Raw genomic sequence first — 51,417 nt, 5'->3', positions numbered from 1 at the left:
GCTGCGGCCGACCGGCGTGACCTGGTCGGCCCGCGGGTCGAGCAGGCGCTCGCGCAGCGCCGATCCTGCCCCTCAGGACAGGTCGAAGCGCACGCCGGTCAGCTCCTCCGAGCGCTGCCACAGCCGCCGCGCCAACAGCTCGTTGCGGGCGCGCGGGGCGATCCACGCCCGCCCCGGCGCGCCGCGCATCGTCAGCAGCCACGGCCCGTAGTACTCGCCGCCCTTCACGTCCGGGGCCATGGCCGCGCGCAGCGACGGCAGCGCGCCGTCCTGCGCCGACTGCCCGAACCACTTGATGCTGCGGGTGAACGCGTGCTTCTGCAGGTTGGTCGCCGCCCCGCCCGGGTGCGCCCCCACGCTGCGCAGCGCCGGCGAACCCGCGCGCCGCTGCAGCTCGAGCATGAACAGCAGGTTGGCCAGCTTCGAGTCGGAGTAGGTGCCCATCGGCGAGTAGCGCCGCTCGCTCTGCAGGTCGTCGACGTCGAGCCGGCCCATCCACGCCATGCCGCTGCTGACCGTCACCACCCGCGCCGCCGGGCTGGCCCGCAGCGCCGGCCACAGCAGGCCGGTGAGCGCGAAGTGCCCGAGGTGGTTGGTGCCGAACTGCTTCTCGAACCCGTCGACGGTCAGCTCGCGCCGCGGCAGCGCCATGATGCCCGCGTTGTTGATCAGCAGGTCGAGGCGCGGGTGGGCCGCGCGCACCTCGTCGGCGAACGCCCGCACCGACGCCAGCGACGACAGGTCGAGCGCCACCAGCGAGACCTGCCCGCCCGACTGCTGCCGCAGCCCTCGCAGCGCCTCCTCGCCGCGGCCCGCGTCGCGGCAGCCGATCACCACCGTCGCCCCCGCGCGCGCCAGCTCCAGCGCCGTGTAGTAGCCGATCCCGCTGTTCGCGCCCGTGACCACGGCCGTCTTGCCGTCCAGTCGCGGGATGTCCTTCGTGCCCCAGCCGCTCATGCTGCGTCTCCTCGGTTCCTGTAAACGACCGTTTACTTGGTCGCATCTTGGACCGCCCGTGGTAGAAGTCAACAGGCGTTTACAAAAAACACCGATGGCCCAGCGCAAGAGCCCGTTCCGCCTCTGTTCCGCCCCCGCGCCGCGCCCCCGCGACGCCGAGCAGACCCGGGCGGAGATCCTCCGGGCGGCGCGCCTGTTGTTCGCCACCCGCGGCTACGCCAACGCGGGCATGCGAGAGATCGCCAGGGCGGCCGGCATCACCCCGGCGCTGGTGGTCCGCTACTTCGGCTCGAAGCGCGACCTGTTCCTCGCCGCGATCGAGACCGACATCGGTCTCGCCCCTTTTCTCGGCCCCGACCGCGCCACCGTCGGGCGTCATATCGCGCGCTACTTCTTCAGCAAGCCGCTGCGCGACGCCGACACCCTCTCGATCCTCCTTCACGCCGCCGGCGACCCCGAGGTGCGCGACCTCGCCACCGAGCTGCTCAACGCGCGCGTGATCCAGCCGCTCGCGCGCTGGCTCGGGCCCCCACGCGCCGAGGCCCGCGCCGCCCTGCTGCTCGCCATCATCTCGGGCACCTGGCTGTTCCGCCAGGCGCTGCCGATGCGCGCCTTCGCGGGCGGGCCGGACGCGGCGCTGGCGTCGTGCCTGGCGGCGCAGATCCAGCACGTGGTCGACGGCCTGCCGGAGCCTTGATCGCGCGCGGAGCAGCGGTAACGCTGCGATCATGCCCAACCCCCTGGTCCGCGAGTTCACCGACGCCAACTTCACCGCCGAGGTCCTCGAGTCGCCGATGCTCACACTCGTCGAGTTCTTCGCCACCTGGAACGCCCCCTCGCGGACCGTCGGGCAGTACACCTCCAAGCTGGCGACCGCGTTCGCCGACAAACTCAGGGCCGGCCGCCTCAACATCGACGACAACCAGGACACCCCGCAAACCTACGGCGTCCGCTCGATCCCCACGACCCTGCTGTTCAGGGGCGGCAAGGTCGTCGAGCAGATCGCCGGCGCCCCGCCCTACGCCCGCTTCGAGGCCGCGGTCACCAGGCACCTCTGACCGCACCCACGATCGGCAGTGCAGGCCTCCAGCGCATTCGCAGGCGATTGACCGCCCGGATCGGCGCCTCACGCTGATCGCCTATGAAGAACATGTCCGGCTCGATCATGACCCTGATCTTCCTCGGCGTGCCCTTCCTGTTCCTGCTGGCGTTCGCGCTCCGCGGGGTCATGCGAGCCGCCCAGGCCCGGCGCTTCGCTCGCGACGAGCAGCCTGTCGTGCCCCGTCCCGGCCCGCCGCGGCTGCAGTGATCACGCGGCCGCGGGCAAGAACACGCGGAAGCACGAGCCGCGCCCGGCCTCGCTCTCGACCGTGATCTCGCCGCCCAGCAATTGACAGAGCCGGCGCGTGAGCGCGAGCCCGAGCCCCGTCCCGCCGTGGCGGCGCGCCAGCACCTCGTCCACCTGAACGTAGGGCGCGAACAGGCGTCCCAGCTGTTCCGGCGTCATCCCGGCGCCGGTGTCCTCGACCTCGAACACCACCCCGCGCCGGCCCGAGCGCGACGCCGCGCGGGCGCGCAGCGAGACCGTGCCCTCCTGCGTGAACTTGGCCGCGTTGCTGAGCAGGTTGTAGAGCACCTGGCGCAGGCGCAGCTCGTCGGTCCGCAGCCGCCGCGCCGTCGGTTCGACCGTCACGCGCAGCGCGTTGGCCCCGTCCTGCAGCTTCGCCCCCAGCGCGTCGGTCACCTCGGCGATCACCCCGGCCACGTCGACCTCGGAGAACGTCAGCACCAGCTTGCCCGCCTCGACCTTCTGCAGGTCGAGCAGGTCGTTGACGAGCGCGTGCAGGTGCCGCGCCGCGCCCACGATCTTCTCGGCCTGACTGGCGAGGTCGCCGGCGCCGAGGTCCACCAGCTCCTCGCCGAGCAGCTCGCCGTAGCCGACGATCGCGTTGAGCGGCGTGCGCAGCTCGTGGCTGACCGCGCTGAGGAACAGCGACTTGGCCTCGCTCGCCGCCACCGCCTCGTCGGCGATCCGCTGCAGCTCCGCCGTGCGCTCCGCGACCTGCTCCTGCAGCGTCGCCGCCAGCCGCTGCAGCGCCTGATTGGTCTCGTACAGCTCGCGGGTCTTCGCCTCCGCGAACGTCTCGGCCTCCTTGCGGGCCCGGCGCTCGCGGTCGTAGCGGCGGCGGAAGATCTCGAGCTCGTCCACGGGCCCTCTCGCTCACTCCGCGGCGCCCCGCTTGCGCAGCTCGAAGCGCACGTGCGTCCGCGCCCCGCCCGACAGGTCCTCGACCTCGACCGTGATCGCCTCCCCGTAGTGCTCCGCCGTCGCCACGATCAGCCCGTGCGCCAGGTCGGCGAAACCACGAGTTGACCGATAGACCATGTCCATACGGTCATGTCCGTCGACGCGGCACTCGAAGGTCGGCAGCTCGGCGTCCGGGTACAGCTTGCGCACCTCGGCGTGCACGTAGCCCTCGACCTGGGCCAGGAACGCGAACGTGTCGCGCGCCGCCGCGAAGAACCCGGGGAACCCGACGGTGAAGCGGCGCAGCAGGTGGCGCCCGAACTCGTGGACCAGCGCGCCGCCCGGAGCACCTGTCTTTTCGGACAGCGCCCCGACGAGCGCGACCAGCTCGCGGTGGTCGTAGGTGCCGATCGACGTGTACGCGCCTCCTGACGCCAGCTCGCAGCTCCCCAGCAGCTCTTCGACCATCTCGCTCGAGAACTGCGCCTCCACCATCTCGAGGAACTCGGTGAACACGACGCCCTTCATCGGCCTCCACGCTATCGCACGGCCCCGACGCGTGTCACCCAGCGTCCTATGCGCTCGCGCATTTTCGGACACGTGTCCAATTGGCCATGGCCTCGCCGTTTGACTACCATCGATCTCCGCCTCCGTGCCGTCCCATCGCCTCGCTTCTGGAGTGCTCGCAGCCATCCTGGGGCCAGCCGGTTGCACCGTGCACGCGCCCTGCGACGACCCCGGGTCGGTCTGCCTCGCCACCGACGCCGTCACGCACGTGCGGGTCGGCGTCAGGCCCGACGCGCTCGTCGTCGCCGACCTCGACGGCGACGGCTCGCGCGACCTCGTCGGCGCCAGCGGCCCCGCCGGCACCATCACCGTCCTGTGGGGCGAGGGCGACGACCCCGGGTGGATCTCTGACACTGCAACGACCTGGTCGATCGACCAGGAGGTCGCCGGCATCGTCGTCGCCGATCTCGACGACGACGGCCACCTCGACCTCGCCACCGCGCTCCCCCGCGCCGACGCGGTGGCCGTCGTCCGCGGCCGCGGCGGCCGCTCCTTCATGGAGCCCGAGCGCCACCCCGCCGGCGCGGTCCCGCGCGCCCTGATCGCCGCCGATCTCGACGCCGAGGGCCCGCCCGAGCTCATCACCGCCGACGACGAGACCGGCACCGTCACCGTGCTGCACCAGTTCGTCGCGGCTCCGCCGATCGTCGTCGGTCCGGGCCCGCGCGCGCTCGCGGCCGGAGATCTCGACAGCGATGGTCACGTCGACGTCGCGGTCGCCCTGGCCGACGCCGACGCCGTGCAGGTGCTCCGCGGCGACGGCCGCCGCGGCCTCTGGCCCGCCGCGCTGCACCCCGTCGGCACCGCCCCGTACGACCTCGTCGCCGCCGACCTCAATGTCGACGGCCTCCTCGACCTCGCCACCGCCGACAGCCTCGACGACACCGTCAGCGTCCTGTTCGGCGACGGCGCCTGCGGCCTGCGGGACCGAACCACCTGGCCCACCGTCGCGTTCCCGAACAGCCTCGTCGTCTCGCAATACGGCGGCATCATACCTGTCCTCGGGGTCCTGTCCGAAACAACATCCACCGTCGAGCACCTCGACCCGCGCACCGGCGATGCCTTCACCGGCGTCCTCGCCAGCGGCCCGCGCTCGATCGCCGACGACGCCGGCGTCCTCGTCACCGCCGGCGCCGCGATCTCCGATCTGTCCCCGGGGACAGGCGTCATCATGTCTCCGCTCTCGCGCTTGAGCCGGGCCTACGACGGCCCCTGGCCGGTCGACCTCGACGGCGACGGCATCGACGAGCTGCTCATGCACGACGGCGACAGCGCGGACGGGGCGTTGACCTTGCGCCGCGGGGGCGACATCGTCGCCGTCGACGTCGGCACGACCGCGCCGGAGTCCGTCGTCGGCGCCGACCTCACCGGCGACGGCCGGCCCGACCTGCTCGTGCGCAGAGGCGAAGAGCTGCTCGTGGCCGTGCAGCAGCCGAACGGCGCCTTGACGGCCGCCAAACCGTTCGCGGTGTCCGGCCTCGCCCACGCCGTCCTCGCCGACGTCGACGGCGACGGCGTCGCCGAGGCCGTCGCCCTGTCGACGATCGACGGCACCAGCCACCTCGACGTCTACCGCAGCGACGAAGCCGGCGTCCTGACCCTCGTCAGCGCGATGACCTTCACCGTCGAGCAGCCCCCCGACACGGTGCGCGTGGTCGACGGCGACGGCAACGGCCGGCCCGACTTCCTGTTGAGCAGCTTCGCCACGCGCTACTACGTCGACGACACGCGCACCTCGGTCCGCGAGCTCTCGGGGTTCGACAGCTTCGGCCTCCTCCAATTCGTCCCCGTCGACCTCGACGGCGACGACCGACTCGACGCCGTCTATTGCACCCCCGCAACCGTCCTCGCGTACTTCGACCTCCTCGGCGACACCAAGCTGCCCGAGGCGCTGTTCGACGCCGACTGCGACGACCTCGACGTCCTCGACCTCGACCGCGACGGCGACCTCGACATCCTCGTCCGCGAGACCTTCTCGACCGACGACAGCACGCGCTTCACCCCGTGGGTCACCGACGGCGGGACATGGCAGCGCGGCGGCTCACGCACGGTCGCGTCGCGACGGCGTGTCCTCGCCGAGCTCGACGGCGACGACACCCCGGAGTTCATCCTCGATGAGGCCGACGGCTTGACCGCGATGCACGTCGACTTCGGGCCCGTGCTGGTCGAGACCGAGCACCTGCGCCTCGCCGCGCGCCCGCGCCTGCGCTTCGGCGACCTCGACGGCGACGGCGCCGCCGACCTGCTCGCGTTCGGCGATTCCCTCGCGGTCGCGCGCGCCGACGGGCACGGCGGCTTCGCACCGCTGTCGCAGCTCTGGCGCGGCTCCCTCGGCGAACGGGTCGGCGACGGCGTGCTCGTCGAGCCACACGACGAGCGCGACCCGCTCTTCGTGTGGAGCACGCAGTTCAGCAAGCTCCCCGGTCAGGTGCTCCGTTTCGCCAGCCTCTCCCCCGAGGGCCTGAGCGACCCTTCTCGCGTCCGCGGCGCCTTCGGTTACTTCCAGCACCTGTTCGCCGTCGACGTCGACGGCGACCGCGTACGCGACCTCCTCGTCTTCGACACCCAGGTGGGCCTGACCGGCTTCCTCGCCCGCGGCCGACCCGAAGGCGGCTTCGACAAGTCCGAGCGGCTCGTGCTCGACGAGCAGCTCCACGTGAACCGCGTCGGCATCCACGACCTGAACCGCGACGGCCACCTCGACATCGCCGTCCAGTACTACACCTATCTCGACAGCGACCCGATAATCCTGCAGAGCGGCGTGCGGGTCTTCTCCGGCGTGGGCGACGGCACCTTCGCCTCCGGGCACGACTGGAGCGAGCTGGCGCCCTCCTACTGGGACTTCGCGCGCCTGATCTTCGGCGACTTCGACCGCGACGGGCGCGTCGAGCTCGTCACGCACGACGCCTGGGGCACCTTGATGCTCGTCCGCGGCGGCGACACCCGCAGCGTGCGGGTCCTGTTGTCCGGCGTCGACGCCTACGCCGCCGCCGACCTCGATCGCGACGGCTATCCCGAGCTCCTCGTCGCCGGCGGCTTCCGCGGCAAGACCCGCCTGCGCCTCGGCCGTAGCCGCAGCGACGGCAGCTTCGGCTTCAGCGAGCACCTCGTCGACACCAGCGGCGTGCGCGAGGTCCACGCCGCCGACGTCGACGGCGACGGCGAGCTCGACATCATCCTCGTCGACGACCTCGGCGCCACGATCGTGAGGCGCACGCGATGAAGCGCGCGCTCGTCACGGTGGCCGTGGCGCTGCCGGCCTGCAACGACATACCCGAGCCGAATCACTTCGGCGCGCACGTCGTCGTCGCCGCCGATCCGGGGCTCGAGCCGTGCGGGGGTTCGCTCGCGCACATGGACGAATTCGTCGCCCGGCTCTCCGACCATTTCGGCGTCGAGGCGCCGACCGACGCCGACCGCTTCGTCTACTACTGGCTCGAGGTCGACGGCTTCCCCGAGCGGTCCGGATGCCCCGAGATCGCCGCCGGATGCGCCCCCGGCGATCGCACCTACGCGAAGTCCTTGCCGCTCAATCACGAGTTGGTCCACGTCGTCGCCGACGCGATCGGTGCGCCGCCCTCGTTCTTCACCGAGGGACTCGCGGTCGCCTTCGAGGGCCTCGGCCAGGTCAAATCCGACGATCGTCCGCTCAGGGATGACATCCACGCCTTGCTCCGCGCCCGCACGGGCACGGAGCTCAACCGGGCCGGCGGCTATTCCACGGCCGGCGCGTTCACGACCTTCCTCGTCGAGCGCCACGGACTCGACGCCTACCTGCGCGCGTACGCGGCCATGCACTGGACCGACACCGAACGCGGCATCGATCGCGTGTTCCGCGAGGAGTTCGGCGTCTCGCTCGACGACAGCATCGCCGCCTTCGCCGACCGCGAGCCGGACTGCGGAGATCTCGAGCGCGACGCCAAGCTGCTCGAGTGCGCCGCGCCCGAGCTCGAGTGGGACGGCGATCGCCTCGTCCATCATCGCGCGCTCGCCTGCGATCAGGACGACGCCGTCGGCCCGTACGCGAACGACAGCGTCGTCGTCTTCCGCACCGTCACCATCCCCGAGGGCGGCGATCACATCATCACCGTCTTCGGCGACGACCCGCGCAACAAGGTCAGCCTGCAGCCGTGCACGATCTGCGACGGCCAGGGCCTCACCGTCGAGCGCGACGCCTCCCCGCGCACCGTCGCGCTCGCGGCCGGCCGCCATTCGTTGCGTCTACACGGCCCGGCCGACCTGCGCACCAGCCTGGGCGTCCGCATCGAGCGGATCGAGCCGCCCGGCGTGACCCCGTGATCGCGCGGCCGCGCGCGCGTGCGCTGCGCTTTACCCTCCGCATCGAATTGCGGTACCCACATTGACGTGCCGATCGCCTTCTCGCGCTCGCTGCGGGCCCTGGGGGCCGAGAACGCGCGCGGCACCGTCGTCGGCGTCCTCCTCGCACTCGGCTTCCTCGCCGCCTGGTCGGCCTGGCTGGTGCTCGCGCGGGTCAGCCTGATCGCCACCAGCGAGCAGGCCCGCCTCGAGGTCGCGCGCGCCGCCGTGCCGCTCGCCCCGGTCGTCGACGGACGTGTCCTCGAGGCCAGCCTCGCTCTCGGCCGGCGCGTCGCCGCCGGTGAGCCGTTGCTCGCGCTCGACAGCCGCGGCCTCCAGCTCGCGCGCGCCGAGGTCGACGCCCAGCGCCAGGGCCTGCTCACCGAGCTCGGCGCCCTCGCCGGCGAGCACGCCGCCCTCGCGGCCGCGATCGAGGCGTTCGAGGCCGGCGGTCGCACGCGTCAGAGCGAGGCCTCGGCCAGCGCCCAGGAGGCGCAGATCGCCGCCGCCTTCGCCCGCAGCATGGCCGAGCGCAGCGAGAGCCTGCGCGGCCTCGGCGTCGAGTCGGGCGAGGCCGCCGAGCTGCTGCAGGCGCGCGAGCGCGGCAGCGCGGCGGTGGCCACGATCCGCCGCCTGCAGGTCGCGCGCACCAGGGCGGAGCTCGGCGAGCGGCTGGCGACCATGCGCATCGACCTCGCGCGCACCAGCCGGCAGGAGGCCGAGCTGCAGCGCGAGCTGGCGGTGAAGATCGCCGCACTGGCGACGCTCGACCACCAGATCGATCAACACACCGTGCGCGCGCCGATCGCCGGTCGCCTCGGCGGCGTCGTCCCGCTGCAGGCCGGGGCCGTGCTCGCGCGCGGCGCCGTGGTCGCGCAGGTGATCCCCGACGATCCGCTGCGGATCGTCGGCCGCTTCACCCCCGCGAGCGTCGGACGGATCCGCCCCGGCCAGCCCGCGCGCCTGCGCCTCGACGGCTTCCCGTGGACCGAGTTCGGCAGCCTCCACGGCCGCGTCGCCGCCGTCGCCAGCGAGGCCGAGGACGGCCTCGTCCGCGTCGAATGCGACATGTCCTCGGAGACATATAACCTGTCCGCCGGGACATCCGGGAGAATCCCCGCCGAGCACGGCCTCACCGGCGTGCTCGAGGTCGAGGTCGAGGTCGTCTCGCCCGCCGCCTTGCTGCTGCGCACCATCGGTCAGGCGATCGCCCCATGAGCCGGTCGCCGCGCCCGCGACGTCGTCGCCTCGTCGCCGAGGTCATCCAGACCTCGGCCATGGACTGCGGCCCGGCCACCCTCAAGTGCCTGCTCGACAGCCACGGCCTCTCGGTCAGCTACGGCCGCCTGCGCGAGGCCTGTCAGACCGACGTCGACGGCACCTCGATCGACACCATCGAGGAGGTCGCCGTCCAGCTCGGGCTCGAGGCCGAGCAGGTCATGTGCCCGCCCGACAACGTGTTCGAGCGCTCCTCGGGCTCGCTGCCGGCGGTCGCGGTGGTGCTCTCGCCCGGCGGCCTGACCCACTTCGTCGTCCTGTGGTCGTGCATCGCCGGCGTCGTCCAGGTCATGGACCCCGCCGCCGGTCGCCGCTTCGTCGGCCGCGAGCAGCTGCAGCGCGAGCTGTTCGTCCACCGCATGCCCGTGCCCGCCGCCGACCTGCGCGAGTGGATCGGCTCCGACGAATTCACTGGCCCGCTGCGGGTCCGCGCCCGCGCCCTGGCGATCGCCCGCGTCGGCGTCGACGCCTGGCTCGCCCGCGCCGCCGCCGACCCCGGCTTCCTCGCGCTCGCGCGCGTCGACGCCGCCGTCCGCCTCGCCGCCTCGCTCGTCCGCGCCGGCGCGCTCGCCCGCGGCGGCGAGGTCGAGCGCTTCGTCGCCCGCCTGCTCGAGGACAGCGACGGCCTCGTCGGCGACGACCTGTTCGCCGTCCTGCCCGAGCAGTTCTTCACCGCCGCGCCGGGCCCCGACGACGACACCGCCCTGCTGCGCGGCGCCGTCCTCGTGCGCGTCCGCGGCGTGCGCTCCGACGCGCCCGCGCTGCACCGCGCCGACCTGTCCCCAAGTACACTCTCGCCCGACCTCGTCGCCGCCCTGACCGAGCCGCAGATCTCGCCCCTGCGCCAGCTCTTCGCCCTGATCCGCGCCGACGGCCTCTCGCTGCCGGCCGTGCTCCTGGCCGGCCTCGTCGCCGCCGCCGCCGTCGTCGTCGCCGAGGCGCTGGTGCTGCGCTCGCTGCTCGACGTCGGCGAGCGCATCGGCGTCGGCGAGCAGCGCCTCGGCGCCGCCGCGGCGATCCTCGCCTTCTTCGTCGCCGTGCTCGCGCTCGAGCTCCCGCTCGCGCTCGGCCTGCGCCGCGTCGGCCGGCGCCTGAGCGCCCGCCTGCGCGTCGCCTTCCTCACCCAGATCCCGCGCCTCGGCGACCGCTACCTCGCCAGCCGGCCGATCTCCGACATGGCCGAGCGCTGTCACAAAGGACATGTCCTGCGGCACCTGCCCGATGTGGCAGCTCGCCTCGTGCGCGGCGGCTTCGAGCTGGTCTTCACCGCCCTCGCGCTGATCTGGCTCGACCCCGGCGGCGCCCCGTGGATCGTGCTGACCGCCGTGCTCGTGCTCGCCCTGCCGCTGGCGCTGCAGCCCGTCATGACCGAGCGCGACCTCAAGGTCCGCAGCCACGGCGGCGCGCTCGGCCGCTTCTACCTCGACGCCCTGCTCGGCCTCACCGCGATCCGCACCCACGCCGCCGAGCGCTCGCTGCTGCGCGAACACGAGGGCCTGCTCGTCGAGTGGTCACGGGCCCAGCGCCAGCTGTTCCGCGTCCAGGTCATCGCCGTCGGCCTCAGCGCCGCCCTCGGCATGCTCCTCGCGGCTGTCCTCTGGAACACCTACGTCACCCGCCACCCCGAGCCCGCCGGCGCCCTGCTGCTGCTCTACTGGGCCCTGTCGCTGCCGGCGATCGGCGATCAGGTCGCAGCCGCCGCCTTCGAGGTCCCGGCCCTGCGGGCCACCGCGCTGCGCCTGCTCGAGCCGCTGCACATCGCCCCGGGCGCCCCCGAGCCGGTCGCCGTCGCCGCCCCGTGGCCCGGCAGCGGCGGCGTCACATGTACTTTCGAGCAGGTCAGCGCCGTCGCCGGCGGCCACCCGATCTTGCACGAGCTCGACCTGCAGATCGGCGCCGGCGAGCACGTCGCGATCGTCGGCGCCTCCGGGGCAGGCAAGTCGAGCCTGCTCGGCCTGCTGCTCGGCTGGCACCGCCCCGCGGGCGGCCGCCTCCGCGTCGACGACAAGGAGCTCGACGAGCCCGCGCTCGCGGCCCTGCGCCGCGTCACCGCGTGGGTCGACCCGGCCGTGCAACTTTGGAACCAGTCGCTGCTGCACAACCTCCACTACGGCAGCGACTCGCAGCACCACCGCCTGCCGCAGCTCCTCGAGCTCGCCGACCTCGGCCCCGTCCTCGAGCGCCTGCCCGACGGCCTGCAGTCGCGCCTCGGCGAGGGCGGCGGCCTCGTGTCCGGCGGGGAGGGCCAGCGCGTCCGCCTCGGCCGCGCCCTCCTGCGCGACCAGCCCCGCCTCGTCCTCCTCGACGAGCCCTTCCGCGGCCTCGACCGCCACGCCCGCGCCGCCCTGCTCGCCCGCGCCCGCGACCACTGGCGCGCCAGCACCCTCCTCTGCGTCACCCACGACATCGACGCCGCCCTCGCCTTCGACCGCGTACTGGTGATCGACGGCGGCCGCCTCGTCGAAGAAGGTGCCCCGAAGGCCCTGTCCTCCCGGACAGACTCGAAATTCGCCGCCCTCCTGCGCGCCGAGGCCGAGCTGCGCGCCGAAGGCTGGAGCGACCCCCGCTGGCGTCGTCTCCGCATGGACGGCGGCCGACTCCACGCCGACCCCCGCGAGGAGGCCCCCGCATGACTCGGTTCGTCCACCCGACCGACCCCGCCCGGCGAAGAGCGGGGCCCGCGACGCTCGTCGCAGGCGGGCACGGAGCGGCGGATTTGGACGCCGGTGGGACGGAGACGCGATTCAGCGCGCGCAGGCGCCCCTGCCCACCGCTCGCGCCACACACCTGTCTCGGAGGCCATCCTGTCCGACGAGACAGGCGCCGAGCACGTGAATCGGTAGGGGCCCGCCGAGCGAGGCACCCGATCCGCCGCTCCGTGCCCGCCGTCATCGATGCCTCCACGGCCCCGCGCCCCCTCCCGCGCGACATCCACCAGGAGGTCGCGCGATGACCCTCATCGACCTCACCTGGTCGCTCGAGCGCGCCGGCGAGGCGCTGACCGCCCTCGCCGTCCAGGCTGGGCTCCAGCCGGCCCTGCGCGAGCTCGGGGCGCCCGGGGCCGCCGTGCTCGCCGATCCGGACGACGCAGCGATCGAGCGCTGGTTGGCCGGCGCCGCCGCGGGCCTGGGCCTCGAGGCCGAGGCCGTCGACACCGACGTCGCCGGCGTCGACGCCCTCCTGCGCACGGCCGCCCCGGCCCTGCTGCGGGTCGGCCCGGACGGGCGCGCCCTGCTGCTCCTCCTGCGCGGCGGCCGGCGGACCCTCCTCGTCCTCGCCCCCGACCTGCGCCCGCGTCGCGTCGCCCTCGACGACGTCCGCCGGGCCGTCTGCGAGCACGTCCTCGCCCCCCTGCGCGGCCGCGCAGAGGTCCTGGTCGATCGGACAGGTCTCCGCGGACAGCGACGCGAGCGGGCCGTCGAGCTGCTCCTGCGCGAGCGTCTCGGCGTCCTGCGCGTCGGCCGGGCCTTCATCCTGCGCACCTCGCCCGCGGCCCCGCTGCTCCGCCTCCTGCGCGCCGAGGGCCTGCTCGCCCGCGCCGCCGCGCTCGCCCTGCTGTACGCCGCCGAGCTCGCGCTGATGATCGCCGCCTGGTGGCTGATCGGGGGCCTCGTGTTCGCCGGACGCACCGACGCCGGCTGGTCGCAGGCGTGGCTGTTGTTACTCCTGACCGTCGTGCCATGTCGCATGGGACAGGCGGCGATCGCCGGGGAGATCTTGCGCGCGGCGGGGGCGCTGCTGAAGCGCCGGCTGCTGGTCGGGGCGCTGGCGCTGCCCGGCGACCTGACCCGCCGCGAGGGCGCGGGCCTGCTGCTCGGGCGCGTGCTCGAGACCTCGGCCGTCGAGTCGCTCGGCCTGCGCGGCGGCCTGGTCTCGCTGGTCGCCGTGCTCGAGTTCGCCGCCGCCGTCCCGATCCTCGCCCTCGGCCCTGCGCCCGCCCTGCACCTGGTCCTGCTCGCCGCCTGGGCCGCGCTCGGCGTCGCCCTCGTGGCCCGCACCGGCCTCCACCTGACCGCCTGGACCGACACCCGCGGCGAGCTCACCCACCACCTCGTCGAGGCCATGGTCGGCCATCGCACCCGCCTCGCGCAGGAGGCCCGCGAGCGCTGGCACGACGACGACGACGCCCGCCTCGTCCGCGTGCTCGCGCGCGAGCGCGACCTCAACCGCAGCGAGTCGCTGCTGGTCGCCCTCCTGCCGCGCGGCTGGCTCGTGCTCGGCCTCGCCGCCCTGCTGCCCGCGTTCGTCGCCGGCTCGGCCCCGGCCGCCACCATCGCCGCGGCGATCGGCGGCGTCCTGCTGGCCCAGCGCGGCCTCGCCACCTTCGTCGCCGGCGCCATCGCCCTGCTCGGCTGCGGCGTCGCCGTGCGCCAGGCCCTGCCGATGCTGCGCGCCGCCGAGGCGGCCGACGCCGGCGCGCACGGCCTCATGCTGTCCTTTCCGCCAGTACCCGAAGGACAGCCGATCGTCCTCGCCCGCGGCCTCGGCTTCCGCTACCCCGGGCGCGAGCGCCAGGTCCTGCGCGACGTCGACCTCGCCATCGCCGCCGGCGACCGCCTCTTGCTCGAGGGCGGCTCGGGCGGCGGCAAGTCGACGCTCGGCGCGCTGGTGGCCGGCCTGCGCGAGCCGACCGCCGGCCTCGTCCTGCTCGCCGGCCTCGACCGCCCCACGCTCGGCCTCGTCGGCTGGCGCCGCCGCGTCGCCGCCGCCCCGCAGTTCCACGAGAACCACATCGTCACCGCCCCCCTCGCCTTCAACCTGCTGATGGGCCGCGGCTGGCCTCCCACGCAGCAGCAGCTCGCCGAGGCCGACGCCGTGTGCCGCGAGCTCGGGCTCGGCGAGCTGCTGGAGCGCATGCCGAGCGGCCTGCAGCAGATGGTCGGAGAGACAGGTTGGCAGCTGTCGCACGGCGAGCGCAGCCGCCTGTTCATCGCCCGCGCCCTGCTGCAATCGGTCGACCTCGTCGTCCTCGACGAGAGCTTCGCCGCCCTCGACCCCGCCACCCTGCAGCAGGCCCTGCGCTGCGTCCTGGAGCGCGCCCGCGCCGTCCTCGTCATCGCCCACCCGTGACCTGCTCGCGCCCGACCGCACCAGTTCTGTCCCGTGAGCGCCGGACCGACCGATGCCGTGCGATCGACCCGGGCACCTGTCCCCGAGGACATCCTCGTGGCCCGCTCGGCCGCGCTCGCGCTCAGGCCTGCTCTTCGCGGTGCGGCAGCCACGACGGACGGACCTGGGCCCACATCACCTGCGCCACCAGCCCGAGCTTGTTGCTGGCCAGCATCGCCGCGCCGGTCACCTGGCGCAGGCGGTCGCGGGCCGGCAGCGCGCGCGCGTGTCGGGGCACCAGGCTGGTCTCGAGCGCGTGGCGGGCCGTCTTGAGGTACTCGCTGAGGAACACCGAGGGCCGGCCCTCCGCGCACGACAGCAGCGCCATCGAGCGCACGCGCGACTCGTGGCTCGCCTCCCAGTAGTCGAACAGCGCCCGCTGGATCGCCCGCGCCCCCTCGTTGCCGCCGCGGAACACCTCGTAGATCGCGTCGGCCAGCGCCTGGCGGGTCGGCACGTAGCGGTCGTGCACCGCGCGGTAGCGGCGGACCGCCGCGTCGTCGAGCCACGCCTCGTGCAGCGACGCCGACTGGCGCAGCCTGGCCTGCTCGCCGAGCACCTCCGCGTCGCGCAGGCCCATCGTCATCCCGCTGGCGGTGATCGGGTGCGAGCAGCCGGCCGCGTCGCCGACCAGCACCAGCCCCGGCGAGCTCGCGCGCGGGGCCGGCAGGTTGACCGTCGGCGCCATCTCGAACGGCCCCTTGTGACCGGCGATCGCCGCCGCCAGCTGCTCGCCGAGCGCGGTCGGCAGGTAGGGGATGAACGTCTCGAGCAGGAACTCGCCGAGCTTGGCCCCCTTGGCCGGCAGCTGGGCCGGCAGGTCGAGCGTCACCCGGTACGTCAGACCCTGCGAATCCTGGTGGATCGGGTAGACCAGCACCGGGCCCCACGCCCCGAGCACGATGTTGCCCCACGTGGCCGCCGGGACGGCCGCGTCGCGCAATTCGAGCCCGGCCGTGAAGCCGATCGTCTGGCGGTCGTCGGGCTGGCCGGCGAGGCGGCGGACCTGGCTCGCCTTGCCGTCGGCGCCGACGACCAGGTCGGCGCGCACCTCGACGTCCTCGCCGTCGGGCCCGCTGAGCACCGCCCCGAGCACGCGCTCGCCGAACCCGCGCACCAGCGACTTGATCGTCCAGCCCTCGTGCAGCTCGACCTGCGGCCGGCGCGTGATCACCTGCCGCATCACCCGCACCAGCGTCTTGTGGTGCACCGCGATGCCCTGCGGCCGCTGGCCGACCACGTCGGCGTACGGCAGCTCGACGTAGCGGCCCTCGGCCCGCTCGCGCACCGTGAAGCCGTCGACGTCGACCGCGCCGGCCGCCTTGAGCGGGCCGTAGAAGCCGAGGTCCTCGAGCACCTGGGCCCCGCGCGGGTGGATGAACTCGCCGGCGAACCGCGGCGCCGAGCCCTTGTGGCGGTCGATGACGAGGATCTTGCGCCGCCGGCCCTTGTCGGCCAGCGCCAGCGCCTGGGCCACCGCGCAGCCGGCCATGCCCGCGCCGATGATGACGACGTCGTAGCGCGCCGCCGGCCTCGCTCGCTCCTCGCTCTGATCTGGCTGCATGGTCATGTCCTTTCGCGCATGTTCTTTCAGACCGAGCGAACCCGGTCAGAGGTTGCCGCCGAGCGCGACGAACTGGTCGAGCGCCAGCGCCGCCTCGCGCACCCCGGCGGTCGGGTCGTGGCACACCGGCGACAGCCCGAAGCCCTCCGACCAGGCCCCGCCGAGGTCCTCGGTGTCGGCCTCGATCGCCTGCACCAGCTCGCGCACCGCCCGTTGCGTCTGCACGCAGGCCGCCCCCTCGAGCGCCATCAGGGCCTGGGCCGCCAGCGCCGTCAGCACCGGCGCGCCGAAGCTGCCGTCCTCGCGCTGGCGCCCGCGGAGCTGGCGCTCCACCGTCTGGCGCAGCGGGTGCGTCGGCGGGCACAGGGCCGCCGCGCACTGGCCGACCTCGGCCAGCGTCGCCACGTCGATGTAGTCGGATGTCCGCGAGGACACATCAGATGTCCGCGAGGACAGGTCCATCGTGACCCGCCTCCACAGGAACTCGAGCCCGCGGGCCACCCGGTCGTCGTCGGCCTGGAAGCCGAGCCGGGCCAGCTGGCGCAGCGCCATCGCGGTCACGCGCACGCGCGCCGGGCCGTTCGGGTCGCCGGCGGTCAGCAGCGCGACGTCGCGGATCGGGAAGCGGGTCATGAACACGTCGGACTCGCCGCGCTCGTAGCGGCAGAACCCGCCGTCGAGCTCCTGCATCGCCAGCAGCACCTCGACCGCCCGCCGCGCCGCCGCCCGGATCCGCGTCTGCAGCGGCGACGTCTTCGGCGCCGCCGCCAGCGCGTCGAGCACCGCGCAGGTCGACAGCGTGTCGACGTAGCGGTCGGCCCCGGGCTCGTACGGCCAGCCGCCGGCCGGCGCGTTGACCCGCAGCTGCCACTCGCCGGGCTCCGTGATCTCCTGGTCCAAGAGCCAGGTCAGCAGCGACTCCGCCTCCGCGTCGCCGGCGGCCAGGGCCACCCGCGCGAGCCGGGCGGTGGTCGCCAGCGGCTCGCACACCTGCCCCTGGGCCAGGTGCACCGTCGAGCCGATCGCCCCGCCGGCGAAGCGCGTGCGCCCGCGGGCGCGCCGGAGGTAGGCGAGGCCCTCGCGGATCCGCGGGTCGTCGAAGCTGGCCCCGAGCACCCGCAGCGCCATCAGGCTGAGGAGCGTCGGCTGGGCCGAGAACCACCCGCCGTGGCGCTGCTGCGCGTCGAGCAGCCAGCGCTGCACCCGGGCCAGCGCCGCCGTCAGCACCGGCCCCCGCGGCAGCTTGCGGATCACCTTGACCGCCTGGTCGAAGCTCTGCAGCAGATCTCCCGCCAGCCCCGGCTGGGTCAGCCGCGGCAGGATCGGCTCGCCGTCCGGTCGCGTGAGCAGCAGCGGCCGCGCGTCGCTCAGGTGCACCCGCGCCGGCGCGCGCGACAGCAGCAGGTACGGCGTCATCACCCCGCGGCCCCACGGCGCCACCCGGCTCGGCGACAGGATCGCCCACGCCGGCAGCAGCCACAGCTCGGCCGGGAACGTCGGCACCCAGCTCCACGGGATCGCGTCGGCCATCGCCAGCCACATGCGCACCGCTGCGTTGGCCCGCTGGGCCCCGCCGAGCTCGTGGACCACCCGGCGCGCGCGCACCAGGTGCTCGGCCGAGGGGTCCTCGCCGGCCTCGACGAGCGCCCACCAGCCGAACACCGTGAGCGAGAGATCGGGCCCGCCGCCGGGCAGGTGCCACGCCCCCGAGGGCTGCTGGTTGGCGCGGATCCACCGCGCCAGGCCGGCCGCCTCCTCGGGCTCGAGGTCGTGGAACAGGCGGTCGGCCAGCAGCACCTCGCACGCGAGGCTGATGTCGGGGACACCCAGGGACCACCTCGGCTCGGCGCTCGCAGACCCGCTCACCGCCGCCCGCTGCCGCCATACGGCGGAGCGCGCGAAGACCCGGGCCTGCGCCGCAGCCAGCCGCTCGTGGAGCGTCGATTTCGCCGCCGGAGCCGTCATGAGGCGCCGGCGACGCTAGCACGCGAGTCTCGGCGACCTGGTGATGCCCGTCACAGGCAAACCGCCCCGCATACGCCGTCCAGGCCGATGCGCAGCCGGCGCCGCGCACCTGCGAGCGGCCTTTCGGACCTGCCGCGAACGTGCTTGCGAGCCGCCGCTCGGGTTTGCAACACTGGCGCCGATGTCCCGCCTCCCGCTCTTCGCCGGCCTCGCCCTCTGCGTCACCAGCACCGCCATCTTCTCCGCCTGTGAACAGGACGAGGAGGAGAAGTTCGGGTTCACCTGTGTGGAGCTGCTCCAGGCCGAGAATCAGGACACCGACCCGTTCGCCGGCACCGCGAAGATCAAGGTCACCCTCAAGTACGAGCCGTGCCTGATCAACTACTTCACCAAGACCAACAGCGGGCAGGCGATGACGGGCAAGGAAGGCGAGGCGCTGTTCGCCGAGTGGAAGGACCGCCTGTGCACCGAGAGCGTCGCCGACCCGCTGGTCGCCTGCGAGGTCGAGGGGTTCGCGCAGACGCTGCAGGACTCCCCCACCAACCCGATCTACCAGATGACGGTGACCTACCGCGTCACCGACACCAGCAAGATCAGCGGCCGCACGCTGCTGTGGGGCCCCGGCCCGCTCGAGGCCTACGCCGACTGCAGCAACAACGAGCGCCCCTACGCCAAGCTGACCTTGCCGTCCGACGTCATCGGCATCGACAAGGACAACAAGACCATCTGGAACGCGCAGTCGTGGGCCAACCCGCGCGGCATCATGCAGCGCAACACGGCCGGCTGCATCCAGGCCTCGATCGCCCGCGGAAATTGAGCCGCGGCCATGTCGCTCCGGCGCGCGGCCTTCACGGTCGCCCTGGCGTGTAATCCCCCCGCGAGCAGCGAGCCCGCGCCGGTCGCTCCGGTCGAGGCCGCCCCGCCGGAGCCGACCTGCGAGGAGCCGCCGCCCGGCACGCTCGCCTGGCTGCCCGAGCTGCCGCCGCCGCCGCCCGAGCTGCCGCCCGGCGCCCTGCGGGCGCCCGCGGACCTGCCCGATCGGACATGTCCCTGGGTGCTGTTCGAGAAGGACGGCGAGCTCGCGGTGCGCCCGCTCGGGCGCGGCGAGGCGGCCCCGGCCCACGTGCGCGCCCCCGTGCCGGTGATGCCGCCCGCCGGCTGTCACCCGTGCCGCTGGGCCGGCGTGGTCACGGTCCTGGGCCCGATCTTGCTCGCCGTGCGCCCCTCGGCCGACAGCGAGCTGGCCGCCGAGGCGTGGATCGGCGCCGGCATGCCGCCGTCGCCGCGGGTCGACGTCGAGCCCGCGCCGCTGGTGTTCGCGCCGCTGTGGTTCGGTCGATCTGGCCTCGGGGACAGCACGCTCCAGGGCCCGCCGTGGGCCCTCGTGCCGCGCCTGTGCGACCGCTCGCTGGTCCTCGTGCCGGCCGCGCGCCTGCCGGGCGCCGGCGTCGAGGAGCCCCCGCCCGCCCTCGTCCGCGCCGCCGGCGTCTACGCGGCCGCCGGCGCCGAGCTGCTGCGCCAGGACGCGCCTGTCCCTTCCAACATGTCGAATTGTGCAGCCCTCCCGCTCGAGCTGCCCTAGCCGATCGCCGTTCGGCTCCAGCTTCGGCCCTCGCGACGAGGCCGGCCCCCGCACACCGGCGCTCGTTGGGGGCTGCCGGCCCGGGCGGACCCGCACATGTCCCTCGGGACATCTGGCTCGATCTTCCCCGGCGGCCCGCGGCGCAGGCCGCGTATACTACCGAACATGACCTATCGCTTTTCTTTGTGGTTCTCCGCGTTCGCGCTCATCGCGTGCAGCCCCAAGTCCGGGACCGACAGCGACTCCGACACCCAGAGCAGCACCAGCACCGGTGAGGGTGCGAGCAGCGAGGGCTCGCTGTCGATGGGGCACAGTCAGACCTCGGCCACGCCGGGCGAGACGCTGACCACCGGCGCGGGGCAGACCGTCACCTCGGCCAGCCCGAGCGAGCCGACCACGTTCGACCCCGAGACCGCGACCGACGGCTCCAACAGCGACACCGTCCCGGGCACCGTCTCGACCGTCACCACCGGCGTCGGCACCGACTTCACCACCGGCATCAGCGACACTGACTTCACCACCGGTCAGTTCTGCCAGGATCCGCCCGATCAGCCGCAGAACTCCCCGTGCACCGACTCCAGCGGCTGCGGCTGCGCCTCGGACACCTGCTTCGTCGTCCCCGCGCTCGGCGGCTTCTGCAGCGAGTGCCTCGCGGACGCCGACTGTCCGAGCGGCGGCTGCACCGTGCCCAACCCGATCGCCGGGGTCGGTGCGGTCTGCAACCTCGGCCAGCCCGGCGACGGCTGCGAGAGCGACGCCGCGTGCAACAACCCCATGGCCCCGCACTGCAGCGAGGTCTACGAGGTGCCCGGCATCATCACCGTCGCCACCTGCGGCGCCTGCGACACCGACGCCGACTGTCCGCCGCAAGCGCCGCACTGCACGCCCGACTACGACCTCGGCGATTTCGGCGGGCAGAAGTCCTGCCGCGCCCCGGGCTCGGTGCCGAACAACAGCGGCTGCGACTTCGACGGCTCGGGCGACCTGGCCTGCGCCTCGGGCTTCTGCGGTCAGGCCTCGATCATGGGCCTGCTCAAGCTCGGGATCTGCGGCGAGTGCAACTCCGACAACGACTGCAACGGCGGCACGTGCACCGAGCCCGCCGCCGACCTCGACACCGGCGCGCTGATCGGCTCGGTGTGTCTGTGACCGCCCCTGCGCGGGCGCGGCGCTCGCCGACCCGAGCTATCCTCCGGGCATGACCCGCGACGAACTCGAACCGCCGCCGAGCGACGGGGCCGACGAGTGGCGGCCCGTCGAGGCCCCGCCCGCGAGCGACCGCGACGACGAGCTCCTGCGCGACCCCCCGCCCGGAGAGCACCACCGCGGCCGCTTCGCCGGCTACGACGCCGCCCGACGCGTCCGCCGGATCCTCCTCGCCTGCCTCGCCGTGCTGCTCGCCGGCACCGTGTTCGCCTGGTACCAGTGGGCCCGCCGCGGCGAGGAGCGCACCGTCCCGCGGCAGTTCCAGCTGCCCGCCGGCACCGACACCTCCGACCGCCCGCGCGTGCTCACCTGGTCGCAAGGCCAGGCGCGCCTCGGCCTCAGCCGCGAGCCGCCCGGCGTCCACACCGTCGAGCTGCCCGACCGCACCTTGAAGCTCGCCGAGGGCGCCGACATGGCCCAGTTCAAGGTCGTCGTCACCGACGGCAAGACCACCGCGCTCGAGCTCGAGTCGGGCCGGATCGTCGAGGTCCTGCACCCCGGCGCGGCCCCGCTGCTGAGCGAGTGACGGGGCGCGCCGAGGCACCTGTCCCTCCAGACAGCCTCGCGCCCCTGTCCCTCAGGGCATGTCCGAAAAGACCGGCCGGCTCACGGCCTCAGGATCGCCGCCAGCTCGCCGGGCCACGGCGCCGTGAACTGCACCCGCTCGCCGGTGCCCGGGTGCGGCAGCGTCAGCGCCGCGGCGTGCAGCGCGTGGCGGTGCAGCCCGAGGTCTGCCCCGAGCTCGTGCAGCTTCCGCCCGCCCTCGACCACTTTTAAAAATTCCTCCTCGGGCAGCCCGTACAGCTTGTCGCCGACCACCGCGTGGCCGATCTCCGCCAGGTGCACGCGGATCTGGTGCTGGCGTCCGGTCTCGGGCAGCGCCTCGACCAGCGTGATCGGCTTGCCGCGGAACTCGCCGCGCCGGAGCGGGCGGACCGTCGTCGCCGCCGGCAGGCCGCCCTCGGCGACCGGCACCGGCCCGATCTTGATCCGGATCTTCGACCCGATCGCGAACCCGAGGGACATGTCGATACGGACATGCTCTTCGAGACAGCCATGGACCAGCGCCAGGTACGTCTTGGCCACCGCGCGGCCGAGGAACGCCTTCTTGAGCGCGGTGGCCGAGCCCTCGCGGCGGCCGAACACCATCACCCCGGACGTCTCGCGGTCGAGGCGGTGGGCCATGTCCCAGCCGTGGCCGGCGCCGAGGCGGTCGCGCAGCACCTGCGTCAGCGTGTGGCGGTGGTAGCTGGCCGACGGGTGGACCGGCAGACCCGCGGGCTTGTCGATGACCAGCAGGTCGTGGTCGCGGAAGATCTCCCGGTAGTCGAGCACCACCTCCGGCTCCTGCGGCGCGGGGCGGCGGATCACCAGCGACTCGCCGGCGCGCACGCGCTGCGAGGCGCGGCGCAGCACCTCGCCGGTGTCGGCGCGGCGGACCTGGCCGTTGTCGACGATCGTCTGCACGCGGGTGCGCGAGAGGCGGGCGATCCGGCTCGAGAGGAAACGATCGAGGCGAAAGCCGTCGCGGGCCGTGTCGACGACCAGCGGGATCTCGATGAACTCCTCCGGGGGCTCACTCACCGCGGACATGCTATTCTCGCCCGCCTATGAGCGAACCTGGTCCCAAGCCGGCAACCGTCAGCCAGTCCGAGCCCGCGCAGGGCGGCGCGCTGTGGGCGCTGATCGTGGGCGGCGCGATCCTCGTGGTCGCCGCGCTCCTCATCTTCTGGCCCGGGGGCGACGCGACCTCCGCGTCCGGGTCCGGCAAGGGCAGCAAGGGCAGCGCCGGCCAGCAGGCCAGCCTCGCCCAGGGCGGCGCCGGCGGCCCGGAGGGTCAGGCATTGGGCGTCAGCGCCCGCGACTACGACCCGAACCGCGGCAACGGCAAGGTCCGCATCAACCCGAACATCCTCCCGGTCGGGCCCGGGGCCAACTCGCTGGCGCCGCCGCGCAAGGTCAAGCCCGAGCCGACCAGCTTCCCCAGCGCCGCCGCCGAGATCGCCTACTGGGAGAAGAAGCTCGCGGCCGCCCGGCAGGACCTGACCCAGCGCACGCTCTTCCTCGAGCGGATGCAGAAGGTCAAGGAGAACGCCCGCACCTCCGAGCAGATCGAGCTGGCCGAGCGGCGCGGCGTCGTCGTCCAGAAGAACTACGACGAGGCCAAGAAGACCGTCGAGGAGCTCGAGCAGAAGGTCGACGGGCTCAAGGAGAAGCAGCGCCAGACCGGGCTGTGAGCCCGAGGTTGCGCCTGTCCGCGAGGGCAGGTTCAAAGGGACATGCTCCGGTGAGCATGTCCCTTCTCGCATATCCGAAGCGACATGCCCGATCATGACGGCAGCAAGAGGCCGAGCGCCGCGGCCCGCTCGACCCGCAGGTCGGCGTAGGGCCGGTCCCAGCGCGGCCGGGCCGCCGCGTCCCACGCCTCGACCGGCAGCAGCCCGCCGGCGGCCAGGTCGCGCAGCAGCAGCGCCTCGGCCTCGGGCTCGCGCGAGAACGGGAACGGGTTGCGCACCTGTCCTTCGGGCAAGCTCGGATAGTGCGCGTCGTCGGCGGCGATCAGCTGCTCGAGCTCGCGGGCGCGGCGCTCCTGGTGGTCGATGAAGGCCGGCGCGAACGGGCCGGTGTCCGCGCGCTCGCCGGGCTCGCGCTGGACCCACTTGGCCCAGTCGTAGCCGTAGAGGAAGTCGTGGACGTAGCGGAAGCGGATCACCGTGTTGTGGCCGTAGAGCGCCTGCAGGCCGGCGATCTGGCGCGCCTGCGCGGCGATCTCGCCCGGGCCCGCCGCCAGCAGCTCGGCCGCCAGCAGCTCGCAGTCCCAGAAGATGTTGCCGGGGAACGCCGCCGCCGCCGCCGCCTCGATCTCGCGCAGCGCCGCCGTCAGCTCGGCCGCCGCCGGCGACCCGCCGGCGACCAGCGCCACCACCTCGTCGACGCCGCGGCAGGTCGTGCACCCGGGCGCCAGCGACAGCCCCGGCCAGCTCATGTCCACCCCGCGCAGCGCAGCAGCGCCAGCGCCAGCGCCAGCGCCAGCGACGAGCCCCAGATCAGGCGGTGCAGCGCGGTCTTGTAGCGGCCCTGGGCCTTGAAGCAGCCCGTCAGCGCGTGCGGGCTCTCGCGGGTCAGCGCCCGCCACGGCAGCGCCGCCGCGAGCACGGCGAGCTGCACCGGGATCAGCGGGAACTCGCCGCCGCTGGCGCGCGCGGCGACCAGCCAGGCGATGAGCCCGGCGAACGCCGAGGACTCGGCGACCCGGCGCGCGGCCTGGTTGCCGTACAGCGTCGTCAGCGTGGCCTTGCCGCCGCGGCGGTCGCTCTCCTCGTCGGACAGCCCGCTCGCGACCGCCGACGCGAACGCCAGCAGCGCCAGCCCCGGCAGCGCCCACACGTACCAGTCGGACACGGCCTGCCCGCTCTGGGCGTAGGCGCACAGCCACGGCACCACCACCCCGACCCCGAACGCCTCGACGAACTCGCCGGCGCCGCGGTCGTTGAGGCGCAGCGGCGGCGCCGAGTAGACCAGCAGGAGGCCGAGCCCGACGCACGCCGCGAGCATCAGCCCCGGGCGCCCGGGCAGGAACAGCTCGCCGCACAGCGCCACCGCCAGCGCCATCACCCCGAAGCCCGCCCCGGCCAGCAGCACGCTCTCGGCCGGCAGGATGGCGTCGGGGATCGTCTTCGGCGAGCCGGCCTCGGGGAACATGCGCCGCTTCAGCGCGTCGACGTCGGCGTCGAACCAGTCGTTGAGCAGCACCACGTACACGGTGGCGAACACCGCGAACGCCAGGCCGACGAGCGCGGCGCCGACGTGAAATGTCCCCGAGGACATGTACCCGAGGACCTGTCCCAGGAGCGCCGGCGCGAGCACCTTGGGCCAGCTCGCCGGCTTGACCGCGTACAGCCAGCGGCGCAGCGGCGAGGCGAAGGCCGGGTGCATCGCCGCCTCAGCCGTTCGCGCGGGCCAGCTCGGCGTCGATCGCCTCCGACAGGCCGGCGACCGTCGGGTTGCCCTCGAAGGTCTGGCCGTTGATGTAGAAGCTCGGCGTGCCGCCGACCCCCGCCTCGCCGGCGACCTTCATGTCGGTCTCGATGACCTGGCCGACCCGGGCCAGGCACTCGTCGAGCTTGGCGGTGTCGAGCCCGACCTGGCCGGCGAGCTCCTTGAGCTTGTCGGTCGACAGCTCGCGCTGGGCGGCGAAGATCGCGTCGTGCAGCGGCCAGAACTTCTCCTGCTCGTGCGCGCACTGGGCGTACTCGGCGGCCGGGCGGGCGTTCGGGTGGAAGCTCAGCGGGAAGTGGCGGAACACGAACTGCACCGGCTGGCCGGCGTACTTGTCCTTCAGCTGCTTGAGCGTGTCGGCCGCGCGCGAGCAGTACGGGCACTCGAAGTCGGAGAACTCGACCACCTGGACCTTCGCGTCGGAGCTGCCGATCCACGGCGAGTGGACCGCCGCCAGCTCGAGCGCCGGCGGGCGCACGTCGGGCAGCCGCTTCTCGACCGTCGCCGTGGCCTTCAGCTCGGCCAGCATGTCGGTGAACACCTGCTCCGACTTCTCGGCGTTGATCGCCTGGATGACCTGGTCCTTGACCGCCTCGAGCGGCGGCGCGTCGGGCGACTTGCGGGTGTTGTAGAAGTTCTCGATCTCGGCGTCGCTCGGGGTCGGCACCGCCGCGTCGAGGCGGCCCTGCACGTACTCGTTGATCGGCTTGCCGGCCTTCTCGGCCGCCGCGGTCAGCACCTTCTGCTGCACGAAGTTGTCGAGCGCGGCCTCGCGCACCCGCGCCACCTCGCTGCAGTACTGCCGCAGCGCTTTGTTCTCGGCCTGCGCCAGCTGCTCGCCGAGGTCCTCGAGCTTGACGTCGGCGCCGTCGATCTGCGCGACCACCGAGCCGGGCGCCAGCTTGAGCGACGCCTGCTCGCACAGCGACGAGCCCGGCGCGGCCGCGGCCCGCATCGCCGGCGGGCCCGACGGCGCCTTCGCGGCGCCCGCCGCGGCGGCGACCTGCGGCTTGTTGGCGGACGATTTACCGCCGCGCTCGGACAGACAACCAGCCGCGAGTACGAGCGCCGCGGCACAAGTCAGGGTGCGAACAGACATGAGCGGCGCGAAGGATATCCGCGGCCGGCGCCCGCCGCCACCGCCGCGGACACGGCTCAAACACACGTCCAGGCCGCCGCGCGGCGATTGCCGCGTCTGCCGGGTCCGGCGTAGCGTTCGGCGCGTGAGCTCGCGTCGCCTTCGCCCGACCGTCGTCGCATCGGGTCTCGCCCTGTCACTCCTCGCCGCCTGTACGCGCGGGGCCCCACCGCAGCCCCCGGTCGAGGCCGCCGCCCCCGCGCCCGACGCCGCCGGCCGCACCGCCTCCCCCGCGGTCGTCAGCGACGGCCCGCCGCGGCTGTTCCGCAACGCGCGGATCATGACCGCCGCCGGCGACATCCTCGAGCGCGCCGACCTCCTCGTCGTCGGCGGCCGGATCTCCGCCGTCGGCCCCGGCCTCGCGGCCCCCGACGGCGCCGTCGTCGTCGACGCCACCGGCAAGACGATCACGCCCGGCGTCATCGACACCCACTCGCACCTCGGCGTCTACGCGGCGCCCGGGCTCAACGGCCACAGCGACGGCAACGAGGTCAGCTCGCCGAACACCGCCTACGTGCGGGCGGAGGACGCGTACTGGCCGCAGGACCCGCAGATCGATCGCGCCCGGGCGGGCGGCGTGACGACGGCGCAGATCCTGCCCGGCTCGGCCAACCTGATCGGCGGGCGCAGCGTCACCGTGCGGTTCTTGCCCGACGCGCGCAGCGTCGCCGACGTCAAGTTCCCCGGCGCGCCCTACGGCCTCAAGATGGCCTGCGGCGAGAACCCCAAGCGCGTCTACGGCGACAAGTCGGGCCCCAAGACCCGCATGGGCAACGCCGCCGGCTACCGCGACGCCTTCCAGAAGGCCAAAGAGTACGAAAGGACATGGTCCAAGTACCACAAGGACCACGCCGACTGGGAGAAGAACAAGGGCAAGCCGGCGCCGGCGGGCAAGGACGGCCAGCCCGGCAAGCCGCCCGACGAGCCGCAGCCGCCCGCCCGCGACTTCGGGCTCGAGACCCTCGGCCTGGTGCTGAAGGGCGAGATCCTGGTCCACAACCACTGCTACCGCGCCGACGAGATGTCGCAGATGCTCGACCTCGCGGCGACCTACGGCTTCAAGATCCGCAGCTTCCACCACGCGGTCGAGGCCTACAAGATCGCCGACCGCCTGGCCGCCGCCGGCACCGCCGCCTCGGTCTGGGCCGACTGGTGGGGCTTCAAGGCCGAGGCCTTCGACGGCATCCTCGAGAACGCCGCCCTGCTGCACGCCGCCGGCGGCCGCGCGATCATCCACTCCGACAGCCCCACCGGGATCCAGCGCCTCAACCAGGAGGCCGCCAAGGCGATGCACGCCGGCCGGCGGATCGGCGTGAAGATCAGCGACGACGACGCGCTGCGGTGGTTCACCGCCAACGCCGCCTGGGCCCTCGGCATCGACCACGAGGTCGGCACCCTCGAGCCCGGCAAGCGCGCCGACGTCGTCGTCTGGTCCGGCGACCCGTTCAGCGTCTACACCCGCGCCGAGCAGGTCTACATCGACGGCGAGCCGGTCTACCTGCGCGGCACCCTCGAGCCCGGCACCGACTTCGAGCTCGGCTACAACCCCGGCGCCGCCCCGCCCGCGTCGGTCCAACCTGTTCCTTCCACCATGTCCGCTGCGCACTGACCGCGAGGACCTGTCCCATGAGCCACATCCTCCTCGCCGCCCTCACGTTGCTCGCCCCGGCCCCGGCCAGGGCCGCCGGCGCGACCACCCTCGTCACCGGGGGCGACCTCCACGTCGGCGACGGCACCGTCATCAAGAACGCGGCCGTGCTGATCCGCGACGGCAAGTTCGCCGGTGTCGGCGGCCCCGAGCTGGCCGGCAGCGCCGGCGGCGACGTCACCCGCATCGACGCCGCCGGCAAGGTGCTGACCCCCGGCCTCATCGCCGCCGACAACCAGCTCGGCCTCGTCGAGATCGATCTCGAGGGCAGCACCCACGACGACGCCCGCGCCACCGACCATCCGGTCCGCGCCGCCTACGACGCCAGCCGGGCCTTCCACGCCGAGTCGAGCCTGATCCAGGTCGCGGCCGTCGGCGGCGTCACGACCGCGGCGGTGGCCCCCGCGGGCGGCTTGCTCTCGGGACAGGTCGCCTGGGTCGACCTCGTCCACGGCGACCACCGCGGCGCCCTGGCGAGGGCCGGCGTGGCGCTCGACGGCAACCTCGGCCACAGCTGGGGCGGCTCTCGCGCGTCCGCGCTGGCCAAGCTGCACGAGGTCCTGACCGACGCGCAGGTGTTCCGCGGGCGCAAGGACGCCTACGAGCGGGCGCAGACGCGGCCCTTCGCCGCCCACGCGCTCGACCTGCAGGCGCTGCAGCCGGCGCTGGCCGGGCAGATGCCGCTGACGCTGACCGCCGATCGCGCGAGCGACATCCTCGCCGCGCTCGACCTGGCGAAGGAGTACAAGCTGCGCCTCGTCGTCGTCGGCGGCGCCGAGGCGTGGAAGGTCGCGGGCGAGCTGGCCGCGGCCAAGGTGCCGGTGGTGCTGCAGCCGTCGCGCAACCTGCCGAGCAGCTTCGACGCGCTCGGCGCTCGCCTCGACAGCGCCGCCCTGCTCGCCGCCGCAGGCGTGCCCGTCGTCATCGCCTGGCTCGACGACTCGCACAACATCCGCAACATCACCCAGGAGGCCGGCCTCGCCGTCGCCAACGGCCTGCCGTGGGACAGGGCCCTGCGCGCGATCACCCTCGAGCCCGCCCTCGCCTACGGCCAGGGCGCGACGCACGGCAGCGTCGCCGCCGGCAAGGTCGCCAACCTCGTGATCTGGGACGGCGACCCGCTCGAGCTCAGCAGCCGTCCCACGCAGGTGTTCGTCCGCGGGCGCGCGATCCCGATGGTCTCGCGCCAGACGCTGCTCCGCGACCGCTACCGCGAGCTCGACAAATTCGTCGGCAACAAGTCTTCGTCGAGCGCGCGCCCTCGCCCCGACACCGGCACCGCATCGACCACCGCGGCACCACCGCAAAAGTGACGCCCCCGCCCGCGTCGCGGTATAGATCGACCGTCCATGACGAGTCATCACCGAAGCCCCCACCAGCTCGAGCACGGCCCGATCTTCTCGTGGCACCGCGACCACAACGGCTTCATCTTCACCTCCGGGCACGCCGCCGTCGACGTCGAGTCGCTCGGCATCACCCTCGGTGACCTCGTCGCCGAGACCCACGCGACCCTCACCAACCTCCGTCGCACCCTCGAGAAGGCCGGCTCGAGCCTCGAGAAGGTGCTGAAGATCACCGCCTTCATCACCGACATGGGCCAGTTCGCCGCCTTCAACAAGGCCTACGCCAAGTTCTTCCCCGGCCCCAACATCCCCGCCCGCACCTGCATCGAGGTCGCGCGCCTGCCCTTCAACTTCAAGGTCGAGATCGAGGCCATCGCGCACACCTGAGCGACGGTCGAGACCTCCGCCGCGGGGCCCTGTTCGTCAGCGGACGACCTGCAGGACATGTCCTTGACGACATGTCCTGCAGGCCAGGCACTCACCCCGGCGGGTGGGAGAACTTCGGCTCATCGGTCAGCGGGATGCGCTCGACCTCGTCGCCGGGCACCAGCGGGAAGCGCTGCTCCTTCCACTCGTGGGCGGCCTGGACGATGCGCTCCTGCGACGACGACACGAAGTTCCACCAGATCCACCGCGGCTCGCCGAGCGGCTCGCCGCCGATCAGCACGACCCGCGTCGGGACCGTCGCCTCGAGGGCCGTGAGGTCGCCGCTGCGCAGCACCGCCAGCGTGCGCGGCGCGAGCGTCTTGTTGCCGCCGCGGAGCTCGCCCTCGATCACGTAGGCCGCGCGCTCGGTGTACGCCGGCACCTCGAGCCTGGCCCCGGCCGCGAGGTGGGCCTCGACGTAGAACAGCCGCGACGCGATCGGCGTCGGCGCCGTGCGCCCGTAGGCCTCGCCGGCGAGCACGCGCACGCGCACGCCCGGGCCCTCGACCTCCGGGATCGTGTCGGCCGGGTGGTGCGAGAACGCCGGCTCGGACTCCTCCGCCTCGCGCGGCAGCGCGACCCACAGCTGCAGCCCATGCAGCGCCGGCCCCTGCGCGCGCGCCTCCGCGGGCGAGCGCTCCGAGTGCACGATCCCGCGGCCGGCCGTCATCCAGTTGATCGCGCCGGGGCGGATCGGCTGCTGCGAGCCGAGGCTGTCGCGGTGGAAGATCTCCCCCTCGAACAGGTACGTCACCGTCGCCAGGCCGATGTGCGGGTGCGGCCGCACGTCCATCCCGACCCCGGGCTCCAGCTGCGCCGGGCCCATGTGGTCGAAGAACGCGAACGGGCCGACCATGCGCCGCGCCGGCGCCGGCAGCACCCGCCCGACCTCGAACGCGTCGAGCTTGCGCGGGCGCGCCGGGATCTCGAGCTCGACCGGGCTGTCTGCGTTGTCCTCGTGTTGCATGGCGTCTTGCCTCCTCTTGCTGCAATGTGACTGAAAGGTCAGGCGAGCGACTGACGGATCTCCACCGTCGTGGTCGTCATGAGCTTGTGGATCGGGCAGCGCAGCACGGTGTCGTGCAGCTTCTGCCGGTCCGCGTCGCTGAGCGCGCCCTCGAAGCCGAGCTTGACCGTGAGGACGTAGGTGCCCTGGCGCTCCTGCGAGTCGTCGCGCTCGACCTCCACCGTGACACGCTCGAGGGCGATGCCCCGCGACTTGGCGTACACGCACGCGGTCAGCGCCTTGCATGTGGCCAGTGAGGCGTCGAACAGGTCGTGCGGGCCGGGCGCCGAGTCCGTGCCGCCGAGCGCGGCGCTGACGTCGGCGTGGAGCGTGTGCGCGTCGATCGACACGACCTGGCGGAATTGCGGGGGGCTCTCGTTCGTCGAACGGATCGTCATGGTGACCTACTTCTGTTTTACCAGAGAGACTTCGATGTTGATCGTCACCTCGTCGCCGACCATCGCCCCGCCGAGCTCGAGCAGCGCGTTCCAGGTGATGCCGAACTCCGAGCGGCGGATCTTCGTCTTCGCCGAGGCGCCGACGCGCGTGTTGCCCCACGGGTCGGCCTGCTCGTCCGTGACGTCCTCGACCTTGAGCACGATCTCGCGCGTCTGCTCGCGGATCGTCAGGTCGCCGACGACGTCGTAGCCGTCGCCGCTGCGGACCACGCGCTTGGACGCGAATGTCATGGTCGGGAACTTGTCGGCGTCGAAGAAGTCGGCGCTGCGCAGGTGCGCGTCGCGCTGCTCCTCGCGGGTGTGGATCGACCCGATCTCCACCGTCGCCGAGACGCTCGAGCCGGCCGGGTCCTCGCGGTCGAGCACGACCTCGCCGGCGAACTTCTTGAACTCGCCGCGGACGTTGGTAATCATCATGTGGCGCACGCTGAAGCCGACGCTCGAGTGCGAGGTGTCGATGCTCCAGCGGGTGGCGGTGTTCGTCGCAGTCGTCATGCCCGCCACGATGCGCCCCGCCCCGGCATGCGACTAGGTAGCGAGGGGCGAACCGATTGTTGCTCGGGGGCGAACAATCGCTCGCGCCTCGTCCGAGCTGTCACGCGGACGAGGCTCGACGGCGACGGGCCTGGGCGCTGCGCGAATTGCCGACTGCGCCTCGCGGGGGGTCCGGGGAGGGGTCGGCCGCGAGTTCAGCGTGCCGATGACCCCTCCTGCGTCGGGGTCATCTTGCCCTCGTATTCGCGGCCGGAATAAGAACCGACCCTCTCAGAACACCCCGAAACCTGGCCCCCGCGTTTCCTGGCCAAATTCGGTGTTCTGAGAGAGGTCGAGTCGCCGCCATGAGCCGCCACGAGCCGCCATCGGACATGGAAACGTGTCGGTTTGGAATCGCGGCGGAAACGTCGTCGGTGCTCAAGCTTGATGGCGAGCAGCAGGGCGGCGCGGACCTCGGCGCGCGGGAGTCCGAGCCAGCCCCCGCGGGGCAGTGGTCGACGCTCGACGATGCCGACGTCTGGGACCTCGACTCGCTCGCGTTCGATGCCAGCGGCCCAGCGCGCATGAGCGCCAGGAGGACTGCCCCCCGGGGAGGGTCACGAAGGCGAGGACCAGGTTGCCGGTGCCGGAGTGTCGCGGCGGGAGGGTCTGGTCGGGAGCGATGACAAGGTGCAGGGTGGATTCCTCGATGGCACCCACCGCCGTAGCGCCTCGCTGCTGATCGAATTTCGTGCACGCTCTTTGCCCTTTCTCCCGCGACGTTGAAGCTGCACGGGGCAGGACAACATGGGCAGGTTCACGCCGAGAGCAACTTTGCGCGCTCGCCGTAGTTCGACCTCGAAGGGTCGTCTGGAGGCCGTTCAAGGAGGTTTGTCGAGTCGTGCGAACGTCTTCTTGTCGAGCGGGACGTCGATCGGGACGTCCGCGATCGACGGCGTGGTGTATTGGCTCAGCGTGAATGCAACCGAGGGAGGGGCGGCCTACGGACTGGCGCGAAGCCGCGGACGGTGGCGACGAAGGCGAGGTTCGCCCGCATGGCTTCGGGCGTGAAGCAAGGGAACGTGCTGCACAGGTCCGTGAGGTCGAACTCTTGTTGGCGTTGCTCTTCCGCGCTCCATCGAAGCGCGAGTCGGCCATGACGCCAGGATTATCGCGACAACCGCGCGCCGACCTTTGTTACCGTGAAGCGGATGCCTCGCCCACCGCGTGCTCACGCCGCCCCAGGACAGCGGGCCGAGATCGAGGTCCTGCTCGCACCGTGGCTGCCCGATCCGGTCGACCGCGCATTCGTCGCGCGCTGCATCGTCGACGAGGGACCGGCGCACCACCGCGGCGCCAGCTACGCGCTGCTTCGCCTCCTCGGGCTCGCCCTTGCGGCCACCGGCGGTCCGCCCGCGGAGCCCGGCGAGTCGGCGCCGATCGTCCTCCGGCTCCCCCCGCACCTGCGCCGCGGACACGCTGACGAGGAGTACCCGCTCGGTATCCCGCTTGCCGCGCTGGAGCGCCTAGCTCCCCGGGGCTCTGCAGCGTTCAAGCACCTGCTCGAGTGCCTGAGCGACGGACCGCCGCACCATGCGCTCGCCAACGCAGCGATGGTGTGCCTGCTCGACGCGCTGCTCCGTCGCCTCGATGGACGCGGCGATGCCTGAGCTGTCTCCGCGGCTCGGGCCGGCCTTCCTGTTGGCCGCCGGCGAGCTCGGCATGGCCTCGGCAGCCCACCTGTTCGTCCGCGAGGTCGCGGCGAGCGGCGGCGACAAACTCGTGCGTGCTGCGCTGGACGAACTCGGCCAGGACTTCCCGGTGCTCGGGTGCATCGCCGCACGCTGGCTCGCCGGGGCGCGTGGTCCGGCACCGACCGCGGAGGGCGTGCTCGTGGCCCTCCACGGACTGACGCGGCTTTTGGTCGTCGGTCTCGAGACGACCTGGCTCGACGTCCTCCTGCCGGCCTGTCGCGGCGTCGAGGTCGGCATCCTCACCGATGACTTGGGTCCGACCACGGACCTTCGCCGCGTGCTCGCCAACTACGAGGGCCTGGCCGTCGGTGTCAGGCTGGGCGAGCTGCACCGCTGGTCGGGTCGGCGCAGCGGGCTGCTGTGCTTCGTGTACGGCAGCGACGGCCACGTCGTGCACGTCCCCGGCGCGTGGCTGCGCGTGTCGGGCCCGGACGTGCGCACCCAGTTCGCCGCGCTGGTCGGCTGGAACATCCTCGGCGGCGCGATGGAGCTGTACCCGCGCTGGCTGGCGGAGACGCAGGCGCCGGACTTCTCGACGGTCGTGCACCCATGATCGTGCCGCAACTCCTGCTCGCCGCGCTCCTGCTCGCCGCGCTGATCACCCAGGCGGTGCTCCCGGCGTACCGCGTGCTGATCGTCGTCAGCGCGGCGGGGCTCGCCGTGCTCGTGGCGCGCCTTTACGGCACGGTGGTGCCCGGCGGGCTGCTGGGCGCCGTGCCGTGGGACGTGCTGATCATCCTCGTCAGCCTCGGGGCGTTGTCGAGCGTGCTCGCGGAGTCGCGCCTGTTCGACCGCCTCGCGGTCGTGGCGACCCGCATCAGCCGCGGTGATCCGACGCGGGTGACCATCGTGTTCGCGGCGGTCATGTACGTGGTCAGCGGCCTCGTCAACAACCTCACCGCGTTGCTCCTGGTGATGCCCGTCCAGCTCGTCCTGTTCCGATTGATAGGAGTCGAGCGTCGCTATGTCGCCTGGTCGCTGGGTCTGATGCTCGTCGCCTGCAACCTCGGCGGCGCCGCGACGCCGATCGGCGACTTCCCGGCGATCCTCATGCTCGGTGGCGGACGCATGACGTTCCTCGACTACCTCGTGCGCGCCGGACCGACGACGGCGCTGATCTTCCTCGTCCTCCTCGCCGCCGTCATCCGCATGGTTCGGCCGGCCAAGCACATCCCCAGCGATCCGCTGTCGACCCGTATCAGCTGCACGGTGATCGAGGCGATGCACCGTCGCGTCCTGCTGCGCCGGCGGATCGCGTGGCCCGCCGCTGCGATCCTCGGGCTCATGTTCGGCGCCTGGACCGTGCTGCCAGCCGATCTCGGTGTCACGCCCGAGCTCGTGTGCTGGCTCGGCGGCGCTGCGACCATGCTGATCTCCCCGCGCGTCGGCGAGGACGTGCTGCGTCGCCGCTTCGACGCCGAGGCGGTGCTGTTCCTGCTGGCGATGTTCATTATGGTGCTCGCAGTGCGCAGCTCGGGGCTGTTCGAGACCCTCGCCCGCGCGCTCGTCGACACACCGCTGCCCATCGGGTTGCAGCTCGGGCTGTTCCTCGTACTCGCGGGCGTAGCGACCGCGCTGTTTTCAGCGGGGCCGAGCATGGCCGCCCTGCTCGAGGTCGCCGACGTGCTGGCCCGCGAGCTCCCGGGTCACGTCGTCTACGTCGGCCTCGCCCTGTCCGTGTGCGCCGGCAGCTCGTGTCTGTTGACGGCCGCGACCTCGGGCCCGCTCGCTCAGGCGCTGTGCGAGCGCGCCGACCTACGCGACGCACAGGGCGAGCCGATCCGCTTCGGCTTCTTCGAGTTCTTGCGTGTCGGGCTGCTGTCGTTCGTGATCATCGAGACCGGCGCGCTCGGCTACGCCGCCTGGGCGCTCTACACCTGATCACCGCGGCTGCAGCAGGTCCGACGCTGTTGGATCCGCCGCCGCGGCTGCCACACGCCGATCAAGCAGGCCCGTACATTCTTGCTACATGAGAGATGGGGCGGCCCTTCGAGATCGGACGACATGGTCACGTCTCAAACCACCGGGCGCTGCTCGGACACAACGCCGGGGTGATGAGCAGCCAGGAAGAGGCGGGACAACCGATCAAGGATGGATCGGGAAGGCGAACGCAAGTCGCGCCGGGCAAGGTGATCGCGGCGACGAGTACGAGGCCGGCGCAGACGTACCGGCGGCTCGTGGGCTCAGCGGCGGTGGAACGGGATCTCGACAGTGCCGAGTGCCGGCCCTCACCAGCGGCGACCAGCCTGGCGACGAATAGGATCCGGCCCATGCCCTCGACTCGTTCAAAGTAGACGAATCCGACGATCCGGCCGCCCGGGGCCAGCACCCCCTCGGGCAGGGCCTTGCGCCGCATGTCCCGCGATGGCCGGTAGATACGGGCGATTTCGGTGAAGTGGCGGTCGTAGTAGTCGGTGTGGAACGGGAAGTCGTCCGTGAACACGGGCCGGGCAGGGAACGACGCCGCGAGCCACGGCGCCACCGCGAACCCCGACGACGGGTAGACCGGCGTCACCGGCTCCACCTGTCCGATCGTCCAGAACGGCGGCAAGGCGGCGAACGTCCGCGCGCCGACCAGCGCAAAATGATCGTACCGGATCTCGATTGGACGCCCGCCGTCGTTTTCCACGGCGACGAGCATCGGTGTCATCAAGCGCGGCAAGCCGGGCGGAAACCCGCGCCACGGCCCGGCGGAAGCGGTGATTCGTACCCCGGCGCAAGCGGCCGCGGCGGCCCGCCCGGGGGCTTCGACCACTCGTACATCCTCGGCGGGCACCAGCGTGGGCGCACAGCCAGCGAACGACGTGGCGAGCACGAGAGCGACGCGATGCACCGCGAGTCTGCTCCGCGGCCGTCGCACGCGGAGCGGCGCGGTCGTCTGCGCGTGCCCGTCGTGTCCCTCGTTCGCCATCTTCTGCGCCAGCACTCCGCCGATGTCGGCCTCGTAGGCGACGTCCGGCACGTCGGTCATCGCGGATCTCACCCGCACTCATGAAGCGGTCCCGACTCAGGGGCGGCGCAGGTGGACTTTGACGTCGACTGCGACCGCGCCGCGAGGCGAGGCGATCACCGGGTTGAGGTCGAGCTCCTCGAGCTCGGGGATCTCGCAGGCGAGCTGGCCGACGCGCAGGAGCAGCGCCTCGAGCTCGGCGACGTCGGCCGGTGGTGCGCCGCGGTAACCGAACAACCGCGGACTCGAGCGCAGGCCGCGGACGAGCTCGCGGGCGTCGACGTCGGTGAGCGGGAGGATGTGAAAGGCGCGGTCGGCGAGCAGCTCTGTGGCCACGCCGCCGGCACCGAACATGAGCAGCGGGCCGAACGCTCGCCGCCGGACGAGGCCGACGATCAGCTCGACGCCCGGGCCCGCCATCGGCTGGACGACGACGGGACCGGCCGGCGCGAGCTCGGCGAAGGCCCGGCACACGGCGTCGGCGTCGCGCAGATCGAGGCGCAACGCGGCGACCTCGGTCTTGTGGAGGATCGCGCCGGAGGCGGCCTTGAGCACCACGGGGAAGCCGAGGTCCTCGGCGAGGAGCGCGGCCGCGTCGGCGCTCGCAGCACGGCGTGTGGCGATCGCGGGAACGCCATAGGCACGCACGAGCGCGACGGCGCGGTCGAGGTCCAGCCACACGTCGTCATGGTGCTGCAGCGCGTCTTCGACGAGCGCGCGAGCGGCCTCGCTATCGATGTCGGCGAGCTCGGGGACAACGCCGGGGTCACGGCGCAGCCAGGCGGCGTGGCGGGCGACACGGCCGAGGGCGAGCGCGGCCGGCTCGGGGCTCGTGAAGCAGGGCAGCGCGCGCGGGCTTGCGACCCCGGGCGTGACCGCGGGCAGCAGCGCGGCCACCACGACCGGCTTGCGCGCGCCCACGACCGCGCGCTCGATCGCTGCCACGACGTCGTCGGCGGGCTCGACGATCGGTGTGTGGATCACCAGCGCCATGTCGACCGCATCGTCGGCGAGGACACGGCTCAGCGTCTGCTCGTAGTGCGCGGCGGTGGCGGAGGCGATCATGTCGACGGGGTTCTCGACCGCGGCGTGGGGGCCGAGCAGTCGCCGCAGTTCGTACTGCGTCGATTCGCCGAGCTGGGTCACGCGGAGCCCGGCGTCGACACAGGCATCCACGGCGAGGACGCCGGGACCCCCGGAGTTGCCCACGATCGCCACGCGGTCGCCGGCGGGCAACGGCTGCGAAGTGAGCACGCGGGTGACGTCGAGCAGCTGCTCGGGAGTGTCGACCCGGATCACGCCGGTCTGGGCCAGCAGCGCCTCGACCGCGTCATCGGAGGTCGCGGCCGCGGCGGTGTGCGACGAGGCCGCGCGCCGACCGGCGGCGCTGCGCCCCGCCGTGACGGCGACGATCGGCTTGCTCCGCACCAGCCGCCGCGCGATCTGACTGAACTTGCGCGGGTTGCCGAACGACTCTAGGTACAGGAGGACGATCTCGGTCGCGTCGTCGTCTTCCCAGTAGCGCAGCAGGTCGTTGCTGCTGACGTCAGCCCGGTTGCCGATCGAGACGAACGAGGACAGGCCGAGGCCGAGCCGCGCCATGCCGTCGAGAAGGGCCACGCCGAGCGCGCCCGACTGCGACAGGACGGTGATCTTGCCCGGCGGTGGGCGCACCGGGGCGAAGGTGGCGTCGAGGCCGATCGCGGTGTTCATGATGCCGAGGCAATTGGGGCCCACCAAGCGCATGCCGCCCTCGCGGACGCGCTGCAGCAGCCGCCGCTCGCGCGCCGCGCCCTCCCGTCCGATCTCGCGGAAGCCGGCGCTGACGACGACGAGCCCGCGGACGCCCCGCTCGGCGCACTCGTCGACGACGGCGGGCACCGCCGCGGCCGGCACCGCGATCACGGCCAGCTCGACCGAATCGGGGATGTCGCGGATGCTGGCGAACGCGGGCACTCCAGCGACGCTCTCGGCATGCGGGTTGACCGGGAAGATCGGACCCTGAAAGCCGGCGGCGAGCAGGTTCAGCAGCAGGCGGTGGCCGATTGCCCGCTCGTCGCGGCTGGCTCCGATCAGCGCCACCGAGCACGGCGCCAGCACGTGCCCCAGCCCCAGCCCCTCGGGGTCGAGCTCGTAAGGCTCGAGGTGCTCGCCCTCGACGAGGACGGGGTCGACCCGCGCCGGCTCGGGGACGCGGGTCGGGGTGATCTTTCGCGTGACGCCGCTCATGACTGTGCAGTGTGGACCGGGTCGGCCGCAGGCGCCCGCGGGTCGCAACCGGTCGCTAGCCCGGATTTCTCACCACGGATAGGAATTCCGGCCGTACTTCCCGAGTTAGAGCGGGTGTGAAACGAGATGCTCTCACCAAGTGGTACGGCCGGAACGCGACAAGGTGTATCCGCGCCGAGTTCGATTTTCAACCTGCCGGTCGACGCCGTGTCGAGGCGGCGTTCGACGCGGGACGGGTCAGCTCGGACGGCGGTCTGCTGCTGCTGCGCGAGCTGACCAAGAGTTCAGGTGTGTTTCGAAGGTTTGCGTCCTGCTTCCGGGACCACCGCGATCCGAGCCGCATCGAGCACACCGTCGAGGAGCTGCTTGCGCAGCGCGTGCTGGGTCTGCTGTGCGGCTACGAGGATCTGAACGACCACGACACACTCCGCGACGACGCCTTGCTCGCGCTGGCGGTCGGCAAGGCCGATCCGACTGGCGAGCAGCGCAAGCGGGAGCGCGACCGGGGTCACGCGCTGGCGGGCAAGAGCACACTGAACCGCCTGGAGCTGGCGACGCCGAGCGTCGCGGGAGACGAGCGTTACAAGAAGATCAGTTACGACGACCACGCCATCCAGCGCCTCTTCGTCGATACCTTCCTCGCCGCGCACGCTGAACCGCCGGCGGAGATCGTCCTCGATCTCGACGCGACCGACGACCCGGTGCACGGTCAGCAGGAGGGCCGCTTCTTTCACGGCTTCTATGACGGCTACTGCTACCTGCCGCTGTACGTCTTCTGCGGCGACTTCCTCCTCGGTGCCGCGCTGAACACCGCCAACGAGCAGCCGGCCAGCCACGCGGTCGAGGAACTCGAACGGATCGTCGCGCAGATCCTCGCGCGCTGGCCAGGCGCGCGGATCATCGTGCGCGGCGACTCGGGCTTCTGTCGGGACGACATCATGCGCTGGTGCGAGGATAACGGGCTCTTCTTCGTCCTGGGCTTGCAGAAGAACTCTCGCTTAATCGCGGAGATCGACGACGACATGAACGAGGCCCGCGCCATCGCCGAGCGCACCGGCAAGAACGCACGTGTCTTCAAGGATTTCCGATACGAGACGAACCGGTCCTGGTCCTGCGAACGTCGCGTGATCGGCAAGGCCGAATACACGACCGACAAGGAGAACCCGCGCTTCGTCGCCACCAACCTGTCCTGCGACGAGTACGACGCCCGCGGCCTCTACGAGGACCTGTACTGCGCCCGCGGCGACATGGAGAACCGGATCAAGGAGCAGCAACTCGGCCTCTTCGCCGACCGCACCAGCGCGCACACGCTGCGGGCCAATCAACTGCGCCTCTGGCTCTCCTCGGTCGCGTACATGATCCTGAACGAGCTCCGCCGAATCGCCCTCGCCAGCACCGAACTCGCGCACGCCCAGGTCTCCACGATCCGCACGCGGCTGCTCAAGATCGGTGCGATCGTCACGACCTCGGTCCGCCGCATCTGCGTTTCCCTCAGCTCGGTCTTTCCCTTCCAGCATGTCTGGTGGCGAGCCCTCGACAACCTCCGCCGAGCTCACTCATGAAACGCTGACGGCCTCGACAACATCCCGCGTGATGGATGCGCCTCTCTGCGCAGGAGGTCGTCTGTCCTCATGGACATGTCGCTCGGAAGGCGCCCGCCGGACTTGTAAGCCGGCATACAGCTCGATCTCGCGCGCTCGCCGTCCGTCGCTTGCGGCTCATGTCACCGCCGTCCGAGCGCCCCGCGCCAGGTCGACGGCGGCCGCTCAGCAGGCTCCGCTGTGCGTGGTGAGAAATCCGGGCTAGCTGCCGGACGAGGAGCGGGCGTGCCGACGAAGCGTCACTGCGAGGGCGGAATGATGATCTCGACGCGCCGATTGTTGGCTCTGCCCTCGGCCGATGAATTGTCGGCGACGGGCTGAGCTTCGCCCACGCCGCGGGCCTGGATGCGATCGGCCGCGACCCCACGGGAGACGAGGAAGTCTCGGACAGCCTGCGCTCGGGCCTCCGATAACTTCTGATTGAAGTCCTCGTTCCCCGACGAGTCCGTGTGGCCCTCGACGACGAAGGTCGCGTCGGGATCGCCGGCGACCAGGGCCTCGGCGACCTGGGTGAGCCGCGAGGCGGCCGTGGGTAGCAGCTCGGACTTGCCGCTGGCGAACAGGACGCTCCCCGAGAGGGTCACGACCGTCCCGCGCTCCTCGTCCTTCACCGCCGCGACCCGGGCCAGGGCGGCGATCGCCAGCGCCGCGCGACGTTCGGCCTCGGCTCGGCGCTCCTGCTCGGCCGTCAGGCGAGACGCGTTGGTGGCGTTCTCCGCCTGCTCGGCGGCGAGGACGTCGCGAGTTCGCCAGAGCTCCGCGTTCCTGGCAGCCTCGGCGTGATCAGCGGTGCGAGCCAGAACCAGGGCGAGCTCCGCCTTCCGCGTGGCGATGTAGGCGTGGTCGCGCGTCTTCGGGGAGTTACCCTCCTCGACGAACGAGCGCTCGGCCTTCGCCAGCGACTGGCGCGCATCGTCGAGCTCCGCCGGGGTCTCCTGCCGAGTCGTCGGATCAGCGGCCGCTTCTCGATACGACTCGCGGGCGTCTCGGAGCTCCTGCGGGATCCGTTCGGCGCAGGCGGTCGGGACGAGGAAGGCAGCGATGAGGATGAGCGATCTTGGTGACACGACGACCTCCGTGAGGATCAGGGGTTTGGCGTCGCCTTGCCCGTGACCGCGGCCTGCTCGGCCGCCTGCCGGGCCTCGTGTTCGCGGACGAGAGCGATCGCAAGCGCCGCGTCGCTCTCGGCGCGCTGCGCCATGCGCTGGGCCCGCTCATGTTTCCTGTTGGCGATCAGCGCTCGGGTCCAGACGACCTCTTTTTTGGCGTATCGCAATACCTGCGCCGCCTGCGGCACCTGCGACGCGCCGAGCTCCTCTGCAGTATTCACCGAGGCGATCGAGGTAGTCAGAGCCTGCGTCGGCGGCGCGGTGGCACATCCGACTGCGAAGACGAATACGAGGCTGAGGAATGTCGCTCTCATGCGGACCTCCGTGGCAGGGAGTCGACGCGACGTCGCGCCATCATTCACTATGACATGAGCGTCATTGCAATCAACCGGACCCGACGTGTGCGACAGGCTCGGCGCATTCGCTCCCGACCCGCGAGCTCGCGCCGTCGCGCCGAACGGTTCTCGACGCCGCCGAATGCCGGACCACGGGTCGCCCGTCCTCGATCTTCTCGAGGTACAGGGAGCCGCGCCGCACGCCAGACTCCCGGAACCTGGCATGAGACGCGAATGGCGCCGGGCCGCCGAGCTCGCCCGCGCCGGAGAGCCGGGCAAGCGGCCATTCATCGCGCTGGCGACATGTCGCCCAGGAAGGGGACCGAACCAGCGCGCCGACGAGGAGGGCGTCCGGCTCGACGAAAAAGCGCCGCGATTCGACCCGGTAGAGCTGCCACATCACGACGACAGCGGTGACGAGCACGACGGCGAGCGCGAGCAGCACGCGGCCCATGAGCACCCTGCCAAGCCCCGCCCGCTCCGCGAGCGCGTGCCGAGCCGGCGCTTGGCAAGGGCGGGACGAGCGCTTCAGGACCGTCCGGGGCGCTTGAACGCCGCCCTGGCGCGCCCGACGTCGGCCCGGATCGCGCAGGCTTCGACGTGATCGTTGATCAGCCCCATCGCCTGCATGAACGCGTACACCGTGGTAGGGCCGACGAACTTCCAGCCGTCGGCCCGTAGTGCCTTCGACAGGGCCGCCGACGCCACGGAGCGGGTCTCGGTCTGAGACGGCGCGAGCGAGCTCGCGAGCGGCTCGTGGCGCCAGATGAAGGCTGCCAGCGAGCCCTCGCGCGCGACGAGCTTGCGGGCGCAGCTCGCGTTGTGGATGACCGCCTCGATCTTGCCGCGGTGGCGGACGATCGTGTCGTCGCCCATCAGGCGTTCGACGTCGCGCTCCATGAAGCCTGCGATCCTGTCGAAGTCGAACCCATGGAACGCAGTCCTAAAACCCTCGCGCTTGGCGAGGATCGTCCGCCAACTCAGCCCGCACTGGAACGCTTCCAAGCTCAGCTTCTCGAACAGCCGGATGTCGTCGGCGACCGGGAAGCCCCACTCTGTGTCGTGATAGGCGAGGAATTCTGGCGCCGCGCTACACCAGCGGCAGCGCGGCCGAGCGTCGGGTCCTACGAATGTCGCGCTCATGCGGCCTCACCCGAGCAGGAAACGCAGCCGGTCCTCGACCTTCGACGGGGCAATCTCGAGGATCTCCGCTGACACGACGTTCTCCGCCACGAACGGATCGGTGTCCACGCGGCGCCGGAGCTCGTCTAGCAGGATGCCATGCGCCACGATTGCGCCGCCGGCGTTCGGCCTCAGGCTGCCGACCACCAGGAAGACGCCCTCCGAGAGGCCGCGCGCGATCCACTCGTTGTGGCCCGCCATGAACTGGCCGGCCCGGTCCTTGTTGTCGGAGAATTTGAGCAGTACAATGAACATTGGAGCTCCGTCCTAGCTAGTGCCCTGCGGGCCGTTTGGCGCCGCGCCGCGCCGTGAGCGCTCGCGGTTTCGGCGCGATACACGAGGCCAGCCAGTCCTCCAGCTGCTTCACCTCGTAGCGGATGAACTTCTCGTCGTGGAACGCGTTCGCCAGCGTGGCGATCCCCTGGCTCCGCGCCAGGACGTGCATCGCCAAGGCATCCGCGTCGGCGCAGCCGATCAGCTCGAACTGCCGGCTGAGCCAGACGCGGAACAGCGTGAAGAGCTCGTTCGCCTCGGCCTGCGACGCGTGGTTCTGCTTGGCGAGCTCCGTGCTCAAACTGCCGACCGGGCAGCCGTAGCGCTTGATGTCGGCTCGATTGACGATCAGGATGTGAATGAAGCTGCGGATGCGATCCGCGGGAGTCTCCCCATCGCTCTCCCAGCGCCCCAGCATCCCGCGCGTCTTCGCCAGGCGCGCCTGGATCACCGCGCTCAGGATCTCATCCTTGGTGCGAAAGTGATAGTAGAAGTTGCCGCGCGAGATCTGCACCGTATCCGCGATGTCCGAGAACGACGTGTGCTCGTAGCCCTTGCGATAAAACAGCTGATCTGCGGCCTCGACGATTTGCGCGCGGGTGCTCTTGTCGGTCATGAAGATTCGCTCGACCGCGAAGTCGTGTCCTTCGCCTAGGACGGCCGCCCTAGGATGTGACGAAACCTAGGACGGCCGTCCTACGTAGTCAAGAGGCAACGGCGACCGCCGTCGGGGCGGGTTTTGGCCTGCTGGACTGCGCCGCGGTCCGGTGCAGGCGCAGCGACCTCTGGATGCGTGCGACGTCTGCTTGTGACGGTTCGCTCACGCGCGCCAGCGAACCGGCAGCAGGCGCGCCCCCAGCCAACAAAGGACCGCCCAGCTCACACCCAGCACCCAGCCTGCCAATACGTCGCTTGGATAATGCACACCGGCGTACACTCGGCTGACGCCGACGACCAGCGCGATCGCTAGCGCAACGCCGATGATGAACGCACGAAGTCGCGGTTCATCGACCAGACGCGCCAGCACCACGCCCAGGCTCAGGTAGACCACCGCGGCCATCGTCGCGTGACTGCTGGGGAAGCTGGCGGACTCGACACCCAGGAGGTGCGGCACCACGCTCGGCCGCGGTCGCGCGAAGGCTTGCTTGAGCAGCCGCGCGAGGAGAGCTCCACCGCCGACCAGCGCCACGAGCAGACCGATCGCGCGGAGACGCCGGGAGAGCGCCAGGTAGCCGAAGATCGTCAGCGTCACGAGCGTGACGACTGCCGAGCCTCCGAGCGCGGTGAGGTCGCGCATCGCCGCCTCGAGCCACGGCGGACCCCGCGGGTCGGACAGATCGTCGGGGGCGCGGAACATGAGCAGCACGGCGCGATCGAACGCGGCCGTTTCGCCCTCGACGACCTCATCCGCGAGTTCGACGAACGACCAGCCGCCGGCGACGAGCACCAACGCCGCCACCAGGAGCGTGAAGTCCGGATGCCGGCGTAGCACCCCGAGTCGCGCCCACAAGCCCTGCCTCTGCCGGGTCGAACGCGGCTGAACGGCCCCGGGCGCGGTCCTCGTGCTCGTCGTCATGGCACTCGCAGTCCAAGGATGGCCCGAGTGCGGCGGAAGGCAAAGTGTCGCGGCGGCGGCAGTAGCGAGCCCGCGAGCACCGATCGCAGTGTCCGCTCGACGTGGTTCGGGCGCGTCGCTACGCGCATGCGGCCACGCCCGCCGGCCGGGCGCTTCCTTGCGGCCCGGCACGCGCGCGCTACCGCAGCGGGGTGGTCACCCGGTCGCGTTGGTGGCCGGTCGCGGAATCGGAGGAGCCATCGTGAGAGTCGCACATCCCATGCACGCCCCACGCCCGGGCCTGGCAGCCGCGCTCGCCCTCGCCGTCGCGGGCGGTTGCCAGTGGAACGAGCACCAGACGGTCCCGGAGGAGTCGCTGGTGCAGCCGTCGTCGCCCACCCGCGCGACCGTCGACCGCATGCAGGAGACCCCCGGCAAGTTCTTCGGCCGCGAAGTCCGCCTGACCGGCGAGGTCGACCACGTCTTGAGCGACCGCGCGTTCACTCTCGAGGGCACCGGCTGGGCGTTCGGAGACGACATCACCGTGCTCACGCGGACGCCGGTGCGCTTCGCCGACAACATTCTTTCCCCCGACGACGAGCTCGTGGTTACCGGCGTCGTGCGTTCGTTCGCCGCCGCCGAGGTCGAGCCCGCCCTGGGGTGGGACGTCGAGCCGGAGCTCGAGGCGCTGCTGAAAGCTCGCCCCGTGGTGGTAGCGACCTCGATCCGTAGGGTCACGACCTTTGGCGCCGACGCCACCTGGAACGCGACCGACCAGGACGCGCCGCCGATCTTCTCGGTCGTCACCATCGTCGCCACCGAGGACCCCGGAGCGCTCGCCGGCCGACCGGTGGACCTGCGGCGCGAGCGGGTGCGCGAGCGGCTCGGACGCGGGCTGTGGATCGGCCCGAGCCAGAAGGCGCAGGTGTTCGTGGTACCCGCGGCGCTCCCGCCCGGGATCCAGCCCGGCGACTTCGTCGAAGTGCGCGGCACACTGCGCGGGATGCCGCGCAACCCCGGCAAGGCGTGGGACGTGCCGGCCCAGGCGACCGAGCCGCTGCTCGAGGAGGCGCTCTACATCGACGCCACCGATCTGCGCGTGCGGCCCACCCAGCGCCCGGGAGCGTGAGCGACCCGACCACGCCCGCGACGAACGCTGCGCTGGACCCGTCGCCGACAGGAAGCGGCCGGTGCCCCGGGGCCGTGGTTAACTCAGATCCCGAAGGCGCACTGGAAGCCGGCCCCGACCGTACATGACGTGAAGTCATCGCACGCTTCTTTGGCGCAGCTTTCGAGGTCATCGACCGCCTGGCCCTGCTCGTCGGCCATGCAGTCGCCCATCCGATCGACGCAGGTGGCCGTGCACTCGTCCGCGGCGATCTCGTCGTCGCACAAATGGGCCATCTGGCAGTAGGATTGACAGGCGGTGTCGATCTCGGTCTGGGTCGCGCCGCCGCCCCCGTCTCCGTCCTTGCCGCACCCGAGCACTCCGGCGAAAAGCATCGCAATCGCCGCTTGATACCGAGAATCAATGTTCCGCATCGTGATCTCCCGACCGGGGGATGTAACCGACGATACCCGCTCATGCAAGGGAAGCGGCGCGAACGATCCCGGCGTTCTGATCATTGGATCGTCGAGAGCGAGTTCGACGGCGAGACGCGGGCCGAGACTGGTGGCGAGCAGGGCCACCGCGAGGAACTCCGACTCACCGCGCCGCCCCGCGGGGGCCCGGTTCGTCGTGGAGCACGTCCTGCACGTACAGCATGTCGATCATCACCACCGCGGCGGCGAGCATCGGCGTCGACAGGGCCAGACCGAGTGCGCCGAGGAGGCCGCCGAGGACCACCTGGGTCCCGAGGATCAGGCCGGGCGGCAGCGAGATCGTCCGCTGTTGTACGAGCGGCGTGAGCACATAGCTCTCGGCGAGCTGGATCCCGCCGTACAACAGCAGCACATACCCGGCCGATGCCGCGCTCTGGGACAGCGCGACCAGAGCCGCCGGCACCACCGCCAGCACCGGACCGAAGTTGGGGATAAAGCCGAGGAGCCCCGCGATCAACCCGAGCGCCAGGGCGAGCGGGACCCCGAGCAGCCACAGCCCGAGGCCCGACAGCGCGGCGACCAGCGTCATCGATATCGCCTTACCCAGGATCCACCATCGGAGCGTCTCCCCGACCCGCCCCAGCACCTCCTGCGCCCGCAGTCGCCGTTCGGGTGGGATCAGGCGCACGAGGCCGTCGCGGTAGACCTGCGGCTGGGCGGCGAAGAAGAGGCCCAGGAAGGCCACGAGCACCGCGCTGACGAGCGCGCCGAAGGCCGTCGAGAACAGACCCGTCACACGCCTCACGACGCCCGATCCGCCGGCCAGCCGCGCCAACATGTCCTTGAGGACATCAGGGTTCGGGATCGCCTCGCCCAGCCAGCGGCCGAGCGAGCTCCCTCGCAGGCTCGCCCGCGCCTGCTCGAACGACGACGGCAGCGAGTCGACCAGCTCGCTCCATTGCTCGGAGAGCGCCGGCGCGAGCAGCAAGGCACCGAGGATCAGCGCTCCCGTCAACGCGAGACAGACGGCCGCCAGCGCCCAGCCGTGCGGCATTCCGGTCGAACGGCGGAGGAGACCGACGAGGCCGAGCAAGAGTTGGGCGACGAGGAGCCCGGCGAACACGAGCAACAGAAGATCGAGCGCGGCCCACCCGAAAACGAGGGCGACCGCGACGGCGGTCGCGCTCAGGATCAGGCGAATGGGCTCGTGCGGCATTGCGGATCGAGCGGGGTCCGGCCTCGCGCCCTTGGTTCATCACGGCGCACGGGTTCTCGGGCCCCGGCCGGTGTAGCGCCGTCGTCGTACGGCGCAACTCCTCGTGCGGTCGGGGCTGCCAGCGCTCGTGGCGGCGTTTCGTGCGCAGGACGACCGCTCCTCGCCGTCCCTCGCCCGACCCCGTCGCTTCGTCCGTCGGGCGAGACAGGAGCGGTCGCGCCGGCACAGCCGCGGCTTGTCTCTTCCGGGCCCTCGTCCACCCTCGGGCCATGCGAATGGTCGTCGTACGCGTCGTCATCGTCGCCGCGCTGGCGGCCGCTTGCTCGCGCACCGCGGCCGACCTCGCGGCGCCGGTCCAAGACGACGGGCACACGGGACCTGGCGCGCGTCCGTGCCCGGACGAGCCGCGCGGCGCGGATGCACCGGAGCAGGCGCCCGACGAGCGCGAGGAGCCGCCGCTGACCGTGTCGGGCATCGTCCTGTCTCCGACCTTCTCGGCGCAATGTCAGCTGCCTGCGACCCCGAAGGTGTTCTTCGCGTTCGACTCCGCCGACCTCGAGGGGCGCGACGTCGAGATGCTGCGTCGGGTCGCGACGTGCCTCACCGATGGGCCGCTGCGCGGCCACTCGATCGAGCTCGTCGGGCGCGCCGATCCTCGCGGCCGCGATCGGTACAACGAGCTGCTCGGTCGCTCGCGCGCCGACTCCGTCCGCGACTATCTGCGCCGCCAGGGCGTGCCGGAGTCGAACATGGTCGTGCGAGTCTCGGGCGAGGGCCTCGCCGATCCACTGTGGCCGCGCGGCTGGTCGTTCGATCGGCGGGTCGACATCCGTTTGCTCCGCTGACGAAGACATTGCTCGACACGACGGACAGCGCGCCCGCGGTGTCCGCGTCGCCGCGACGTCGGCTCACGTCCCCGGGCGCAACGGCTCACCCGGCAGCTCGCGCACCTCGGCGGCCTCGACGTAAACCACTTCTTCCAGCAGCCGGCCCTCTCGCTGCGGCAAGCCCCAGCGCCTCCTCGCGTCCCTCGGCATCGCCCGCACCGTCCCCGACACCTGGACGAAGTCGCCGGGCTGGATCCCCTCCGCCGGGCTCGCCGGCAGCACGAATACCTGGTTCTCGGGGCCGGGCCCGATCCACAGACCGCGACCCTGCGACGAGCGCACCTGCTCGCGCTCCAGAGCGACGTCGCGGCCGATCAGCCGGGCGCGGTCATCGGCGACGACGATCGTGAACACCGTGCGGATCGGCGGTACGGGCCGCGGCCGGCCGTCGGGGTACCAGGTGCTCTCGGGGCCGAACTCCCTGAGCCTGCGGATCGACGCGGCGATCAAGACCGGGCGCTCCTTCAGCCGCTCCACGAGCTCGCCGCCGACGTCCCGCCCGAGCGAGCGCTCGACCTCGGCGGCGCCGAACGGGTGCACGACCCCGTCGACGATGAGCACGTCGCCGCGGGCGAGCGGCTCGTCGGCGAACCGGACCGGCGTGTCCGTGAGCACCGCGATGTCGTCCCCGAAGGCCCAGCCGCTGCCCTCGAGCTCGAACACGCGGGGGCCGAAAAGCTCGTCGACCTCGCCGGCCAGCCGGACCTCCTTGCCATAGAACCGGCTCGGGTCGGCCTGGATACGGTCGATGCCCGGCGCGTGAGACGGGTACGAGGCCGGCGGCAGCGGGCCCTGCGGGGCGCTCGGGTCTGCCGGCGCCGTGCGCTGGCGTTCGTCCTGCTGACAGCCGCACGTCAGCGCCACGCCGAGCGCGGCCGCGGTGCTGCGACCGAGAATGTGCCGTGCCGATGTCATGGCCGATTGCTCCCGTCTTTGGCAGGTCAACGAACTGCGGCTCGGCACGGTCGGCGAAGCGGCTGCCCGAGCAGTCGACCGCGCGATGCGGGCCGACATGGTGTGGCGTCATAGCGCCGTTGCTCGCCCAGGCAAGGCAACGCGGGGGCGACGGCGGGGCCGCCCAGCTCGGGCTCTCGCAGCGTCGCGGGCGGGCCGGGAGCGATGCGACCGGGCTGCTCATGGCGGCGGCGCGCGGCGGGGGCGGCCGAAGCGGTGGCGCCAGAACACGTCGAGGCCGCCCACAGCGGCGTCGCCGAAGAACGTCTCGACCGACCAGCCGGGCGCGAAGCGGTACTCGACCTGCGCCTCGATGCGGTTCTGTCGCGGCGGGGCGTTGTGATGGTACGTGGTCTCGACGTAGATCGACTTCGACAGGTGCTTCCCCACCGTGAGCACCGGCTGCGTGATGTCGGCTGCGAAGCCGAGCTTGATGCGGTCGATGCCGAGGCGGCTCTCGGCGAAGCGGGCCAGCGTCGGGTTGCTGAAGTTGACGAGCAGGCCCGCCGCGCTGGCCTGCGCCTTCCTCGGGTCGGTCTCGTTGCTGTCGGCGCTGCCGCTGACGAGGAGCGAGAAGATCTGCGGCTCCGTCAGCGGCGGCTGCGAGCGCAGGTGCAGCTCGGGCCGGCTGAGACGCCCCCGGAGCGTCACCGTGACGTCCGCCTGCGGCGTCCGTGCTTCGGCGATCAGGTCGAGGAACGGATCGAGCCGATCGCCTCCTTCCGGCAAGAACACCCGGCCTTGCTCGATCCGGAACATCGTGCCCAGCAGCTCGAAGCGCCCGCGGTCGGCGCGAAGCTGGCCGCTGACGCGCGACTCGCCGTCCTCGCTCCGGGAGCGGACCCGGCCCGACCAGCGCATGTCCATCGAGGGGCCCTGAATGTGCATCGGCTGGGCGAGCTCGACGCTGAACGACAGATCGCGCTCCCCGTCCGCCTCGGACGCCGAAGCGAGGCCCGCCGCGGCCTCGTGCTCGTCGGCGGGATGAAACGCGTCGAACGGCCCGGACACGATCGTGACGTTCTCGTTCTCGGGGATCGGGGCCGGCGCAGGCGTGGTCAGGTCGGACACCCAGACCTCCGCGCCCGCGACCCGGATCCCGACCGAGAGCTCGTCCGGACGAACCACGAGGTCGGCCTTCGCCCGCGCGTCGACGGTCATCTGCGGCCAGCCCGGGCGCACCACCGGGAAGTCCTTCAGGCTCAGCCTGCCCGCTCCGACGAGCCCCCCTTTCGCCGGCAAGGTCGCCGAGCCGGTCGCCTGGATGCGCCCCTCGCCGCTCGTGGCAACCAGGCGATCGACGCGAAGCTCACGGTCGGCGGCGCGAAGGTCGGCGACGACGTCCTGGAAGCGCTGCTGGAGCGCCACAACGGTGACCGCCCCGTCACGCAGGTGCGCCTCGCCGCGGACGACCGGGCCGGCGATCTTGCCGTCGATGGCGAGGTCGGCGTCGAGCAGCCCGCGGAGGTCGTGGAGCGCGTCGGGGAGGAGCCCGCTCAGGTAGCGCAGATCGGTCCCACGGGCCTGCAACGCGCCGTGGATCGGGGTCGACAGCAGCTCGGCCTGCCCGCGGCGCACCGCGGGGATCGCCGCGTCGGCGTCGAGCGCGAGCGCGAGCGACGGCGCGCCGTCACGCCAGCCGAAGTCACCGCGCAGTCGCTGCCCGAAGTCGTCGACGTCGAGCCGCAGCGCGACGGGCGTGGTACCGAGCCCGGGGCGCCCGAGCGCGCCGGTGAGCGAGGCGTGCGCCCGCAGTTGCTCGCGATCGATGTCGACACGGGCGTGGAGGTCGAGGTCGGCCAGCGTGTCGCGCGGCAGGGCGTCGACCGAATCGAACAGCGAGGGGTCGACGCCGGTGAGGTCGAGGTGCAGCGAGCTCGGGCCGCTCGCCCCCCACGCCACCGCAGGGGCGTCGAGATCGACGTCGAGCGGCGCGCGGGCGTCGAGGTAGAGCTCCCCGCAGCGGCCCACTCGCCCCTGGCCCGTCAGCGTCGCCGTGCCGTCGCGCAGCGCGAGGTCGGCCCGGAGGTTGCCGAGCGGCGCGCCCTCGTACGCGAGGTCGTCGACGACGACGGCTCCGAGCGCCTGCGGGGCCTCTCCCGGGCCCACGAGGCGCAGGTGGACCTCCGTGCGGCCGTCGACCTCCAGGCCGGCGAGGGCGCGCAGCGCGGCCAGGTCGAACCCTTGCACATCGAGCTCGAGCGCGTACCACCCATCAGGACGCCAGACCCGACGACCCACCCCGACGTGGATCGGGGCGAAGCCCTGCAGCGCCAGGCGGCCCACGGGACCCTCGCCCCCGAGCTCGATCGTCGTGCCGCCCGCCCCCGCGGCGGCGCTCATGCGATATGTCCCGAAGGACATGTCGCCGATCCGCAGCCCCTTGACCCGCGCCCGCGCCTCGATCTCCGGCGCCGTCGCCGGCCCCGACAGCTCGGCCGCGGCGCTCACCCGCCCGTCGAGGTGGTGGTGCGCCAGGACGGAGTCGAGCTGCGCCGCCAGGTCGAGCTCCTCGACCCGCAGCGACGCGCGATGCTCCTGCTCG

Annotated in this window: 47 protein-coding genes (1 of these 47 only partly in view); 22 read left to right on the top strand and 25 right to left on the bottom strand. The window is 72.3% G+C overall.

What is annotated here, in order from left to right:
• Window positions 1-72: 72 nt before the first annotated feature.
• A complete protein-coding gene (locus K7C98_RS41515) occupies window positions 73-957 on the bottom strand; it encodes an oxidoreductase (RefSeq protein ID WP_224197483.1) in 885 nt (294 codons plus the stop codon).
• 94 nt (window positions 958-1,051) lie between these two features.
• On the opposite strand from K7C98_RS41515, the gene K7C98_RS41510 reads away from it, so the two are divergent.
• The 3 genes from K7C98_RS41510 to K7C98_RS41500 all read left to right on the top strand — a co-directional run bounded on the left by K7C98_RS41510 (window position 1,052) and on the right by K7C98_RS41500 (window position 2,266).
• Window positions 1,052-1,654, top strand: a complete 603-nt coding sequence (locus tag K7C98_RS41510; RefSeq protein WP_224197482.1) for a TetR family transcriptional regulator — start codon at window positions 1,052-1,054, stop codon at window positions 1,652-1,654.
• A 31-nt stretch (window positions 1,655-1,685) separates the two neighbouring features.
• Window positions 1,686-2,015, top strand: a complete 330-nt coding sequence (locus K7C98_RS41505) for a thioredoxin family protein (protein ID WP_224197481.1) — start codon at window positions 1,686-1,688, stop codon at window positions 2,013-2,015.
• Window positions 2,016-2,107: 92 nt separating this feature from the next.
• Window positions 2,108-2,266, top strand: a complete 159-nt coding sequence (locus K7C98_RS41500) for a hypothetical protein (protein ID WP_224197480.1) — start codon at window positions 2,108-2,110, stop codon at window positions 2,264-2,266.
• Here the strand turns inward: K7C98_RS41500 and K7C98_RS41495 are convergent, their stop codons facing one another.
• Together K7C98_RS41495 and K7C98_RS41490 are read right to left on the bottom strand one after the other, a co-directional pair.
• Window positions 2,267-3,166, bottom strand: coding sequence for an ATP-binding protein (locus K7C98_RS41495; protein ID WP_224197479.1), 900 nt, complete (start codon window positions 3,164-3,166; stop codon window positions 2,267-2,269).
• Between the two features lie 12 nt (window positions 3,167-3,178).
• A complete protein-coding gene (locus K7C98_RS41490; protein ID WP_224197478.1) occupies window positions 3,179-3,733 on the bottom strand; it encodes a heme NO-binding domain-containing protein in 555 nt (184 codons plus the stop codon).
• 187 nt (window positions 3,734-3,920) lie between these two features.
• Here K7C98_RS41490 and K7C98_RS41485 point away from each other — a divergent pair, with 187 nt between their 5' ends.
• From K7C98_RS41485 to K7C98_RS41465, 5 genes are all read left to right on the top strand, one after another.
• A complete protein-coding gene (locus K7C98_RS41485) occupies window positions 3,921-6,995 on the top strand; it encodes an FG-GAP repeat domain-containing protein (RefSeq protein ID WP_224197477.1) in 3,075 nt (1,024 codons plus the stop codon).
• Window positions 6,992-8,071, top strand: a complete 1,080-nt coding sequence (locus K7C98_RS41480; protein WP_224197476.1) for a hypothetical protein — start codon at window positions 6,992-6,994, stop codon at window positions 8,069-8,071. Before K7C98_RS41485 ends, K7C98_RS41480 begins: the two co-directional genes overlap by 4 nt.
• A 66-nt stretch (window positions 8,072-8,137) precedes the next feature.
• A complete protein-coding gene (locus tag K7C98_RS45355; protein ID WP_224197475.1) occupies window positions 8,138-9,307 on the top strand; it encodes an HlyD family secretion protein in 1,170 nt (389 codons plus the stop codon).
• On the top strand, window positions 9,304-12,000 hold the full coding sequence (locus K7C98_RS41470) for an ATP-binding cassette domain-containing protein (protein ID WP_224197474.1): 2,697 nt from the start codon (window positions 9,304-9,306) through the stop codon (window positions 11,998-12,000). The genes K7C98_RS45355 and K7C98_RS41470 overlap by 4 nt, the downstream gene beginning before the upstream one ends.
• Before the next feature lie 316 nt (window positions 12,001-12,316).
• Window positions 12,317-14,437: an ABC transporter ATP-binding protein gene (locus K7C98_RS41465; protein WP_224197473.1), complete on the top strand. Its 2,121-nt coding sequence runs from the start codon at window positions 12,317-12,319 to the stop codon at window positions 14,435-14,437.
• A 121-nt stretch (window positions 14,438-14,558) separates the two neighbouring features.
• Here K7C98_RS41465 and K7C98_RS41460 read toward each other — a convergent pair whose 3' ends face one another.
• A complete protein-coding gene (locus tag K7C98_RS41460; protein WP_224197472.1) occupies window positions 14,559-16,040 on the bottom strand; it encodes an FAD-dependent monooxygenase in 1,482 nt (493 codons plus the stop codon).
• A 45-nt stretch (window positions 16,041-16,085) separates the two neighbouring features.
• Entirely contained in the window at window positions 16,086-17,906 is a 1,821-nt protein-coding gene (locus K7C98_RS41455) for a prenyltransferase/squalene oxidase repeat-containing protein (protein WP_224197471.1), read from the bottom strand.
• A gap of 280 nt (window positions 17,907-18,186) precedes the next feature.
• Here K7C98_RS41455 and K7C98_RS41450 point away from each other — a divergent pair, with 280 nt between their 5' ends.
• The 4 genes from K7C98_RS41450 (at window position 18,187) to K7C98_RS41435 (ending at window position 21,319) form a co-directional block, all read left to right on the top strand.
• Entirely contained in the window at window positions 18,187-18,822 is a 636-nt protein-coding gene (locus tag K7C98_RS41450; protein WP_224197470.1) for a hypothetical protein, read from the top strand.
• A gap of 9 nt (window positions 18,823-18,831) precedes the next feature.
• Window positions 18,832-19,587, top strand: a complete 756-nt coding sequence (locus K7C98_RS41445) for a hypothetical protein (RefSeq protein ID WP_224197469.1) — start codon at window positions 18,832-18,834, stop codon at window positions 19,585-19,587.
• Between the two features lie 165 nt (window positions 19,588-19,752).
• Window positions 19,753-20,736 (top strand): hypothetical protein, encoded by a 984-nt coding sequence (locus K7C98_RS41440; RefSeq protein ID WP_224197468.1) that lies wholly within the window; start codon window positions 19,753-19,755, stop codon window positions 20,734-20,736.
• 49 nt (window positions 20,737-20,785) lie between these two features.
• Window positions 20,786-21,319: a hypothetical protein gene (locus tag K7C98_RS41435; RefSeq protein WP_224197467.1), complete on the top strand. Its 534-nt coding sequence runs from the start codon at window positions 20,786-20,788 to the stop codon at window positions 21,317-21,319.
• An 80-nt stretch (window positions 21,320-21,399) separates the two neighbouring features.
• Here the strand turns inward: K7C98_RS41435 and K7C98_RS41430 are convergent, their stop codons facing one another.
• Window positions 21,400-22,377 (bottom strand): RluA family pseudouridine synthase, encoded by a 978-nt coding sequence (locus tag K7C98_RS41430; RefSeq protein WP_224197466.1) that lies wholly within the window; start codon window positions 22,375-22,377, stop codon window positions 21,400-21,402.
• A gap of 26 nt (window positions 22,378-22,403) precedes the next feature.
• Between K7C98_RS41430 and K7C98_RS41425 the strand changes: the two genes are divergently transcribed.
• Complete coding sequence (locus K7C98_RS41425) at window positions 22,404-23,030, top strand: hypothetical protein (protein ID WP_224197465.1); 627 nt, start codon at window positions 22,404-22,406, stop codon at window positions 23,028-23,030.
• Window positions 23,031-23,122: 92 nt separating this feature from the next.
• Here K7C98_RS41425 and K7C98_RS41420 read toward each other — a convergent pair whose 3' ends face one another.
• Genes K7C98_RS41420 through K7C98_RS41410 form a run of 3 tightly spaced genes read right to left on the bottom strand, consistent with a single transcriptional unit; the run spans window position 23,123 to window position 25,891 of the window.
• The gene (locus K7C98_RS41420) at window positions 23,123-23,785 is read right to left on the bottom strand and encodes a ferrochelatase (protein WP_224197464.1); all 663 of its coding nucleotides are present in this window, start codon (window positions 23,783-23,785) and stop codon (window positions 23,123-23,125) included.
• Complete coding sequence (locus K7C98_RS41415; RefSeq protein ID WP_224197463.1) at window positions 23,776-24,729, bottom strand: prenyltransferase; 954 nt, start codon at window positions 24,727-24,729, stop codon at window positions 23,776-23,778. Before K7C98_RS41415 ends, K7C98_RS41420 begins: the two co-directional genes overlap by 10 nt.
• A 7-nt stretch (window positions 24,730-24,736) precedes the next feature.
• A complete protein-coding gene (locus K7C98_RS41410; protein WP_224197462.1) occupies window positions 24,737-25,891 on the bottom strand; it encodes a thioredoxin domain-containing protein in 1,155 nt (384 codons plus the stop codon).
• A gap of 124 nt (window positions 25,892-26,015) precedes the next feature.
• Between K7C98_RS41410 and K7C98_RS41405 the strand changes: the two genes are divergently transcribed.
• Genes K7C98_RS41405 through K7C98_RS41395 form a run of 3 tightly spaced genes read left to right on the top strand, consistent with a single transcriptional unit; the run spans window position 26,016 to window position 29,308 of the window.
• Complete coding sequence (locus tag K7C98_RS41405) at window positions 26,016-27,539, top strand: amidohydrolase (RefSeq protein WP_224197461.1); 1,524 nt, start codon at window positions 26,016-26,018, stop codon at window positions 27,537-27,539.
• Between the two features lie 17 nt (window positions 27,540-27,556).
• On the top strand, window positions 27,557-28,891 hold the full coding sequence (locus K7C98_RS41400; RefSeq protein WP_224197460.1) for an amidohydrolase family protein: 1,335 nt from the start codon (window positions 27,557-27,559) through the stop codon (window positions 28,889-28,891).
• Window positions 28,892-28,927: 36 nt separating this feature from the next.
• Window positions 28,928-29,308 carry a RidA family protein gene (locus K7C98_RS41395; protein ID WP_224197459.1) on the top strand — a complete coding sequence of 127 codons (381 nt, stop codon included), beginning with the start codon at window positions 28,928-28,930 and terminating at the stop codon, window positions 29,306-29,308.
• Between the two features lie 91 nt (window positions 29,309-29,399).
• Here K7C98_RS41395 and K7C98_RS41390 read toward each other — a convergent pair whose 3' ends face one another.
• From K7C98_RS41390 to K7C98_RS41380, 3 genes are read right to left on the bottom strand one after another with little or no spacing between them, the layout of a single operon-like run.
• Window positions 29,400-30,314, bottom strand: a complete 915-nt coding sequence (locus K7C98_RS41390; RefSeq protein ID WP_224197458.1) for a pirin family protein — start codon at window positions 30,312-30,314, stop codon at window positions 29,400-29,402.
• 38 nt (window positions 30,315-30,352) lie between these two features.
• Window positions 30,353-30,751, bottom strand: coding sequence for an OsmC family protein (locus K7C98_RS41385; RefSeq protein WP_224197457.1), 399 nt, complete (start codon window positions 30,749-30,751; stop codon window positions 30,353-30,355).
• Between the two features lie 6 nt (window positions 30,752-30,757).
• On the bottom strand, window positions 30,758-31,306 hold the full coding sequence (locus K7C98_RS41380) for a YceI family protein (protein WP_224197456.1): 549 nt from the start codon (window positions 31,304-31,306) through the stop codon (window positions 30,758-30,760).
• 1,190 nt (window positions 31,307-32,496) lie between these two features.
• Here K7C98_RS41380 and K7C98_RS41375 point away from each other — a divergent pair.
• The 3 genes from K7C98_RS41375 to K7C98_RS41365 are packed head-to-tail and all read left to right on the top strand — an operon-like array spanning window position 32,497 to window position 34,920.
• Window positions 32,497-32,955, top strand: a complete 459-nt coding sequence (locus K7C98_RS41375) for a hypothetical protein (protein ID WP_224197455.1) — start codon at window positions 32,497-32,499, stop codon at window positions 32,953-32,955.
• On the top strand, window positions 32,948-33,592 hold the full coding sequence (locus K7C98_RS41370) for a hypothetical protein (protein WP_224197454.1): 645 nt from the start codon (window positions 32,948-32,950) through the stop codon (window positions 33,590-33,592). Before K7C98_RS41375 ends, K7C98_RS41370 begins: the two co-directional genes overlap by 8 nt.
• On the top strand, window positions 33,589-34,920 hold the full coding sequence (locus K7C98_RS41365) for an SLC13 family permease (protein WP_224197453.1): 1,332 nt from the start codon (window positions 33,589-33,591) through the stop codon (window positions 34,918-34,920). The genes K7C98_RS41370 and K7C98_RS41365 overlap by 4 nt, the downstream gene beginning before the upstream one ends.
• Window positions 34,921-35,047: 127 nt before the next feature.
• On the opposite strand, the gene K7C98_RS41360 is transcribed toward K7C98_RS41365, so the two are convergent.
• Entirely contained in the window at window positions 35,048-36,010 is a 963-nt protein-coding gene (locus K7C98_RS41360) for a hypothetical protein (RefSeq protein WP_224197452.1), read from the bottom strand.
• A 36-nt stretch (window positions 36,011-36,046) separates the two neighbouring features.
• Window positions 36,047-38,218, bottom strand: a complete 2,172-nt coding sequence (locus K7C98_RS41355) for an acetate--CoA ligase family protein (RefSeq protein WP_224197451.1) — start codon at window positions 38,216-38,218, stop codon at window positions 36,047-36,049.
• Window positions 38,219-38,334: 116 nt separating this feature from the next.
• Here K7C98_RS41355 and K7C98_RS41350 point away from each other — a divergent pair, with 116 nt between their 5' ends.
• The gene (locus K7C98_RS41350; RefSeq protein ID WP_431312826.1) at window positions 38,335-39,780 is read left to right on the top strand and encodes an IS1380 family transposase; all 1,446 of its coding nucleotides are present in this window, start codon (window positions 38,335-38,337) and stop codon (window positions 39,778-39,780) included.
• A gap of 278 nt (window positions 39,781-40,058) precedes the next feature.
• Here the strand turns inward: K7C98_RS41350 and K7C98_RS41345 are convergent, their stop codons facing one another.
• The 7 genes from K7C98_RS41345 to K7C98_RS41315 form a co-directional block, all read right to left on the bottom strand.
• Window positions 40,059-40,886 (bottom strand): OmpA family protein, encoded by an 828-nt coding sequence (locus tag K7C98_RS41345; protein ID WP_224197450.1) that lies wholly within the window; start codon window positions 40,884-40,886, stop codon window positions 40,059-40,061.
• Between the two features lie 17 nt (window positions 40,887-40,903).
• On the bottom strand, window positions 40,904-41,149 hold the full coding sequence (locus K7C98_RS41340; protein ID WP_224197449.1) for a hypothetical protein: 246 nt from the start codon (window positions 41,147-41,149) through the stop codon (window positions 40,904-40,906).
• Between the two features lie 163 nt (window positions 41,150-41,312).
• Window positions 41,313-41,708 carry a hypothetical protein gene (locus tag K7C98_RS41335; RefSeq protein ID WP_224197448.1) on the bottom strand — a complete coding sequence of 132 codons (396 nt, stop codon included), beginning with the start codon at window positions 41,706-41,708 and terminating at the stop codon, window positions 41,313-41,315.
• Between the two features lie 83 nt (window positions 41,709-41,791).
• A complete protein-coding gene (locus K7C98_RS41330; RefSeq protein ID WP_224197447.1) occupies window positions 41,792-42,406 on the bottom strand; it encodes a DNA-3-methyladenine glycosylase I in 615 nt (204 codons plus the stop codon).
• A 6-nt stretch (window positions 42,407-42,412) separates the two neighbouring features.
• Window positions 42,413-42,700, bottom strand: a complete 288-nt coding sequence (locus tag K7C98_RS41325) for a YciI family protein (protein ID WP_224197446.1) — start codon at window positions 42,698-42,700, stop codon at window positions 42,413-42,415.
• Window positions 42,701-42,716: 16 nt separating this feature from the next.
• Window positions 42,717-43,334, bottom strand: coding sequence for a TetR/AcrR family transcriptional regulator (locus tag K7C98_RS41320; RefSeq protein ID WP_224197445.1), 618 nt, complete (start codon window positions 43,332-43,334; stop codon window positions 42,717-42,719).
• Between the two features lie 204 nt (window positions 43,335-43,538).
• A complete protein-coding gene (locus tag K7C98_RS41315) occupies window positions 43,539-44,294 on the bottom strand; it encodes a phosphatase PAP2 family protein (RefSeq protein ID WP_224197444.1) in 756 nt (251 codons plus the stop codon).
• A 259-nt stretch (window positions 44,295-44,553) separates the two neighbouring features.
• Here K7C98_RS41315 and K7C98_RS41310 point away from each other — a divergent pair, with 259 nt between their 5' ends.
• The gene (locus tag K7C98_RS41310; RefSeq protein ID WP_224197443.1) at window positions 44,554-45,402 is read left to right on the top strand and encodes a hypothetical protein; all 849 of its coding nucleotides are present in this window, start codon (window positions 44,554-44,556) and stop codon (window positions 45,400-45,402) included.
• Between the two features lie 83 nt (window positions 45,403-45,485).
• Here the strand turns inward: K7C98_RS41310 and K7C98_RS41305 are convergent, their stop codons facing one another.
• Window positions 45,486-45,962 (bottom strand): hypothetical protein, encoded by a 477-nt coding sequence (locus K7C98_RS41305; protein ID WP_224197442.1) that lies wholly within the window; start codon window positions 45,960-45,962, stop codon window positions 45,486-45,488.
• Window positions 45,963-45,978: 16 nt separating this feature from the next.
• Window positions 45,979-47,031: an AI-2E family transporter gene (locus K7C98_RS41300; RefSeq protein ID WP_224197441.1), complete on the bottom strand. Its 1,053-nt coding sequence runs from the start codon at window positions 47,029-47,031 to the stop codon at window positions 45,979-45,981.
• 269 nt (window positions 47,032-47,300) lie between these two features.
• On the opposite strand from K7C98_RS41300, the gene K7C98_RS41295 reads away from it, so the two are divergent.
• Entirely contained in the window at window positions 47,301-47,876 is a 576-nt protein-coding gene (locus tag K7C98_RS41295; protein WP_224197440.1) for an OmpA family protein, read from the top strand.
• A 63-nt stretch (window positions 47,877-47,939) separates the two neighbouring features.
• Here the strand turns inward: K7C98_RS41295 and K7C98_RS41290 are convergent, their stop codons facing one another.
• Window positions 47,940-48,833, bottom strand: coding sequence for a hypothetical protein (locus K7C98_RS41290; protein ID WP_224197439.1), 894 nt, complete (start codon window positions 48,831-48,833; stop codon window positions 47,940-47,942).
• A gap of 219 nt (window positions 48,834-49,052) precedes the next feature.
• Window positions 49,053-51,417, bottom strand: the 3' portion of a protein-coding gene (locus K7C98_RS41285) for a translocation/assembly module TamB (RefSeq protein WP_224197438.1). It continues 2,507 nt past the right edge of the window; the window shows 2,365 of its 4,872 coding nt (coding positions 2,508-4,872); its start codon lies off the right edge, out of view; its stop codon occupies window positions 49,053-49,055.

This window comes from Nannocystis pusilla (assembly GCF_020073745.1).
Taxonomy (GTDB): domain Bacteria; phylum Myxococcota_A; class Polyangia; order Nannocystales; family Nannocystaceae; genus Nannocystis; species Nannocystis radixulma.
Note: the sequence above shows the minus strand (reverse complement) of the source record. Positions and strands in the feature narration are given on the sequence as shown.

Excerpts from the sequence above, each read along its gene's own strand:
- K7C98_RS41515 (WP_224197483.1), bottom strand. The coding sequence starts at position 957 with ATGAGCGGCTGGGGCACGAAGGACATCCCGCGACTGGACGGCAAGACG.
- K7C98_RS41510 (WP_224197482.1), top strand. The coding sequence starts at position 1,052 with ATGGCCCAGCGCAAGAGCCCGTTCCGCCTCTGTTCCGCCCCCGCGCCG.
- K7C98_RS41370 (WP_224197454.1), top strand. The coding sequence starts at position 32,948 with ATGCCTGAGCTGTCTCCGCGGCTCGGGCCGGCCTTCCTGTTGGCCGCC.
- K7C98_RS41330 (WP_224197447.1), bottom strand. The coding sequence starts at position 42,406 with ATGAGCGCGACATTCGTAGGACCCGACGCTCGGCCGCGCTGCCGCTGG.
- K7C98_RS41380 (WP_224197456.1), bottom strand. The coding sequence starts at position 31,306 with ATGACGACTGCGACGAACACCGCCACCCGCTGGAGCATCGACACCTCG.
- K7C98_RS41445 (WP_224197469.1), top strand. The coding sequence starts at position 18,832 with ATGTCGCTCCGGCGCGCGGCCTTCACGGTCGCCCTGGCGTGTAATCCC.
- K7C98_RS41460 (WP_224197472.1), bottom strand. The coding sequence starts at position 16,040 with ATGCAGCCAGATCAGAGCGAGGAGCGAGCGAGGCCGGCGGCGCGCTAC.
- K7C98_RS41425 (WP_224197465.1), top strand. The coding sequence starts at position 22,404 with ATGAGCGAACCTGGTCCCAAGCCGGCAACCGTCAGCCAGTCCGAGCCC.
- K7C98_RS41395 (WP_224197459.1), top strand. The coding sequence starts at position 28,928 with ATGACGAGTCATCACCGAAGCCCCCACCAGCTCGAGCACGGCCCGATC.
- K7C98_RS41435 (WP_224197467.1), top strand. The coding sequence starts at position 20,786 with ATGACCCGCGACGAACTCGAACCGCCGCCGAGCGACGGGGCCGACGAG.
- K7C98_RS41490 (WP_224197478.1), bottom strand. The coding sequence starts at position 3,733 with ATGAAGGGCGTCGTGTTCACCGAGTTCCTCGAGATGGTGGAGGCGCAG.
- K7C98_RS41500 (WP_224197480.1), top strand. The coding sequence starts at position 2,108 with ATGTCCGGCTCGATCATGACCCTGATCTTCCTCGGCGTGCCCTTCCTG.
- K7C98_RS41465 (WP_224197473.1), top strand. The coding sequence starts at position 12,317 with ATGACCCTCATCGACCTCACCTGGTCGCTCGAGCGCGCCGGCGAGGCG.
- K7C98_RS41415 (WP_224197463.1), bottom strand. The coding sequence starts at position 24,729 with ATGCACCCGGCCTTCGCCTCGCCGCTGCGCCGCTGGCTGTACGCGGTC.
- K7C98_RS41300 (WP_224197441.1), bottom strand. The coding sequence starts at position 47,031 with ATGCCGCACGAGCCCATTCGCCTGATCCTGAGCGCGACCGCCGTCGCG.
- K7C98_RS41315 (WP_224197444.1), bottom strand. The coding sequence starts at position 44,294 with ATGACGACGAGCACGAGGACCGCGCCCGGGGCCGTTCAGCCGCGTTCG.
- K7C98_RS41310 (WP_224197443.1), top strand. The coding sequence starts at position 44,554 with ATGCACGCCCCACGCCCGGGCCTGGCAGCCGCGCTCGCCCTCGCCGTC.
- K7C98_RS41470 (WP_224197474.1), top strand. The coding sequence starts at position 9,304 with ATGAGCCGGTCGCCGCGCCCGCGACGTCGTCGCCTCGTCGCCGAGGTC.
- K7C98_RS41505 (WP_224197481.1), top strand. The coding sequence starts at position 1,686 with ATGCCCAACCCCCTGGTCCGCGAGTTCACCGACGCCAACTTCACCGCC.
- K7C98_RS41390 (WP_224197458.1), bottom strand. The coding sequence starts at position 30,314 with ATGCAACACGAGGACAACGCAGACAGCCCGGTCGAGCTCGAGATCCCG.
- K7C98_RS41450 (WP_224197470.1), top strand. The coding sequence starts at position 18,187 with ATGTCCCGCCTCCCGCTCTTCGCCGGCCTCGCCCTCTGCGTCACCAGC.
- K7C98_RS41375 (WP_224197455.1), top strand. The coding sequence starts at position 32,497 with ATGCCTCGCCCACCGCGTGCTCACGCCGCCCCAGGACAGCGGGCCGAG.
- K7C98_RS41320 (WP_224197445.1), bottom strand. The coding sequence starts at position 43,334 with ATGACCGACAAGAGCACCCGCGCGCAAATCGTCGAGGCCGCAGATCAG.
- K7C98_RS41385 (WP_224197457.1), bottom strand. The coding sequence starts at position 30,751 with ATGACGATCCGTTCGACGAACGAGAGCCCCCCGCAATTCCGCCAGGTC.
- K7C98_RS41410 (WP_224197462.1), bottom strand. The coding sequence starts at position 25,891 with ATGTCTGTTCGCACCCTGACTTGTGCCGCGGCGCTCGTACTCGCGGCT.
- K7C98_RS41355 (WP_224197451.1), bottom strand. The coding sequence starts at position 38,218 with ATGAGCGGCGTCACGCGAAAGATCACCCCGACCCGCGTCCCCGAGCCG.
- K7C98_RS41480 (WP_224197476.1), top strand. The coding sequence starts at position 6,992 with ATGAAGCGCGCGCTCGTCACGGTGGCCGTGGCGCTGCCGGCCTGCAAC.
- K7C98_RS41365 (WP_224197453.1), top strand. The coding sequence starts at position 33,589 with ATGATCGTGCCGCAACTCCTGCTCGCCGCGCTCCTGCTCGCCGCGCTG.
- K7C98_RS41400 (WP_224197460.1), top strand. The coding sequence starts at position 27,557 with ATGAGCCACATCCTCCTCGCCGCCCTCACGTTGCTCGCCCCGGCCCCG.
- K7C98_RS41290 (WP_224197439.1), bottom strand. The coding sequence starts at position 48,833 with ATGACATCGGCACGGCACATTCTCGGTCGCAGCACCGCGGCCGCGCTC.
- K7C98_RS41295 (WP_224197440.1), top strand. The coding sequence starts at position 47,301 with ATGCGAATGGTCGTCGTACGCGTCGTCATCGTCGCCGCGCTGGCGGCC.
- K7C98_RS41440 (WP_224197468.1), top strand. The coding sequence starts at position 19,753 with ATGACCTATCGCTTTTCTTTGTGGTTCTCCGCGTTCGCGCTCATCGCG.
- K7C98_RS41325 (WP_224197446.1), bottom strand. The coding sequence starts at position 42,700 with ATGTTCATTGTACTGCTCAAATTCTCCGACAACAAGGACCGGGCCGGC.
- K7C98_RS41360 (WP_224197452.1), bottom strand. The coding sequence starts at position 36,010 with ATGACCGACGTGCCGGACGTCGCCTACGAGGCCGACATCGGCGGAGTG.